At 69.4% G+C, this 45,691-nt stretch carries 44 protein-coding genes and 1 pseudogene; 22 read left to right on the forward strand and 23 right to left on the reverse strand.

Annotated features, from left to right (window positions below; all coding sequences use genetic code 11):
* Positions 1–147 precede the first annotated feature (147 nt).
* From napA to FPZ47_RS09750, 6 genes are read left to right on the forward strand one after another with little or no spacing between them, the layout of a single operon-like run.
* Positions 148–456 carry a nucleoid-associated protein NapA gene (gene napA, locus FPZ47_RS09725; RefSeq protein WP_144950754.1) on the forward strand — a complete coding sequence of 103 codons (309 nt, stop codon included), beginning with the start codon at positions 148–150 and terminating at the stop codon, positions 454–456.
* A gap of 18 nt (positions 457–474) precedes the next feature.
* Positions 475–951: a LytR C-terminal domain-containing protein gene (locus FPZ47_RS09730; protein ID WP_144950756.1), complete on the forward strand. Its 477-nt coding sequence runs from the start codon at positions 475–477 to the stop codon at positions 949–951.
* A 49-nt stretch (positions 952–1,000) separates the two neighbouring features.
* Positions 1,001–1,714, forward strand: a complete 714-nt coding sequence (gene sodC / locus FPZ47_RS09735; RefSeq protein ID WP_144950758.1) for a superoxide dismutase[Cu-Zn] — start codon at positions 1,001–1,003, stop codon at positions 1,712–1,714.
* Positions 1,695–2,846: a glutamate--cysteine ligase gene (locus FPZ47_RS09740; RefSeq protein WP_144950760.1), complete on the forward strand. Its 1,152-nt coding sequence runs from the start codon at positions 1,695–1,697 to the stop codon at positions 2,844–2,846. The genes sodC and FPZ47_RS09740 overlap by 20 nt, the downstream gene beginning before the upstream one ends.
* A 5-nt stretch (positions 2,847–2,851) precedes the next feature.
* Positions 2,852–3,493 (forward strand): LON peptidase substrate-binding domain-containing protein, encoded by a 642-nt coding sequence (locus tag FPZ47_RS09745; RefSeq protein WP_144950762.1) that lies wholly within the window; start codon positions 2,852–2,854, stop codon positions 3,491–3,493.
* 1 nt (position 3,494) lies between these two features.
* Positions 3,495–4,511: a TIGR03617 family F420-dependent LLM class oxidoreductase gene (locus tag FPZ47_RS09750; protein WP_144950763.1), complete on the forward strand. Its 1,017-nt coding sequence runs from the start codon at positions 3,495–3,497 to the stop codon at positions 4,509–4,511.
* 64 nt (positions 4,512–4,575) lie between these two features.
* Here FPZ47_RS09750 and FPZ47_RS09755 read toward each other — a convergent pair whose 3' ends face one another.
* From FPZ47_RS09755 to FPZ47_RS09780, 6 genes are all read right to left on the reverse strand, one after another.
* Positions 4,576–6,762 (reverse strand): AAA family ATPase, encoded by a 2,187-nt coding sequence (locus FPZ47_RS09755; RefSeq protein ID WP_144950765.1) that lies wholly within the window; start codon positions 6,760–6,762, stop codon positions 4,576–4,578.
* Positions 6,759–7,622, reverse strand: a complete 864-nt coding sequence (gene pssA, locus FPZ47_RS09760; RefSeq protein ID WP_144950767.1) for a CDP-diacylglycerol--serine O-phosphatidyltransferase — start codon at positions 7,620–7,622, stop codon at positions 6,759–6,761. The genes FPZ47_RS09755 and pssA overlap by 4 nt, the downstream gene beginning before the upstream one ends.
* On the reverse strand, positions 7,619–8,350 hold the full coding sequence (locus FPZ47_RS09765) for a phosphatidylserine decarboxylase (protein WP_144950769.1): 732 nt from the start codon (positions 8,348–8,350) through the stop codon (positions 7,619–7,621). Before FPZ47_RS09765 ends, pssA begins: the two co-directional genes overlap by 4 nt.
* A gap of 51 nt (positions 8,351–8,401) precedes the next feature.
* Positions 8,402–9,607 (reverse strand): molybdopterin molybdotransferase MoeA, encoded by a 1,206-nt coding sequence (gene moeA, locus FPZ47_RS09770; protein ID WP_144950771.1) that lies wholly within the window; start codon positions 9,605–9,607, stop codon positions 8,402–8,404.
* A gap of 17 nt (positions 9,608–9,624) precedes the next feature.
* A complete protein-coding gene (locus FPZ47_RS09775) occupies positions 9,625–10,548 on the reverse strand; it encodes an SDR family NAD(P)-dependent oxidoreductase (RefSeq protein ID WP_144950773.1) in 924 nt (307 codons plus the stop codon).
* Between the two features lie 86 nt (positions 10,549–10,634).
* Positions 10,635–11,129: a cupin domain-containing protein gene (locus FPZ47_RS09780; protein ID WP_144950776.1), complete on the reverse strand. Its 495-nt coding sequence runs from the start codon at positions 11,127–11,129 to the stop codon at positions 10,635–10,637.
* A 295-nt stretch (positions 11,130–11,424) separates the two neighbouring features.
* On the opposite strand from FPZ47_RS09780, the gene groL reads away from it, so the two are divergent.
* Positions 11,425–13,050 (forward strand): chaperonin GroEL, encoded by a 1,626-nt coding sequence (gene groL / locus FPZ47_RS09785; RefSeq protein WP_144950778.1) that lies wholly within the window; start codon positions 11,425–11,427, stop codon positions 13,048–13,050.
* Positions 13,051–13,364: 314 nt separating this feature from the next.
* Positions 13,365–14,204, forward strand: coding sequence for an SDR family NAD(P)-dependent oxidoreductase (locus FPZ47_RS09795; protein WP_144950782.1), 840 nt, complete (start codon positions 13,365–13,367; stop codon positions 14,202–14,204).
* Here FPZ47_RS09795 and FPZ47_RS09800 read toward each other — a convergent pair.
* Genes FPZ47_RS09800 through FPZ47_RS09815 form a run of 4 tightly spaced genes read right to left on the reverse strand, consistent with a single transcriptional unit; the run spans position 14,193 to position 18,448 of the window.
* Positions 14,193–14,753 (reverse strand): carboxymuconolactone decarboxylase family protein, encoded by a 561-nt coding sequence (locus tag FPZ47_RS09800; RefSeq protein ID WP_144950784.1) that lies wholly within the window; start codon positions 14,751–14,753, stop codon positions 14,193–14,195. The genes FPZ47_RS09795 and FPZ47_RS09800 overlap by 12 nt on opposite strands.
* Positions 14,754–14,779: 26 nt before the next feature.
* Complete coding sequence (locus FPZ47_RS09805; RefSeq protein ID WP_144950786.1) at positions 14,780–15,175, reverse strand: pyridoxamine 5'-phosphate oxidase family protein; 396 nt, start codon at positions 15,173–15,175, stop codon at positions 14,780–14,782.
* A 40-nt stretch (positions 15,176–15,215) separates the two neighbouring features.
* Entirely contained in the window at positions 15,216–16,655 is a 1,440-nt protein-coding gene (locus tag FPZ47_RS09810) for a PPE family protein (protein ID WP_144950788.1), read from the reverse strand.
* A 38-nt stretch (positions 16,656–16,693) separates the two neighbouring features.
* Positions 16,694–18,448 (reverse strand): N-acyl-D-amino-acid deacylase family protein, encoded by a 1,755-nt coding sequence (locus FPZ47_RS09815; RefSeq protein WP_144950790.1) that lies wholly within the window; start codon positions 18,446–18,448, stop codon positions 16,694–16,696.
* Positions 18,449–18,512: 64 nt separating this feature from the next.
* Between FPZ47_RS09815 and FPZ47_RS09820 the strand changes: the two genes are divergently transcribed.
* Positions 18,513–19,025 carry a mycothiol transferase gene (locus FPZ47_RS09820; protein WP_144950792.1) on the forward strand — a complete coding sequence of 171 codons (513 nt, stop codon included), beginning with the start codon at positions 18,513–18,515 and terminating at the stop codon, positions 19,023–19,025.
* A gap of 86 nt (positions 19,026–19,111) precedes the next feature.
* On the opposite strand, the gene FPZ47_RS09825 is transcribed toward FPZ47_RS09820, so the two are convergent.
* From FPZ47_RS09825 to FPZ47_RS09835, 3 genes are read right to left on the reverse strand one after another with little or no spacing between them, the layout of a single operon-like run.
* Entirely contained in the window at positions 19,112–20,800 is a 1,689-nt protein-coding gene (locus tag FPZ47_RS09825; RefSeq protein ID WP_144950794.1) for a cytochrome c biogenesis protein DipZ, read from the reverse strand.
* An 11-nt stretch (positions 20,801–20,811) separates the two neighbouring features.
* A complete protein-coding gene (locus FPZ47_RS09830) occupies positions 20,812–23,700 on the reverse strand; it encodes an MMPL/RND family transporter (protein WP_144950796.1) in 2,889 nt (962 codons plus the stop codon).
* A complete protein-coding gene (locus FPZ47_RS09835; RefSeq protein ID WP_144950840.1) occupies positions 23,697–24,188 on the reverse strand; it encodes an MmpS family transport accessory protein in 492 nt (163 codons plus the stop codon). The genes FPZ47_RS09830 and FPZ47_RS09835 overlap by 4 nt, the downstream gene beginning before the upstream one ends.
* Positions 24,189–24,453: 265 nt before the next feature.
* Between FPZ47_RS09835 and FPZ47_RS09840 the strand changes: the two genes are divergently transcribed.
* Both FPZ47_RS09840 and FPZ47_RS09845 read left to right on the forward strand, forming a co-directional pair.
* Positions 24,454–25,140 carry a TetR/AcrR family transcriptional regulator gene (locus tag FPZ47_RS09840; RefSeq protein WP_144950798.1) on the forward strand — a complete coding sequence of 229 codons (687 nt, stop codon included), beginning with the start codon at positions 24,454–24,456 and terminating at the stop codon, positions 25,138–25,140.
* 187 nt (positions 25,141–25,327) lie between these two features.
* A complete protein-coding gene (locus FPZ47_RS09845) occupies positions 25,328–25,552 on the forward strand; it encodes a hypothetical protein (RefSeq protein WP_144950800.1) in 225 nt (74 codons plus the stop codon).
* On the opposite strand, the pseudogene FPZ47_RS09850 reads toward FPZ47_RS09845, so the two are convergent.
* From FPZ47_RS09850 to FPZ47_RS09875, 6 genes and pseudogenes are all read right to left on the reverse strand, one after another.
* Positions 25,519–25,737 (reverse strand): annotated as a pseudogene (locus tag FPZ47_RS09850) (PE family protein); the annotation flags it as partial. The gene FPZ47_RS09845 and the pseudogene FPZ47_RS09850 sit on opposite strands and share 34 nt — an antisense overlap.
* A gap of 114 nt (positions 25,738–25,851) precedes the next feature.
* The gene (locus FPZ47_RS09855) at positions 25,852–27,135 is read right to left on the reverse strand and encodes a phosphatidylserine decarboxylase family protein (RefSeq protein WP_144950802.1); all 1,284 of its coding nucleotides are present in this window, start codon (positions 27,133–27,135) and stop codon (positions 25,852–25,854) included.
* 91 nt (positions 27,136–27,226) lie between these two features.
* Positions 27,227–27,688, reverse strand: a complete 462-nt coding sequence (locus tag FPZ47_RS09860) for a DUF5078 domain-containing protein (protein WP_144950804.1) — start codon at positions 27,686–27,688, stop codon at positions 27,227–27,229.
* A gap of 76 nt (positions 27,689–27,764) precedes the next feature.
* Entirely contained in the window at positions 27,765–28,685 is a 921-nt protein-coding gene (locus tag FPZ47_RS09865) for a crotonase/enoyl-CoA hydratase family protein (protein ID WP_144950806.1), read from the reverse strand.
* A gap of 11 nt (positions 28,686–28,696) precedes the next feature.
* The gene (locus tag FPZ47_RS09870) at positions 28,697–29,008 is read right to left on the reverse strand and encodes a hypothetical protein (RefSeq protein ID WP_144950808.1); all 312 of its coding nucleotides are present in this window, start codon (positions 29,006–29,008) and stop codon (positions 28,697–28,699) included.
* Between the two features lie 82 nt (positions 29,009–29,090).
* On the reverse strand, positions 29,091–31,178 hold the full coding sequence (locus FPZ47_RS09875) for a prolyl oligopeptidase family serine peptidase (RefSeq protein WP_144950810.1): 2,088 nt from the start codon (positions 31,176–31,178) through the stop codon (positions 29,091–29,093).
* Positions 31,179–31,245: 67 nt separating this feature from the next.
* On the opposite strand from FPZ47_RS09875, the gene exaC reads away from it, so the two are divergent.
* The 6 genes from exaC to FPZ47_RS09905 are packed head-to-tail and all read left to right on the forward strand — an operon-like array spanning position 31,246 to position 35,833.
* Positions 31,246–32,769, forward strand: a complete 1,524-nt coding sequence (gene exaC / locus FPZ47_RS09880) for an acetaldehyde dehydrogenase ExaC (protein WP_144950812.1) — start codon at positions 31,246–31,248, stop codon at positions 32,767–32,769.
* Positions 32,769–33,269 (forward strand): DUF779 domain-containing protein, encoded by a 501-nt coding sequence (locus tag FPZ47_RS09885; RefSeq protein WP_144950814.1) that lies wholly within the window; start codon positions 32,769–32,771, stop codon positions 33,267–33,269. The genes exaC and FPZ47_RS09885 overlap by 1 nt, the downstream gene beginning before the upstream one ends.
* Positions 33,270–33,279: 10 nt before the next feature.
* On the forward strand, positions 33,280–33,558 hold the full coding sequence (locus FPZ47_RS09890) for a putative holin (protein ID WP_144950816.1): 279 nt from the start codon (positions 33,280–33,282) through the stop codon (positions 33,556–33,558).
* The gene (locus FPZ47_RS09895; RefSeq protein WP_144950818.1) at positions 33,551–34,105 is read left to right on the forward strand and encodes a hypothetical protein; all 555 of its coding nucleotides are present in this window, start codon (positions 33,551–33,553) and stop codon (positions 34,103–34,105) included. The genes FPZ47_RS09890 and FPZ47_RS09895 overlap by 8 nt, the downstream gene beginning before the upstream one ends.
* Positions 34,106–34,137: 32 nt before the next feature.
* Positions 34,138–35,544 carry a dihydrolipoyl dehydrogenase gene (gene lpdA / locus FPZ47_RS09900; protein ID WP_144950820.1) on the forward strand — a complete coding sequence of 469 codons (1,407 nt, stop codon included), beginning with the start codon at positions 34,138–34,140 and terminating at the stop codon, positions 35,542–35,544.
* Between the two features lie 13 nt (positions 35,545–35,557).
* Positions 35,558–35,833: a hypothetical protein gene (locus FPZ47_RS09905; protein WP_144950822.1), complete on the forward strand. Its 276-nt coding sequence runs from the start codon at positions 35,558–35,560 to the stop codon at positions 35,831–35,833.
* Here FPZ47_RS09905 and FPZ47_RS09910 read toward each other — a convergent pair.
* Both FPZ47_RS09910 and ramB read right to left on the reverse strand, forming a co-directional pair.
* Complete coding sequence (locus tag FPZ47_RS09910; protein WP_144950824.1) at positions 35,824–36,387, reverse strand: carboxymuconolactone decarboxylase family protein; 564 nt, start codon at positions 36,385–36,387, stop codon at positions 35,824–35,826. The two genes, FPZ47_RS09905 and FPZ47_RS09910, sit on opposite strands and share 10 nt — an antisense overlap.
* Entirely contained in the window at positions 36,384–37,799 is a 1,416-nt protein-coding gene (gene ramB, locus FPZ47_RS09915) for an acetate metabolism transcriptional regulator RamB (RefSeq protein WP_144950826.1), read from the reverse strand. The genes FPZ47_RS09910 and ramB overlap by 4 nt, the downstream gene beginning before the upstream one ends.
* A 155-nt stretch (positions 37,800–37,954) precedes the next feature.
* On the opposite strand from ramB, the gene FPZ47_RS09920 reads away from it, so the two are divergent.
* From FPZ47_RS09920 to FPZ47_RS09935, 4 genes are all read left to right on the forward strand, one after another.
* Entirely contained in the window at positions 37,955–38,752 is a 798-nt protein-coding gene (locus FPZ47_RS09920; RefSeq protein ID WP_144950828.1) for an acyl-[acyl-carrier-protein] thioesterase, read from the forward strand.
* A 280-nt stretch (positions 38,753–39,032) separates the two neighbouring features.
* Positions 39,033–40,319 (forward strand): isocitrate lyase, encoded by a 1,287-nt coding sequence (gene aceA, locus FPZ47_RS09925; protein ID WP_144950830.1) that lies wholly within the window; start codon positions 39,033–39,035, stop codon positions 40,317–40,319.
* 144 nt (positions 40,320–40,463) lie between these two features.
* Entirely contained in the window at positions 40,464–41,327 is an 864-nt protein-coding gene (locus FPZ47_RS09930; RefSeq protein WP_144950832.1) for a 3-hydroxybutyryl-CoA dehydrogenase, read from the forward strand.
* A 73-nt stretch (positions 41,328–41,400) separates the two neighbouring features.
* Positions 41,401–42,261 (forward strand): cyclopropane mycolic acid synthase family methyltransferase, encoded by an 861-nt coding sequence (locus FPZ47_RS09935; protein ID WP_144950834.1) that lies wholly within the window; start codon positions 41,401–41,403, stop codon positions 42,259–42,261.
* Positions 42,262–42,306: 45 nt separating this feature from the next.
* Here the strand turns inward: FPZ47_RS09935 and pcaA are convergent, their stop codons facing one another.
* A complete protein-coding gene (gene pcaA, locus FPZ47_RS09940) occupies positions 42,307–43,170 on the reverse strand; it encodes a cyclopropane mycolic acid synthase PcaA (RefSeq protein WP_144950836.1) in 864 nt (287 codons plus the stop codon).
* A gap of 192 nt (positions 43,171–43,362) precedes the next feature.
* Complete coding sequence (locus tag FPZ47_RS09945) at positions 43,363–44,064, reverse strand: TetR/AcrR family transcriptional regulator (RefSeq protein ID WP_144950842.1); 702 nt, start codon at positions 44,062–44,064, stop codon at positions 43,363–43,365.
* A 165-nt stretch (positions 44,065–44,229) separates the two neighbouring features.
* On the opposite strand from FPZ47_RS09945, the gene FPZ47_RS09950 reads away from it, so the two are divergent.
* Positions 44,230–45,597 carry a DUF445 domain-containing protein gene (locus FPZ47_RS09950; RefSeq protein ID WP_425461767.1) on the forward strand — a complete coding sequence of 456 codons (1,368 nt, stop codon included), beginning with the start codon at positions 44,230–44,232 and terminating at the stop codon, positions 45,595–45,597.
* The last annotated feature ends 94 nt before the right edge of the window (positions 45,598–45,691 follow it).

Genomic DNA, 45,691 nt, shown 5'->3' on the forward strand with positions numbered 1-45,691 from the left:
GGCGGGAACCGGGCCAATACGGCGACTCGCGGGTCCGGGTTCCGGCGCCAGACTTCGCGGCGTGGTTCAATATTCGCGCAAAACATGCCCGTAATCACGTCATCAGAGCAATTCGAGAATCCGCCGGAAGGGTCCAGGGGAAGCAATATGGACAGCGCCATGGCGCGGGCAAATCAATCGGGGGACGACGCTGACATCGCCGATGGGCTCACCCGCCGAGAGCACGACATCCTGGCGTTCGAACGGCAGTGGTGGAAATTCGCCGGGGTCAAGGAAGACGCCATCAAAGAACTGTTCTCGATGTCGGCGACGCGCTACTACCAGGTGCTCAACGCGCTGGTCGACCGGCCCGAGGCGCTGGCCGCCGACCCGATGCTGGTGAAACGGCTGCGGCGGCTGCGCGCGAGCCGTCAGAAGGCGCGCGCGGCGCGGCGTCTCGGCTTCGAGGTGACCTGACTCGCTACAGTGGGCTCGATGAAAGAGCGCGTCCCCGATTCCGCGGGGCTTCCGCTGCGGGCCATGGTGATGGTGCTGCTGTTCCTCGGCGTCATCTTCCTGCTGCTCGGCTGGCAGGCCCTGAGCTCGTCGGGGAACTCCGATGACGACTCGGCGTCGGCGGTGTCCGGCATGACCAGCACCACCAGTTCCTCGGCCGCGTCGACCACGACGCCCGCGGCCAACCAGGCCGACGTCCGCGTCTACAACATCTCTGCCAGGGAAGGCGTCGCCGGGCGCACCAAGGACGAGCTGACCTCGGCCGGCTTCCGGGTCACCGAGATCGGCAACCTCACCGTGCCCGACGTCGCGACGACCACGGTGTACTTCACCGACGCCGACGGCGAGCATGCCACCGCGGACGCCGTGGGCAAGAAACTGGGCGCGCCCGTGGAACCGCGGATCCCCGCGCTCAGCGATCAGCCGCCGGGCGTCCTCGTGCTGGTGGCGGGCTGAGGCGTCCGGCCGCTCGATCGGTTCCGGGTCGCCGGGTTAGGCTCTGGACATGCCTATGCTCGCCGGTCACCGTAATGCCGCTGCCGCCACCATGTCCGCACTGTCCACGTGTTTACTGGCCACCTGCGCCGCGCTGCTGAGTGGCTGCTCGCCCGACCAGCCCCCCGCGACGTCCCCGGGCACCACGCCGCCGGTCTGGACCGGCTCGCCGGCCCCCGCGGCCTCCGGGAACGCGGCGCCGGCCGCCCAGAGCATCATCACCGTACTCAAGAACGCCGACGGCGCCGAGATCGCGACCGCCAAGTTCGATTTCGGCAACGGCTTCGCCACCGTCACGATCGCGACGACCGGGCCCGGTCACCTCGCGCCCGGCTTCCACGGGGTGCACATCCACAAGGTGGGCAAGTGCGAACCCAACTCGGTCGCCCCCGGCGGCGGCGAGCCCGGCGACTTCCTCTCCGCCGGCGGGCATTTCCAGACGCCGGGGCATTCGGCCGAGCCCGACAGCGGTTACCTGCCGCCGCTTCAGGTCCGCCAGGACGGGACGGGGATGCTGGAGACCACCACGGACGCGTTCGGCATGGACGACCTGTTGACCGGTCAGAAGACCGCGATCATCATTCACGCCGGTGCCGACAACTTCGGCAACATCCCGGCGGACCGCTACCAGCAGGCCAACGGCACGCCGGGCGCAGACCAGACGACGATGAGCACCGGTGACGCCGGCAAGCGGGTGGCATGCGGTGTCATCGGTTCCGGGTAAGAGGGCTTCTGGCAGGGGCGATGCCCGCATCGACTTCGTCCGCTCGCCGCGGCCGACCGTCGGCGTGGAGTGGGAGTTCGCCCTGGTCGACGCCGAGACCCGGGACCTGAGCAACGAAGCCACCTCGGTGATCGCCGAGATCGGCGAAAACCCGCGTGTGCACAAGGAATTGTTGCGCAACACCGTCGAGGTGGTCAGCGGCGTCTGCGAGTGCGCGGGGGAGGCCATCGAGGACCTGCGCGCCACCCTGGGCCCGGCGCGGCGGATCGTGCGGGACCGCGGCATGGAGTTGTTCTCCGCCGGCACCCACCCGTTCGCGCGGTGGTCCTCCCAGCAGCTCACCGACGCGCCGCGGTACGCGGAGTTGATCAAGCGCACCCAGTGGTGGGGCCGCCAGATGCTGATCTGGGGGGTGCACGTGCACGTCGGCATCCGCTCCGCGCACAAGGTGATGCCGATCATGAGCTCGCTGCTCAACTACTACCCCCACCTGCTGGCGTTGTCGGCGTCCTCGCCGTGGTGGGGCGGCGAGGACACCGGATACGCCAGCAACCGGGCGATGATGTTCCAGCAACTGCCCACCGCGGGGTTGCCGTTCCAGTTCCGGACCTGGGGTGAGTTCGAGGGCTTCGTCTACGACCAGAAGAAGACCGGCATCATCGACCACGTGGACGAGATCCGTTGGGACGTCAGGCCGTCACCACATCTGGGCACCCTCGAGGTGCGGGTCTGCGACGGCGTGTCCAACCTGCGCGAGCTGGGCGCGCTGGTCGCCCTGACGCACTGCCTGATCGTCGACCTGGACCGCAGGCTGGAGGCCGGCGAGACGCTGCCGACCATGCCGCCCTGGCACGTCCAGGAAAACAAGTGGCGTGCCGCCCGGTACGGCCTGGACGCCGTGATCATCCTGGACGCCGACAGCAACGAGCGGTTGGTCACCGACGATCTCGCCGACGTGCTGACCCGGCTGGAACCGGTCGCCAAATCGCTGAACTGCCTCGACGAGCTGGCGACGGTGGCCGACATCTGGCGCGACGGCGCGTCCTACCAGCGACAGCGGCGCGTGGCCGAGGAACACGAGGGCGACCTGCGCGCGGTTGTCGACGCGCTGGTGGCCGAGTTGGAGGTCTAGCGCCCATGACCGATCCGGAAACCCTTGAGCTGGCGATGTTTCCGCTGGAGTCGGCGCTGCTGCCCGGCCAGGACCTTCCGCTGCGCATCTTCGAACCCCGCTACGGTGCGTTGGTGCGCCACTGCATCGAGAGCGGCGACCCGTTCGGCGTGGTGTTGATCTCGGCGGGCCGCGAAGTGGGCGGGGACGATGCGCGTAGCGATGTCGGCACCCTGGCCACGATCGGCGAATGCCTCGACCACGGCGCGGGCCGCTACTCGCTGCTGTGCCGGACGGGCGAGCGGATCCGGGTGTGCGGGTGGCTGCCCGACGATCCCTACCCGCGGGCGGCCGTGCGGCTCTGGCCCGACGAGCCGGGTGACCCGGTGACCCCGGCCCAGGTCCGCGAGCTCGAGGACCGCGTCATGGCCGTGTTCGGGCGCATCGCGGAGGCGCGCGGTGCCGAGCTGCCGGCCCGTGAGGTGTTGCTGGGTCCGGCCGGGGGCGCCGATCCCGGGCAGCGGCTCTTCGCGCTGGCGGCGCGGGTTCCGATCGGGGCCGCCGACCGCTACGCCGTGCTGGCGGCGCCGTCGGCCGCCGACCGGCTGGCCGCTTTCGGCGAGGCCGTCGACGCGCTCGCCGACGTGGTCGAATTCGAGTTGTCCTGACGTGAGAGTGCACCTGCAGGTCGACGGATCACCGGCGGGCGCGCGGGCGAGCGCCGGCGAGATCGCCGCGGCCGGCGCCGACGGCCTGTTCACCTTCGAGGGTCAGCACGACGTGTTCTTTCCGTTGTTGCTCGCCGCCGGCGAAACCCGCCTGGACCTGATGACCAACGTGGCGATCGCCCCGCCGCGCAGTCCGCTGCACCTGGCGCACGCGGCCTACGATCTGCAGGAGTACAGCGGCGGCCGGTTCCGGCTCGGCCTGGGATCGCAGGTGCAGGCGCACATCGAAAAGCGTTACGGCAGTAAGTGGGAGCGGCCGGCGGCGCGCATGGCCGAAACCATCGCGGCGATCAAGGCGATATTCGCGGCGTGGGAAGGCGAGAGCCGCCTCGATTTTCGCGGCGAGTTCTTCACGCACACGATCATGGCGCCCAACTTCAATCCCGGGCCCAACCCGTTCGGGCCGCCGCCGGTGCTGCTGGGCGCGCTGGGCCCGGTGATGACCCGCACGGCCGCCGAGTTCGCCGACGGGCTGCTGGTCATGCCGTTCAACAGCGCCCGCCATCTCACCGAGCGCACGATCCCCGCCGTCGCCGAGGGGCTGCGCCGCTCGCACCGAAGCCCCGGCGACTTCCGGATCGTCGCCCAGGCGATGGTCGCCGTGGGCCGCGAGGAGGCCGACCTGGCGGCCGCGGTCGCCGGGGTGGCGTCGCTGATCGGGTTCTACGGCTCGACGCCGGCCTACCTGCCCGTGCTCGAGGCCGAGGGGTGGGCCGACATCCAGCCCGAGCTCAACGCGCTGTCCAAGCGGGGCCGCTTCGCCGAGATGCGGGCAATGATCACCGAGCCGATGGTGGCGCGGATCGGGATCGCCGGTACCCCGGAGGACTGCGCGCGGCAGATCGCCGAGCGGTTCGGCGAGCACGCCGACGAGGTGTGCTGTTACTTCCCCGGCTACACCCCGCGCGGGCAGGACGTCGCCGACCTGATCGCCGCCCTGCACCGGGCGCCGCGATGACCCCGGCGGTGACGGTCGAGCCTCAGCGCGCACCCGAAGCCCTGAGCTCGCCCTCGAGTACGCGCTACCCGGTCTCGGCGAACGCGCGCAGCGCATCGAGCTGCACCGGGTCCAGTGCGGGACGGACGGTTTCGCGGGCCGCGGCGAGGTCGGCTGCCGTCACGTCGGTGGCGTCGATGGACCGTCGCATCGCCGCCAGCGCCGCCTCCCGCAGCAGCGCCACGCAGTCCGCGGCGCTGTAGCCCTCGAGCCCGGCGGCCACGTCGTCAAGGTTCACGTCGGCGCTCAGCGGTATCGACCTGCCCGCGGTGCGCAGGATTTCGCGGCGGGCGGCGGCATCGGGCGGTTCGACGAACACCAGGCGCTCCAGCCGCCCGGGCCGCAGCAGCGCGGGGTCGATCAGGTCGGGACGGTTGGTGGCGCCGAGCACGACGACGTCGCGCAGCGGGTCGATGCCGTCGAGTTCGGTCAGCAGCGCGGCCACCACCCGGTCGGTCACGCCGGAGTCGACGCTCTGCCCGCGCCGGGGCGCCAGTGCGTCGACCTCGTCGAGGAACACCAGCGACGGCGCGGAGTCACGGGCCCGGCGGAACAGCTCCCGGACCGCCCGCTCGCTGCTGCCCACCCACTTGTCCATCAGCTCGGAGCCCTTGACGGCGTGCACGCTGAGCTGCCCGGTGCTGGCCAGCGCGCGCACCACGAAGGTCTTGCCGCAGCCGGGCGGGCCGTAGAGCAGCACACCGCGGGGCGGATCGACGCCCAGCCGGGCGAACGTGTCGGGATGCTGCAGCGGCCACAGCACCGCCTCGGTCAACGCCTGTTTGGCTTCGGCCATGTCGCCGACGTCGTCGAGGGTCACGTTGCCCACGGTCAATTCCTGACCGGCCGAGCGGGACAGCGGCCGGATGACGCCGAGCGCGCCGGCCAGGTGGTCCTGATTCAGCCGCGGTGGTTGCCCGTCGGTGCTGGCCCGCGCCGCGGCCCTCAGCGCCGCCTCGCGCATCAGTGCGGCCAGATCGGCGACGACGAATCCCGGTGTGCGGGATGCGATCTCGTCGAGGCGGAGGTCGCCGGTGGGTACCGGCTTCAGCAGGGCCTCGAGCAGCGCCGTGCGGGTAGCGGCGTCCGGCAGCGGCAGGCACAGCTCCCGGTCGCACAAATCGGGGGCGCGCAGCCGGGGGTCGAGCTGGTCGGGTCGCGCGGTCGTGGCGATCAGCGCGACGCCCCCGGTGGCCACCGCGGTGCGCAGCTCGCCCAGGATCAGCGCGGCCACCGGCTCGGCGGTGGCCGGCAGCAGGGCGTCGACATCGGCGATCAGCAGCACGCCGCCGCCTTGCCAACCGTCACCGCGAACCGTGCGCACCGCCGCGGCCACGGCCTTGAGCCGCTCGTTCGCGCCCAGCGCGCCGACCTCGGGGCCGTCGAGTTCCACCAGCCTGCGGCCGTCGCACACCGCGCGCGCCAGCGTCACCTTGCCCACACCGGCCGGGCCCGACACCAACACCCCCAGGTTGGCGCCGGCGCCCAGCGTCCGGAGCAGGTGCGGCTCGTCGAGCGCGAGCTTGAGCCATTCGGCGAGCTTGGCGGCCTGGGGCTGCGAGCCCCTGAGCTCCTCCACGAGGACCGCCGGGGTGCCGGTGCTCAGCGGCTCCCGGGTGACCGGCCCGGCGGCCGGAACGCCGGCCCCCCAGGTGACCAGCGTGTTCGGCTGCACGCTGACCGGCCCATCCGGGTCGACGCCGGTCACGGTCAGCAGTTCCGAGGTCCAGCTGATGCCGACCGCGGCCGCCAGCGCGCGGGTCGCTCCCCGATTCGACGGGGACGTCGACGTGCCGGGGCCGAGGTCGCGGGGCAGCAGCGACACGGCATCGCCGACGGTCAGCACCTTGCCGAGCAGGGCCTGGCGCAGGGTGACCGGCGACACCGACCGGGTCGCCAGGGACGAGCCGGCCAGGGTCACCGACCGCGCGCCGTACACGGTGACCGCTCCGACGAGCACCGCGGTGTCCTCGCGCAGCCCGGCGTTGGACAGCGTCACGTCGTCGAGCAGCGCGGTGCCCACCGCGGTGTCCGGCCCGGCCAGTCCCGCCACGGCCGCCGTGGTCCGCGACCCGGTCAGCGACACCGCGTCCCACTCCCGGATCCCGAGCGCGGCGACGGCACTCGGGTGCAGGCGGATGACGCCCCGGCGGGAGTCCAGGGCCGAGGTGTTCAGCCGGGCGGTGAGCGTGAGCCGGCCGGAGCCCGTCATGTCAAACGCCCGCCCGGTTTGCGCAGTCCCAGGCGCGCCATCGACCGGCGGTGGGGCCGGGCCTGTCGGATCGCGCGTCGCGCGGCCCGCCGCTGCTTGGGTTCTTCGGCCCACGCCTCGGGGTGCGCGGCCAGCCAGCGCTGGTTGCGCACCCCGAACGGGATGTGCACCAGGTAGGCGAGGATGATCGCCCAGATCAGCAGGTAGGGGGCCAGCACCGCGGCGGCGGCGAAGATCGCCAGCACCGCCAGCAGCGGCGCGGCCCAGTTCGGCGGCACCGCCACGGCGTGCATCTTTTTCATCGGGATCTTGCTGACCATCAGCATCGACGTCCCCACCACCCAGACGCACAGGAATGCCGTCGACGTCCACCAGCCCGCACCGAACTGCAGTTTGAGCGCGATCAGGCCGATGATCGAGACCGCGCCCGCGGGCGCGGGCATCCCCACGAAGAACTCCTGCGCGTAGGCGGGCTGGCTGCCGTCGTCGAGCAGCGCGTTGAACCTCGCCAGCCGCAGCACCACGCACACCGCGTACAGCAGCACCACCACCCAGCCGGCCGGCGACGCCGACAGCATCGTCACGTACAGCACGACCGCGGGGGTGACCCCGAAGTTCACCGCGTCGGCCAGCGAGTCGATCTCCGCGCCCATCCGGGACTGCGCGTCCAGGATCCGCGCCACCCGGCCGTCCAGACCGTCCAGGATGGCGGCCGCGGCGATCAGCGCCATCGCGGCTTTCGGCTGCTGCTCGAGGGCGAACTTGATCGCGGTCAGCCCCGCGCAGACGGACAGCACGGTCATCGAGCTGGGCAGGATCTGCAGGCTCACCGCCCGCCTGGCCCGGGGCCTGAGGGTCATGGCAGTTCGGCCAGGACGGTCTCGCCGGCGACCGCGCGCTGGCCCACCTCGACGAGCGGCACCGCGCCCGGCGGCAGATAGGTGTCCACCCGGGAGCCGAACCTGATCAGCCCATAGGTGTCGCCGACGGACAGCGTGTCGCCCACCCGCGCGTCGCAGACGATGCGGCGCGCCAGCAGCCCCGCGATCTGCACCGCGACGACGTCTGAGACCTCGGCGCCGCCGTCGGTCCGGATCCGCAGGCTGGTGCGTTCGTTCTCGGCGCTGGCCGACGCGAGGTCGGCCGGCCCGAAGCGGCCCGGGCGGTGCTGCACGGCGATCACCTCGCCCGTCACCGGCGCGCGCTGCACGTGGGCGTCCAGCAGCGACAGGAAGATGCTGACCCGCGGCAGCGGCGCGTCACCCATGCCGAGTTCGGCGGGCGGGGCGGCGGCGTCGATCACGCAGATCACGCCGTCGGCGGGCGCCGCCACGGCGCCGGCCCGCGACGGCGGCACCCGCGGCGGGTGCCGGAAGAACCCCGCACAGGCACCCGCCGCCAGCAGACCCGCCCGGCGCAGCCAGCGGTGGTGGCGTCCCGCCAGGGCGACGCCCAGGCCGGCGGCGACGAACGGCCGACCGGCCGGATGCAGGGGTGGGACGGTGGAACGGATCAACTCCAGCACGTGTCGCGGACCGAAAGTCGGGTCCTGCGCGGTCGGGCCGATAAGGGGCGGGCGTCGGGCCACGCGGTCATCTTACGGAGCCGCCGCAACCGGTGCCGCACAGTCGAGCCGGGCCTAGCCCAGATCCCACACCTGCAGCCGGGTCCCGGCGGCCACCTCGGCGACATCTTCGGGAATGTCCAGCAGCGCGTTCGCCGACGCCAGCCACCGCAGGTGGTGCGACGCCGGCGGTCCGTAGCTGACGACCGTGCCGCCGTCGACGTCGAGTATCGCGCGCCGGAACTGGCGTTTGCCGCGCGGCGAGGTCAGGGACTCGGTCAGGACCGCGGGACGGTGCGGGCGCTCCGGGTCCGGCAGGCCCATGGCCCGGCGCAGCGCCGGGCGGATGAACACCTCGAAGGACACCAGCGCGCTGACCGGGTTGCCGGGCAGGGTGACGATGGTGGTGCCGGCGACGCGGCCGACGCCCTGCGGCATCCCCGGCTGCATGGCCACCTTGACGAATTCGACCCCCTGGTCGCCCTCCCGGCCGAAGGCGTCCTTGACGACCTCGTAGGCGCCGGCGCTGACGCCGCCGCTGGTGATGACGAGGTCGGCGGCAGCGGCGTAGCGGTCCAGCAGCGCGGCGAACTGCGCGACGTCGTCGTGGGCGGTCGCGACGGCGATCACCTCCGCGCCGGCCTCGCGGGCGGCGCCGGCCAGCATGACCGAGTTGGACTCGTAGATCTGGCCGGGTCGCAGCGGGACGCCCGGCGGCACCAACTCCGACCCGGTCGATATCACCAGCACCCGCTGGTGCGGGATCACCGGCAGGCCGGCCATCCCCAGCGCCGCGGCCAGGCCGAGCATCGCCGGCGTCACGACCTGGCCCCGGCGCAGCACGGTGGTGCCGGGGGCGACGTCCTCGCCCGCGCGCCGGATGTGCTTGCCGGGCTCGCGGGGGGCTCGGATCGCCACCGTTTCCACGCCGCCGTCGGTGTCTTCCACCGGCACGATCGCCGTCGCCCCCGCCGGCACCGGCGCGCCGGTCATGATGCGGTGCGCGGTGCCCGGCCGCAGGGTCAACTGGTCGGTGCGCCCGGCGGGGATGTCCTCGGCGACAGGCAGCACGACCGGGTGCTCGGCCGTCGCGGGTGCAATGTCCTCGGCGCGCACCGCGTAGCCGTCCATCGCGGAGTTGTCGAACACCGGCAGCGCCAGCCGCGCGACGACGTCGTCGGCTAGGACCAGCCCCTGCGCGTCCGCCAGGGCGACCGTGGCCGCCGGCCGGGCCCGGATCAGCTCCGCGACGACCCGCTGATGTTCTGCTACCGATCGCATCCGGCCATTATCGGCCGTCAGACCGGGAAGTGGACGCCGGTGAGTTCTTCGGAGACCGCCCACAGCCGGCGCTGCAGTTCCTCGTCGTGGGATTGGCGGCTGGACTCGACGAGCCTGGGACGGCCGCGCTGCTCGAGGAAGCCGTCGGGCCCGTAGTACTGCCCGCCCCGCACGTCCGGGTCGGTGGCGGCGCGCAGCGTCGGCAGCGCGCCCATCGCCGCGCTCTGGAACAGCACCGGCCCCAGCACGGCCTTCAGCGGCTGGAAGATCGCCGGCAGGTTGCGGGCCAGCTCGGTGTTGGAGCCGCCGGGATGCGCGGCGACGGCGACGGTCTTCGCCTCGGGGTTCGCGGCCAGCCGGCGCTGCAGCTCGTAGGTGAACAGCAGGTTGGCCAGCTTGGACTGGCCGTAGGCGGCGATCCGGTCGTACCCGTGTTCTGACTGCAGGTCGTCGAAGTGGATCGCGGCCCGCAGCCGGTGCCCGAGGCTGCTGACGGTCACCACCCGCGAGCCGCGCACGTCCAGCAGGTGGTCGAGCAGCAGGCCCGTCAGCGCGAAGTGGCCGAGATGGTTGGTGCCGAACTGCATCTCGAAGCCGTCGGCGGTGACCTGCTTGGGGGTCCACATCACCCCGGCGTTGTTGATCAGCAGGTCGATGCGCGGGTAGGCCGCCCGCAGCGCCTCGGCCGCGGAACGCACCGAGTCCAGCGAGCTCAGGTCCAGGGCCTGCAGGGTGATGTCGGCGCCGGGGTGTGCGGCGACGATGCGCGACAGGGCGACGTTGCCCTTGGCGAGGTCGCGTACGGCCAGCACCACATGGGCGCCGCGGTAGGCCAGCACGACGGCCGCCTGGTAGCCGATTCCGGTATTGGACCCGGTGACGACGGCGACGCGGCCGCTCTGGTCCGGCACGTCGGATTCCGACCATGTGTTGGACGTCATGGCCAAAACATACCCACCCGGACCGGTGGCCGCTGGCCCGGCGGCGGCAGGCGCGGCGCTACCGCCCCCGGTGGTGGTCGGCGGCGCTAGGGCACCCAGTGGTTGTCGTTGCGGACGAACCACTCCCTGCGCTCGTCGTCGGTCATGTCGCTCAGCGCGCCGAAACCCTCGAAGTAGGCCTCCCGCGGCGCGCCCGGGGCGAACAGCATGAGGACCGAGGCGGGTTCGTCCGCCTCGTTGCGGAAGCCGTGAATCCCGCCGGGCGGGACGTAGAGGAAGTCGCCCCGACTCCCGTCCACCCATTCGTTGCCGTCGTAGAGCTTCATCGTCCCGGACAGCACGAAGAACGCCTCCGACATCGCGCGGTGAAAGTGCGGTCCGGGCCCACCGCCGGCGGGCGGCAGGTCGACCCGGTAGAGGCCGTAGTCGCCGTCGGTGGCCCGCTGGTTGGCCAAATAGTGGTACTTGGTGCCGAACGATTCGTGGTCCGGCGGCGAGTCGGCCCGCCTGAACCAGGCGCTGACTTCGGGTTCGTCCTTGGTGTATCGGGGCGGCGGATACGGCGGCACGACGAGGGACATGCGTCCAGTGTGCGGCCATTGATCGCGGCCGCGGCTTCGGCGGGTGCTACGAGCAGCTGCTCGACCTGCCCGCAGCGGTTACGCGCAGCGCGATAACACGGGAGGCGTTCTTGCACTCGGCATGGGCGAGTGCTAAGAATGACGTTGGCACTCGCGACCGGCGAGTGCCAGGTCGGGACGGTGAGGCCAGTCTGGTCGTCCGTCGCGGGCACTGCGCCCGGCCAGCGTAAGTAATGGGGTTGTCGTCACCACGGTGGCCCCAGTTTCATTCCCGACCCGGAGGAATAACTTCGCAATGGCCAAGACAATTGCGTACGACGAAGAGGCCCGTCGCGGCCTCGAGCGCGGGCTCAACGCCCTCGCCGACGCGGTAAAGGTGACGTTGGGCCCCAAGGGCCGCAACGTCGTCCTGGAGAAGAAGTGGGGTGCCCCCACGATCACCAACGATGGCGTGTCCATCGCCAAGGAGATCGAGCTGGAGGACCCGTACGAGAAGATCGGCGCCGAGCTGGTCAAGGAGGTTGCCAAGAAGACCGACGACGTGGCCGGTGACGGCACGACGACGGCGACCGTGCTGGCCCAGGCGCTGGTCAAGGAGGGTCTGCGCAACGTCGCCGCCGGCGCCAACCCGTTGGCGCTCAAGCGCGGCATCGAGAAGGCCGTCGAGAGGGTCACCGAGAACCTGCTGAAGTCGGCCAAGGACGTCGAGACCAAGGAGCAGATCGCCGCCACCGCCGCGATCTCCGCGGGCGACCAGTCGATCGGCGACCTGATCGCCGAGGCGATGGACAAGGTCGGCAACGAGGGCGTCATCACCGTCGAGGAGTCCAACACCTTCGGCCTGCAGCTCGAGCTCACCGAGGGCATGCGGTTCGACAAGGGCTACATCTCGGGGTACTTCGTCACCGACGCCGAGCGTCAGGAAGCGGTCCTGGAGGACCCCTTCATCCTGCTGGTCAGCTCCAAGGTGTCGACCGTCAAGGACCTGCTCCCGCTGCTGGAGAAGGTCATCCAGGCGGGCAAGCCGCTGCTGATCATCGCCGAGGACGTCGAGGGCGAGGCGTTGTCCACGCTGGTCGTCAACAAGATCCGCGGCACCTTCAAGTCGGTGGCGGTCAAGGCCCCCGGCTTCGGTGACCGCCGCAAGGCGATGCTGCAGGACATGGCGATCCTCACCGGTGGTCAGGTGATCAGCGAGGAGGTCGGGCTGTCGCTGGAGAGCGCCGACGTGGCGCTGCTCGGCAAGGCCCGCAAGGTCGTCGTCACCAAGGACGAGACCACCATCGTCGAGGGCGCCGGCGACACCGACGCCATCGCCGGGCGGGTGGCCCAGATCCGCAGCGAGATCGAGAACAGCGACTCCGACTACGACCGCGAGAAGCTGCAGGAGCGCCTGGCCAAACTGGCCGGCGGTGTTGCGGTGATCAAGGCCGGTGCGGCCACCGAGGTGGAGCTCAAGGAGCGCAAGCACCGCATCGAGGACGCGGTGCGCAACGCGAAGGCGGCCGTCGAGGAGGGCATCGTCGCCGGCGGCGGCGTGGCCCTGCTGCAGGCGGCTCCGGCGCTGGACGAGCTCAAGCTCACCGGCGACGAGGCCACCGGCGCCAACATCGTCAAGGTGGCGCTGGAGGCTCCGCTGAAGCAGATCGCCTTCAACTCCGGGCTGGAGCCCGGCGTGGTGGCCGAAAAGGTGCGCAACCTGCCATCGGGTCACGGTCTGAACGCGCAGACCAATGAGTACGAGGACCTGCTGAAGGCCGGCGTGGCCGACCCGGTCAAGGTGACCCGTTCGGCGCTGCAGAACGCGGCGTCCATCGCGGCGTTGTTCCTGACGACCGAGGCAGTCGTCGCCGAGAAGCCGGAGAAGGCGACCGCTCCCGCGGGCGACCCGACCGGTGGCATGGGCGGCATGGACTTCTGAGTCCACCAGCGGAAAAGCCCGGTTCCCTTGGGGGCCGGGCTTTTCCGTGTCGTCGAGGCCGGGGTCAAGGAGTGTGGGGGTCTCAACGAATGTCCGCCCGCGCCGGACGGCGCGGACTGTCGGATGCGGCCCCGGGCGCACCGCGGCGGCACCCGTCCGCCACGACGGGCCGGTACGGGTCACCGGAGGTGCTCGCCGACCGCTGCCGGGCAGCAACCCCGAGACGGGGTGCGCGTCGCGTGACGACCACAGATCACTCACCTGCAACGGCTCACGGACGGCCCCCGCGTCCGGCCACCCGGTAGGTTCGACCCGTGACTCTTCCGACCCCCTCACCCACCAGCACGGCCGTCGTGACCGGGGCGTCGTCGGGCATCGGCGCCGACATCGCCCGCGAACTGGCCGACCGAGGCCACGGCCTCACCCTGGTCGCCCGCCGCGAAGACCGGCTGCGCGAACTGGCCGGCGAACTGGCCCAAGGCGGCTCGCACGTCGAGGTGATCGCCTGCGACGTCGCGGATCCCGCCGCCCGGGCCGACCTCCTCGACGAGGTCGGCCGGCGCGGGCTGACCGTCGACGTCCTGGTCAACAACGCCGGTATCGGCACCATCGGGTCGGTGACGAGATCGCCCGTCGCCGACGAGATCGCGCAGGTGCGGGTCAACGTCGAGGCCGTCATCGACCTGACCACCCGCGCGGTCCAGCAGATGGTGCCCCGCGGACGCGGCGCGATCCTCAATGTCGGATCCACCGCGGGCTTCCATCCGTTCCCCGGGCAGGCCGGCTACGCCGCCACCAAGGCGTTCGTGAAGACCTACACCGAAGGGGTGCGCGCCGAGCTCGCGGGCACCGGTGTCACCGTCGCGCTGCTGTGCCCGGGGCCGGTGCGCACCGAGTTCCTCAAGAACGCCGGCATGGACGAACGCACGTTCGCCGCCGCGTTCCCGAAGTTCATGTGGATGCCGTCGCGCGCGGTGGCGCGCGCCGGGGTCGACGCGCTCGACGGCGACCGGGGCACGGTGATCGCCGGGCTGCCCAGCCAACTGTCCACCCGCCTGTTCCAGTTCATGCCGCGGCGGGTGCTGCTGCCGCTGTTGAAAAACCAGCACCCGGGCCTCAAAAGGGACCTGCGCCGGGACCGGTCAGCGCGCTAGGGGCCAGGGCCGCATCCAGCCCTCCACCGGAAGCGCGAGCGCGTTGCACAGCGTGCAGATCGTGCGGTACCAGCCGACGGCCGTGAGCAATTCGATCCGCTGCTCGTCGTCCAGTGAGTGGCCCAGCACTTCCCACGTCGCCTCCGACCACGAGCCGGTGCGTTCCAGCTCGTCCACCGCCGCGATCAGCGTCCGCTCGGCCGGGCTCCAGCGCGGGTCGTCCGCACCGCCGGTGACCAGCGCGTCGCACTCGTCGTCGCCGACGCCGGCGAGGGGACCCCAGAACGCGGCCTGCCCGCCCCACTCGTATTCGCAGCGCAGGAGCGCACAGATCCGGAGGATCGCGATCGTCCGCGTCCGGGTGGGCAAAAGCGCTGCGACGTAGAGGGATTCACCGAGCTTGCGCAGCCGGGTGGCCAGCGCCGGATGGCGCTGCAGGCAACGCACCAGCAGCAGCGGCTCATATGCGCGGTCGGGGTGGCCCCAGCTGTTGATGCTGACGGCATCTTCCTCGCTCCACGGCGGGGCCAGCGGTGCGACGCGGCTCACGGATGAGACTGTACGGTGCGCACCCGTCAGGCCGGCAGCGAGAACACGACGCAGTCGTGCAGGCAGCCCCGGGCCGCCTCGGGTGAGTCGGGGGCGGCGTCACGGTGCAGCAGCGCGCGGTCGGGCACGACGCCCAGGGGCGCGGAACCGGGCCCCGCGTCCTGCGCGTGCCCGTCGACGATGAGCGAGTATCCGCCCGGCTCGACGGGGGGCCACAGCAGGGTGACGTCGCGGCGCCGGGCGAGGTTGTCGCGGGTACGCCCGCCGATAGGGCCGACGTCGATGGTCCCGTCGCGCAACGTCGGCGCCACCGTCACCGTGTGCACGCGATAGCCGTCGTCGACGGTGATCAGGTACGCGTACGGGTAGTCGGGGAGAGCGGCGGCGAGCCGCTGCAGGTCCACCCTCTTTTTCGTCCGCATGGTCCGAGGATAGGCCTCGGGCCTGGCGCGAAACGGATTTCTAGTCGGGCGGGGTCGGCAGCAGGCTCAGCTCCCTGATGCCCGGGTTGGGGCCGGCCGGGGTGCGGTCGGCCTTGTTGAAGAAGCCCGAGTTGGGGATGCCCGGCTCGCGAACGGGCGGGTTGCCGCGCACCGCGGGGTCGCCGGGCGCGGGGCTGAAGACGCCCGTGGGAGCGGTGGCCGCGGTCCGCACGCCCACGGTGGGAGTGGGACCGCCGGCGGCGGTGACGGCGGCGGCGTTCGCGCCGAGCGATTCGACGCCGCCCGCGAAGGCGGCGGGCGGGCTCGGCGGTGCGGCAAAGGCGGCGCTGGCCGCGGCCGGGTTGAGCAGGGCCGCGTTGCCCAGGCTGGCGCTCAGGCCGCCGGTGTTGGCGGCGGCCGAGCTGAGCAGGCCCGAACCCAGGTTGACCGCGCCCAGACCGCCGGTGACGTGGCGGGCGGAGCCGAGCATGCCGGCGTCGGGGACTGCCTGCGCGCCCAGGGCGTTGTCCTGGAAGAAGCCCGTGTTGGCGGCGCCGTTGTTGAACAAGCCCATGTTCATGCTGCCGGAGTTGGCGAAGCCGGTGTTGAACGAGCCGGCGTTGCCGATGCCGAAGTTCCCGTTGCCCGAGTTGAAGAAGCCGATGTTGTTGTTGCCCGAGTTGAACAGGCCGATGTTCCCGGTCCCCGAGTTGAAGCCGCCGAAGCCGATCTGGTTGTTGCCGGTCAGCCCGATGCCGAAGTCGTTGTTACCGGTGTTGCCCAAGCCGATGTTTCCGTTTCCGAGGTTGCCCACGCCGAGGTTGTTGTTCCCGGAGTTGCCGGAACCCACGTTCAGGCTGCCGCTGTTGCCGAAGCCGAGGTTCGAGCCCTGGCCGCTGCTACCGGGCAGGACGCTGCTGAGCTGGCCGTTGCTGAACCGGAAGCCGATCTTCTGCAGGACCTGCTGCCAGGGCGCCAGCTGACCGGCGGCCGCCGACGCGTCGGCGTGGTAGTTGAGCATCGCCGCGACATCGGCCGCCCACATCTGCTCGTACGCGGCCTCGGTGTCCATGATCGCCGGGGCGTTGAGCCCGAACCAGTTCGTGTTTGCCAGCGCCTGCACCAGCATCCGGTTGGCCGTGACCACCGCCGGCTGGATGGTGGCCGCCAACGCCGCCTCGAATGCGCCCGCGATGGCCGCCGCCTGGCTTGCTGCGACCTCGGCCTGGGCGGCCGCCGCGCTCAGCCACCCGGAGTACTGCGTGGCGACCGACAGCATCGCCGTCGCCGAAGCCCCCTGCCACGACCCGCTGGCCAGGTCCGTCGTCACCGAGAGGAACGACGATGCTGACGACGCCAGGTCCTCGGCCAGCCCTTCCCACGCGGTCGCCGCAGCAAGCAGCGGCGCCGCTCCGGGACCGGCGAAGAGTAATGCCGAGTTGATCTCTGGCGGCAACCACGCAAAATGCGGGCTCGTCACTGACCCAACTTAACCGCGACGGGCTGCCCTTCGTGGCGTTATCGGGCGGGTACTGGGGATGACCGCCGGCCGCGGACCAACTTGCCGGGGCGGGCGTCGGTGGGGACGCCGTTGGCGGCGATCACCTCCCCGGACACGATCGTGGCGACGTAACCGTCGGCGGTCTGGTCCAGGCGGCGGCCGCCGGCGGGCAGGTCGTGGCGGATGACCGGCTTGTGCAGCCGCAGCGCGGCGTGGTCGATGACGTTGAGGTCGGCCTTGTAGCCGACGGCGATGCGGCCGCGGTCGCCCAGCCCGGCCACCCGGGCCGGCACCGAGGTCAGCGCGCGGACGGCCTCGGGCACGCTGAACCGGCCCGACTTGCGGTCGCGCGCCCAGTGGGTCAGGAAGTACGTCGAGTAGCTGGCGTCGCAGATCATCCCGTAGTGGGCGCCGCCGTCGCCGAGACCGAGCACCACGTCGTCCCGGTGCAGCAGCATGCCGACCGTGTCCAGCGAATTGTTTGCCAGGTTGCTGGTGGCGACCAACAGGATGGCGCGCCCGTCGTCGTCGAGCAGCCGGTCGTAGGCCTCCTCCATCGGCTGCACCCCGCGGGCACGGGCGCGGGCACCGATGCTCGTCGACGGGTCGGGCTCGTAGTCGGGGTTGTCGCCCAGCGGGTAGATCCAGTCCCACATCTGCGCGACGTACAGGATCGGGTGACCCTGGCCGGGCTTGTCGGCCAGGATGCGGGCGCGGACCTCCGGCTTGCGCATCTCGGCGACCCGCTCGGCCAGCGGCAGGTGCGCGATCTCGCGGTAGCTGGGGTAGAGCACGAAGGGGTTGGCGGTGAGCTGCAGCCCGAGGATCAGCCCGATCGGGCGCGGCAACAGCTGCGCGGTAAATTGTGCGTCGCCCCCACCGGCATTGGCGTTGGCCTTCTCGATCATCGTGATGGCGTCCCTCCACGTCGGTTCGCCCGCGTTGGCGACCACCAGGGTGAACGTGACCGGCAGGCCGACGTCCTCGGCCACGTCGAACACCGTCTGCAGCACGGGCTGGTACCCGCCGGCGGGGATGTCGGGCACGAATTGCAGCAGCCCGCCGCCGCCGTCGACGACCCCCTTGGCGATCTCCTCGATCTCCTCGCGGGCGGCGTCGTAGCTCGGGATCGGCGAACCGCTCTCGGTCTTGTGGATCGTGAAGCGCGAGGTCGCGAAGCCCAGCGCACCGGCCTCGATCGCCTCGGTGGCCAGCGCCCGCATCTTCGCGAGATCCGCGGCGGTGGCCGGTTCGCGGTCGGCGCCGCGCTGCCCCATCGCGTACACCCGCAGCGGCGAGTGCGGCAGGTAGGCGGCCACATCGATGTCACGCCGTCCCGCCTCGATGGCGTCCAGGTATTCGGGGAAGGTCTCCCAGGTCCACGGCAGGCCGTCGGTCATCACCACGCCGGGAATGTCCTCGACCCCGGCCATCACGTCGACGAGCACGTCGTGGTCGGACTGGCGGCACGGCGCGAAGCCGACCCCGCAGTTGCCCATCACCACCGTGGTCACCCCGTGCGCCGACGACGGGGTCAGCCGCTCCGACCAGATGGACTGGCCGTCGTAGTGGGTGTGCAGGTCGACGAAGCCGGGCGTGACCAGCAGCCCGGTGGCGTCGATCACGCGCGCGGCGGTGTCCCCGTTCTCGTGGCCCATGGGTGGCCCAACGGCCACAATGACGCCGTCTTGCACCGCCACGTCGCCGACGTACGGTTCACCCCCCAGCCCGTCGACGATGGTGCCGTTGCGGATGATGAGGTCGTAGGTCATCTAATTAATCTACGACCGCGCCGGGGGTCGTGCCAGGGCCACGGCCTCCCGTAATGTCGGCGGTATGGCCGATCCCGACGCCGCCGTTCAGGAACTCCTTCGGGACGCGTTCACCCGGCTGATCGAACACGTCGACGACCTCACCGACGGACTGACCGACGAGGTGGCCGACTACCGCCCGACCCCGAGCGCCAACAGCATCGCCTGGTTGCTCTGGCACAGCGCGCGGGTGCAGGACATCCAGCTGGCGCACGTGGCCGGCGTGCAGCAGGTGTGGACCCGCGACGGATGGGTGGACCGATTCGGCCTGGACCTGCCGCGCGAGGACACCGGCTACGGTCACGGGCCCGACGAGGTCGCCAAGGTGCACGCGCCCGCCGGCCTGCTGTCCGGCTACTACCACGCGGTGCACAAGCTCACCCTCGAATACCTCGCCGGGGTCACGGCCGGCGAACTGGCCCGCGTCGTGGACACCCACTGGGAGCCCCCGGTGACGGCCGGCACCCGGCTGGTGAGCATCGTCGACGACTGCGCCCAGCATCTCGGCCAGGCCGCCTACGTGCGGGGGATCCAGTAGGTTCGCGGGCGTGCGGTGCGGCGCGCTCGCGTGCGGCACCGACGACGTCCGCCGGGCCCCGGAGGTGATGGTCGCGCACAGACGCCCTAGCCGAAGGTGAACGAAAAGACTTGCAGGCCTTTGCCGACCCGCATGTCGAGCTGGTCGCGGTGGGCGGTCTGGCCGGACGCGATCCGGTGCAGCGTGGGCGGCCCGCCGATCGGCGTCGTGGTGGTCTCACCGTCGCGGGTGACGGCGATGCTGCCGGTGCCGCCGACGACCACGTACACGTCCTTGCCGGTGTAGTTCAGCCGGACGGCGGCGCCCTCGCTCTCGGCGGTGGCGCCCTGGTCGTCGATGGTCCAGCGGCCACGCAGCGCGAAGCGGTCGTCGGGCAACGTGGCCGGGAAGCTGAATGTCGCGGTGCCGGAATCGTATTGGCCGGTGCCGCCGTAATAGGTGGCCTTGCCCGCGCCCAGGTAGGTCTCGGGCGTCAGCCGGGTTCGCGGCGTGTCGTCCGCCGCGCCGGACGCCGGGGGCAGCCGGACGTCGGGGTCGGCGGCCACCAGCAGCCGGCGGATCAGCCTTTCGGTGCCGTCGTAGTCGCCCTCGCCGAACTTGGTGTGCCGGACGGTGCCGTCGGCGTCGATCAGGTATTCGGCCGGCCAGTACAGGTTCTGGTAGCTGTTCCAGGTGGCGTAGTCGTTGTCCAGCGCGACGGGGTAGGTGATGTGCAGCGCGGCGGCCGCGGCGGCCACGTTGCCGGGGACCCGTTCGAAGGCGTACTCCGGGGTGTGCACGCCGATCACCACGAAGCCGTCGTCGCGGTAGCGGTCGTACCAGTCGACGACGTGCGGGATGGCCCGCTGGCAGTTGATGCAGGAGTACGCCCAGAAGTCGATCAGGACCACCTTGCCGCGCAGCGAGGCGAGGTCGATCGGTTTGCCGTCCGGGGTGTTCAGCCACCCCGTGATCCCGGTCAGCGCCGGCGCCGGCCCACACTCCTGCAGCCTGTCGGCGCCGTCGATGCAGTCGGCCAGCCGGCCCGCCGCCGCGTCGTTCTTCGTGCGGCCCGGGTCGAGCTTGCGCCGAATGTCGTTGGCGCCGATGCTTTTCTGCATCGCCGCGGTGTAGTCGGGCACCGCGCGCTGCAGCATCGCCGGCAGGTTGAAGACCAGTGCCACGGCCAGCACGATCATCGTGATCCCGCCGGCGATCCGCACGGCGCGCTGCCGGCGGCGGAATGCGGCGACACGCTCGGCCGCGCGCCGCCCGGCCAGTGCGAAGACCAGCAGCGGCAACGCCGTCCCGATCGCGAACGCCGCGGTCAGCACCAGCGTCTCCGGCCCGATGGTGGCCGTGCCGCCGGCGACCACGATCGCGGCCAGCACCGGCCCCGCGCACGGCACATACAGCGCGCCCAGCGTCAACCCGAGCCCGAAACCGCTTCGCCGGGAGGCGAATCGGGGTTGCGGAAGTCGGGCGAACGGCCGCTCGATCAGCCGTTGCAGCGGCGGGAAGATCAAGCCCAGGCCGATGAGCGTCAGCGTCACCAGGGCGGCCCACCGGATCGCGTCCTGCGGCAGGTGCAGCGCCGACAGCAGCGCGGAACCCGCGAGGGTCACCACGCCGAAGCTGCACACCAGGCCCGCGATCACCAGATACGGCCGGGCGGAGGACCTTTCGCCGGCCGCATCGACGCCGGAAAAGAACACCACGGGCAGCACCGGCAGGATGCACGGCGAGATGCCGGTGATCAGGCCGCCGAGGAACCCGATGAGCGCGATCGTGTGCACGGGCCGGCCGGCTAGTCGCTGTAGGCGAACGAGTGATCCGGCGGCCTGACGGGAGTCACATGGACCCGCGGCGGCCGTGACCGCACCCGCATGGGCCACCAGAACCAGCGGCCCAGCAGCGCGGCGATGGACGGGGTCATGAACGCGCGCACGATCAGCGTGTCGAACAGCAGACCCAGGCCGATGGTGGTGCCCACCTGGCCGATGACCCGCACGTCGCTGACGACCATGGAGGCCATGGTGAACGCGAAGACCAGCCCGGCGTTGGTGACCACCTTGCCGGTGCCGCCCATGGACCGGATGATGCCCGTGTTCAGGCCGGCGCCGATCTCCTGTTTGAATCGCGACACCAGCAGCAGGTTGTAGTCCGATCCGACGGCCAGCAGCACGATGACCGACATCGCCAGCACCAGCCAGTGCAGCTGGATGCCGAGAATGTGCTGCCAGAACAGCACCGACAAGCCGAACGAGGCGCCCAGGGAGACCGCCACCGTGCCGACGATGACCGCGGCGGCCACGAAGGCGCGGGTGATGATCAGCATGATGATGAAGATCAGGCACAGCGAGGAGACCCCGGCGATCACCAGATCCCACTGGGCGCCCTCGGAGATGTCCTTGAAGACGGCCCCCGTCCCGCCCAGATAGATCTTGGCGTCCTCCAACGGTGTTCCCTTGAGCGACTCCTCGGCCGCGGTCTGGATCTTGTCGATGCTCGCGATCCCCTCGGCCGACGCGGGATCACCCCGGTGCAAGATGATGAACCGCGCCGCGTGCCCGTCCTCGGACAGGAAGTTGTTCATCGCGCGCTTGAAGTCCTTGTTCTTGAACACCTCCGGCGGCAGGTAGAACGAGTCGTCGTTCTTGGCGGCGTCGAACGCATGCCCCATCGCGGTGGCGTTGTCGCTCATCTGGTCCATCTGGTCGAAGATGCCCGACATGGTGCTGTGCATGGTCAGCATCATGGTGCGCATGCTGACCATGGTCTCGATCATGGGCGGGAACTGGGCGACCATCTGCGGCATCAGCCGGTCGAGGTCCTTGATGTCACCGACCAGCGTGTTGAGCTGATCGGAGATCTCGTCCACGCCGTCGATCGCGCCGAACACCGAGCGAAGCGACCAGCAGATGGGGATGTCGAAACAGTGTTTCTCCCAATAGAAATAGGAGCGCACCGGGCGCCAGAAGTCCTCGAAGTCGGCGATCTCGTCGCGCAGTTCGTTGGTGATCTGCTGCATGGCCTCGGTGTCGCCGACCATGCGGTGGGTGGTGGCGACGAGCCTGGTCATCAGGGCGTACATCTGCTGCATCGTCGCGATCGTCTTGGCCATCTCGTCGGCCTGCACCAGCATGTCGTTCATGCGGTCGCGCTGGTATTTCATGGTCTGCAGCTGACCGGCGTTCTGCATGCTCATCTGGAACGGGATCGAGGTGTGGTCCATCGTCGTGCCGTCGGGCCGCGTGATCGCCTGCACGCGGGAGATTCCCGGCACCCGGAAGATGCCCTTGGCCAGCCGGTCCAGGATCAAAAAGTCCGCCGGATTGCGCATGTCGTGGTCGGACTGGACCATCAGGATCTCCGGCTTCATCCGGGCCTGCGAGAAGTGGCGGTCCGCGGCCGCGAAGCCGGCGTTGGCGGGGATGAAGGTGGGCAGGTAGTTGCGGTCGTTGTAGTTGGCCTTATAGCCGGGCAGGGCGAGCAGCCCGACCAGCGCGACCGCACACGTGACGGCCAGGATGGGCAGCGGCCAGCGCACCACCGCGGTCCCCACCCGCCGCCAGCCCCGCACCTTGAGCACCCGCTTCGGGTCGAACAGGCCGAACCGGCTGCCCACCGTCAGCACCGCGGGCCCCAGCGTCAGCGCCACCGCCACCGCCACCAGCATCCCCACCGCGCACGGCACGCCCAGGGTCTGGAAGTAGGGCATCCGGGCGAAGCTGAGGCACAACGTGGCCCCGGCGATGGTCAGGCCCGAACCCAGGATGACGTGGGCGGTCCCCCGATACATCGTGTAGAACGCCGTGTCCCGGTCCTCGCCGGCCTGGCGCGCCTCCTGGTAGCGGCCGATGATGAAGATCCCGTAGTCGGTGCCGGCCGCGATCGCCAGCGACGTCAGCAGGCTGACCGCGAACGTGGACAGCCCGATGAGCCCGGTGTGCCCGACCAACGCGACCGCACCCCGGGCCGCGGTCAACTCGAAACCGACCGTGACCAGCAGCAGGAACACCGTGATCGGCGAACGGTAGACGACCAGCAGCATTATCAGGATCACCGCGACCGTCGTCGCGGTGATCCGCAGCATGGACCGGTCGCCGCTGTGGTGCAGATCCGCGGCCAGGGCCGACACGCCGGTGACGTAGGCCTTGACCCCCGGCGGCGGCGGGACGCCGTCCACGATCTTGCGGACCGCCTCGACGGATTCGTTGGCCAGCGGCTCGCCCTGGTTGCCGGCGAGGTTCACCTGGACGGTCACGGCCTTGCCGTCGTTGCTCTGCGCGCCCGCCGCGGTCAGGGGATCGCCCCAGAAATCCTGCACGCTGAGCACGTGCGCCTTGTCGGCGCGCAGTTTGCGGATCAGGACGTCGTAGAACCGGTGGGCGTCGTCGCCGAGGGCCCGGTTGCTCTCCAGCACGATCATCGCCGAACTGTCGGTCTCGCCTTCCTTGAAGACGTGCCCGATGCGTTTCATGGCCACGAACGACGGCGCGTCCGAGGGGCTCAGTGACACCGACCGCTCCTGGCCGACCTCTTCCAGCGACGGGACGAAGATGCTGAGCAGGACGGTGACGGCTACCCAGAACAGGATGATCGGCACCGCCAGGGTGTGGATCAGCCGGGCGAGGAAGGGCCGTTCGGTGTGGGGGGCGCCGGTGGCGGGTGACCCCGGGGGCGGCGCGCTCACGCGGACTTCACCAGGCAGAAGGTGTAGGCGTGGACCTCGTGGGAGATCCGCTCGGCCTTGACTTCGCCGTCGACGGTGATCCGGCAGCCGAGGGTGTCACTATCCCCTTGCGCGACAAGGTTTCCCATCACCGCCGCCTTCGTGGTCGTGATGCGCAGCGACCAGGGCAACCGGGCGCCGTCGACGCGCTGCGGGTCGCCGTTGACGTCGAAGTAACTGATGTCCGCGACCGCCCCCGCCGGGCCGAAGACTTCGTAGCTGATCCGTTTGGGGTTGAAGGGCTTCGGGTTTTCGAGGTTGCTGTCCGCGTAGGATTCCCGCTTGGCGGAGCCGAAGTAGCCGTGCACCCGGTACACGACGAATCCCCCGACGACCACCACCGCCAGGACCACCAGCGGTATCCAGGTTCGCGACAGCAACTTGATGATCGGACTCCCCTTCGCCGGTCGGCAGTTCGGCCGGGCCGGTTCCGCCGTCCGCCCGAGCATGGTCAACTACGGAGCACCGCGTCGCGCCGGCCGCCCCCGATCCCAGTGGTGGCGCTCCGTCCCGGACACCCGAGCCGGCGGTGGTGCGGCAGTAACACAACCAAGGCTTACCTAAGTAAATCACGGTGTCGTCAGCCTGGGCCGGACGGTCGGCTCCTTCCCGTACGTCCCTGAAGTGTAAGGCATATCACGTGCGTAACGGCAAGCCCGGATGGCGCTCGACGGGCAACAAATCACGCGTTGTGCGTTATGCAAATCACAGTACGTGCGTTACGCTCTGCCGGTGGCGCAACTCGCTTTCCAGCGCGCCCGCACGGAGGAGAAGAAGCGCCAGCGTGCGGCGGCGCTCGTCGAGGCCGCGCGTTCGCTGGCCCTCGAAACCGGCGTCGCGTCGGTGACGTTGACCGCCGTCGCCGGCCGCGCCGGAATCCACTACTCGGCGGTGCGCCGCTACTTCTCGTCCCACAAAGAGGTCCTGTTGCACCTCGCCGCCGAAGGCTGGGCCCGCTGGTCGGGCGCGGTCTGCGCGGAGCTGGGTGAACCGGGCCCGATGTCGCCGGCGCGGGTCGCCGAGACACTGGCCAACGGGCTGGCCGCCGACCCGCTGTTCTGTGACCTGCTCGCCAACCTGCACCTGCACCTCGAGCACGAGGTGGACATCGACAGGGTCGTCGAGATCCGGCGAACCATCACCGCCGCCGCGGTCGCGCTCGCCGACGCGATCGAGCGCGCGCTGCCGGCGCTGGGCCGCTCCGGCGCCTTCGACATCCTGATCGCCGCGTACTCGTTGGCCGCCGCCTTCTGGCAGATCGCCAACCCGCCGCGGCGGCTCATCGACGCCTATGCCGACGAGCCGGAGGTCCGCCCGCCGGAGTGGAACATCGATTTCCCATCCGCGCTGACCCGATTGCTCACCGCGACCTGCATCGGCCTGATCTCGGGATCGCCCTGATCTCGGGATGGCCCTGATCTCGGGATGGCCCTGATCTCGGGATGGCCCTGATCTCGGGATCGCCCTGATCTCGGGATCGCCCTGAGCAGAAGAGAAGACCGAAGTTCCGTGGCCTGGCCGGTCTGGTATCGACGAGAACGCGGCCGAGCTCCTCGAGCCGCCGAGGGCCCCGAGGGCCCCGAGGGCAATGTGCCGCTCGTCGTGGCGGTCGTCGCGGTGGCGGGTTTCTGCGTCTACCGGCTCCGCAAACGTCTCCCTGCTGCACACCGCCGGAAACGACCTGCCCGCAGCGGTCAACGCGCCCACCGATGCACTCATCGCCGCCTCGGCGCCGGCGTATTCGTTCGCCCCCGCGGTCAGCGCGCGGACGAACTGGTCGTGGAAGGTCGCCGCCTGTGCGCTGACGGCCTGATAGGCCCGCCCGTAGCGGGTGAACACCGCCACCACGGCCGCCGACACCTCGTCGCGGCCCGCGGGCAGCATCGCGGTGGTCGGCGGCGCCGCGGCGGCATGGGCGGCATCCAGCGCCCAACCGACACCCGCGAGGTCCTGCGCCGCGGTTGCCAGCAGCTGCGGGCTTGCGATCACGAACGCCATGGCTTTTCCTCCCGCCGCCGCGAACGCCTCTCGCGGCGACGGGTCAAGCGTCGCGTGTGGCGGGCGTCCCGGGATCAGTCAAATGACGCAATCTCGGGCCGCGGTCGGCCGGCGCTACCGGGGCTGGTCGGGGGCGACGGCGAGTTTCGAGTTCACCGGGATCGTCGGCGCGTCGCCGTACTCGGACTGGGGAATGGCCGAGAAGTTGAAGTCGTCGATCGCGCCGGCGCGGAAGACCAGGCAGTGCGTCGAACCGCCGAACTGGAAGTAGCCGAGTTCCTCGCCCTTGTCGACGTGGTAGCCGGACTTGATGTTCTCGCCGATCAGCGTGGAGGACACCTCGCCGATGCCGACCGCCACCAGCGCCATCAGCCCGATGACGGGGTTGTCGGCCTCGATCAGCAGAATCGCGCGCGCCGAGACGTGCGCCATGTAGGACTGCGAGTCCGGCGGCTTGAGGGCGTCCCACCGCTGGGACACGGTCTCCGAGAAGTACGTGCCCGGCTGGACGAACGCCCGCACGATCGTCCCGGCCACGGGGCTGTGCCAGTGGTGGTACTTCATCGCCGACAGGTACGCCTGGTAGACGGTTCCGCCGACGAACTGGTCGACCGACTCGTCGTTGGCCAGCATGTCGCACAGCGAGTACGGCTGACGCTTGATCCAGAATTGGTCCCTGCGCTGGATGTTCGTCGCGATGCGGTACGGGGTCGATTCGCAGGCACTGACGATCACCTTGTCGTCGTCGGGCGCGGCGACGGGCCGCTGGCCGTCTTTGAGGCGACGGGTGAAGAAGTCGTTCCAGGATTTGAAGCCCCAGTGCTCGTCGTCGGGGTCGTGGACGAACTGCTCGATGCCCAGCGTGCGGCACGCCTTCGGGGACTTCCAGCCCGTCGGGGAATCGTTGAGCACATACAGCGAGTCGGGGCTGTCGAGGAACTCGCACCACGCGGCCAGGATCTTCTTGATCATCCCGTTGATCCGCGGGTCGCGGAACGCGGCGACACCCGCCGGGGTGGTCGTCGTCCAGTCGAGGACGGCGCTGAGCGGGATGATCACCGCCTCGTCGCCGAACTCCGGGGCGATCGTGAGGACCTCGTTGATCAGGCCCAGCAGCTGGTCCACGTCGTGCAGGTGGCGGCTGCGGTACTGCTTGGTGCGCGGCACCTGGTCGATCATCTCGTTGAGGTACATGTTCACGACGGGGTCGTCGTCGATGAGTTGCCTGAATTCCTTGAGCACCGGGTGCAGCTCGTTCTGCCCGCCCTTGACCTCGACGCGCTTGCGGTGCCCGCAAAGCCACGACTCCAGGGCGTCGTAGTCCTGCGGCAACCAGCCGGCCCGTCGGCGTACGTCCAGGTCAACACTTACATCGACATCATCGGCATTGATCGTCATGACGATCAGCCTTCCCCTGCACCCGGCGGGTCAAACCGAACCCCGCGCGAACGGCGGCAGGGTGGCTGCTACGCGGGTCCGGTGGAAACCCTCAGCCCCAGTTCCACACCGACATGTCGCCGCGGGGATAGGTGTTGCACACGTCGGTGGCTTTGGCGACGACGCCCTTGTTGTTGAAGAAGATCTTCATGTGGTTGCGCCAGCCCCACCACAGCGGGTCGATCGCGTCGTAGAAGTGCTCGGAGTACTCCCTGCGCCCGGCCGGGTTCATGCCGAAGAACCAGTGCACCTTTTCCTGGGTCGCCTCCGCGTACTGCTGGTGGTTGTTGTAGTCGATCATGTAGCGCTCGTAGTACACCGGGCTGGTGTCCCTGACGGCCGCCATGTACTGCTCGGCATCGCAGGTGGTGGCGATCATCCGGCGGGGGATCGGGAAGTCCTCCGTGGAGTCGGCGGTGGCGGTGTTCGGGAACACCGCGGCAACCAAAACCGATGCGAGGCCCAGAACGAAGAAAACGACGCCCGCACGCAGGCCAGAGCTCAGCCGAGACATAGTTGTTACCGTAACACTTTCGGGGGTCCGGGCGCAGGGCCCTGCGCCATATTCGCCGTTTTTGTAGTCCGTCTCACTATCCATCGTTATCAGGGACGATGACGTGCGTCGGATCGGGCCGGAGCTCCGGGGGGGCCTGGCTGTAGTCCCCGAACGGGCCGTCGCGGCGCTCGACGGCCGCGCGCACGCCCTCCGTCGCGGCGGTGCGGACGAAATCGAGCGCCTCGGGGGTGTTGCGCATCAGCCCGTCGAGGATGCCGCCCAGCATCTGGGTGGACGCCAGGCCCATGTTCTCGTAGGCCTGGTTGACGATCAGCTTCTGCGCCCGCAGCTGCGACAGCGGGATGCAGGCCAACTCGGCGGCGATCTCGGCGACGCGGGCCTCGAGCCGCTCGAACGGCACCGCTTCGTTGATCAGCTCGACCTCGGCGGCCTGGACGCCGGTCAGCGGGCGGCCCGTCAGCGAGTGCCACTTGACCCTGGCCAGGCTCAGCCGGTACAGCCACATCCCGGTCAGGTAGGCGCCCCACATCCGGCTGTAGGGGGTGCCGATCACCGCGTCGTCGCTGGCGACGACGATGTCGGCGCACAGCGCGTAGTCGCTGGCCCCGCCGACGCACCACCCGTGCACCTGCGCGATCACCGGCTTGGAGGCCCGCCAGATGGCCATGAACTTACTTGTCGGCCCCGTCTCGCGCGCGGTGACCATCGCGAAGTCCTTGCCGGGATCCCACGCGCCGTCCGTCATCATCGCCTCGCCCCAGTGACGGAAGCCCTCGCCGAAGTCGTAACCGCCGGAAAAGGCCCGGCCCGCGCCGCGCAGGACCATGACCTTGACGGTGGGGTCGCGCTCGGCCAGGCCCACCGCCGCCTCGATCTCGTCGGGCATCGGCGGGACGATGGTGTTCAGCTGCTCGGGGCGGTTGAGCGTGATGGTGGCGACGGGGCCGGCCGTGGCGTAGAGCAGGGTCTCGAAGCTGGTCTCCCCAGGTTTCATAGCCCGGCAGCCTACGGATCGGGCTGGCGATTCTCCGGCATCGACGCGTAGATCCGGCCGCCGATCTTGAGGTAGGGCGTCGACAGGTAGGCCGACCCGACGACGATGGCGGTGAAGACCGCCGCGGACAGGACGCCGTTCGGCCAGATCTTGCCGACCCCGATCGCGAAGCAGACGATGCCGACGATCGAGGTCGTCCAGTAGTACCGCCGGGCGGCGCGGCGGTGGGTGATGTAGCGGAACCGCGCCTGCGTCGCTCCCGCCGCGATGAGGATCAATCCGGTCGCCAACAGCGTGAGTTCGATGCGTTCGATCGCTGACACGTCGACGATCCTATGGCCGGGTCCCGGCGGCTGCGCGCCCACCGGACCAGCACGGCGGCGACGACGCCGCCGACCGCGGGCGCTAACCGGAGGGCCGGGACCCCAGCATCCGGTGCAGGAACGAGTAGCTCAGCGCCGCCTTGAACGCCAGCTGCTCGTTGTCGGCCGCCCCGGCGTGCCCGCCCTCGATGTTCTCGTAGTACCAGACCTGGTGCCCGGCCGCCTCCAGCGCCGCCGTCATCTTGCGGGCGTGGCCGGGGTGGACGCGGTCATCGCGGGTCGACGTGGTGATCAGCACCGGCGGGTACTGCCGCGATGCCGAAATGTTGTGGTACGGCGAGTATTCGGAGATGAACTTCCAGTCCTCGGGGTTGTCCGGGTCGCCGTACTCGGCCACCCAGGAGGCGCCGGCCAGCAACAGGTGGTAGCGCTTCATGTCCAGCAACGGCACGTCGCAGACCAGGGCGCCGAACCGGTCCGGGTACCGGGTGAGCATGATGCCCATCAGTAACCCGCCGTTGCTGCCCCCGCGGGCGCCGAGGTGTTCCACGGTCGTGATGCCGCGGTCCACCAGATCGGTTGCCACCGCGGCGAAGTCCTCGGCCACCTTGTGCCGGCCCTCGCGCATCGCCTGGGTGTGCCAGCCGGGTCCGTACTCGCCGCCGCCGCGAATGTTCGCCAGCACGTAGGCGCCGCCGCGGGTCAGCCACAGCCGGCCCAGCACGCCGTTGTAGGCGGGCGTGTTGGCGGTCTCGAATCCGCCGTAGCCGTAGAGCAGCGTCGGGCCCGGGCCGCGCGCGCCCGCCGGCCGCACGACGAAGTACGGGATGGCGGTGCCGTCGGCCGAGGTAGCGAAATGCTGTGCGACCGAGAAGTTTTCGGCGTCGAAAAACGCGGGCGCGGACTTGATCGACTCGAGTGGCCCCGGGCCGGTGCCGCGCACCAGCCGCGACGGGGTGACGAACCCGCTGGAGTCGAGGAAGAACTCGTCACCGTGTTCGTCGGCGGCGGCGACCACGGTGTTGGTGGCGGCCGGGATGCCCGCCACGGGCTCGCGCCGCCAGGTGCCCAGTGACGATCGCAAGCGCGGCGAAGCCGGGCGCAGCGGGTCGTCACGCGAGGGCGGTGTGGCGATCTCGACGCGGCTGGCCACGTCGGCCAGCGTCACGATCAGCAGGCGGTCTCTGGTCCAGGCGTAGTGATGCAGGGCGGTGTGCGCGTCGGGCTCGAACACCACCCGCAATTCCGCGGTGCCGGAGAGGAATTGATCGTATTCGGCCGCCAGCAGCGACCCCGCGCGGTACGTCGCCGTGCCGTGGTGCCAGTCGCTGCGCAGCTCGATCAACAGCCACTCCCGGTGGATCGAGACGCTGGCGTCGGTCGGTGCGTCGATGCGGATCAGTTCCGGGCCGCGCAGTTCGTAGATCTGCTCGTTCCAGAAGTCGACCGCCCGTCCAACCAGGGTGCGCTCGAAGCCCGGCGTCCGGTCCACCGAGGCAAAGACACGCACGTCGGTGCCGGCGCCCTCGAAGACGGTCTCCGCCTCGTTCAGCGGTGCGCCCCGGCGCCATCGCTTGACCACCCGAGGGTAGCCGGACTCGGTGAGCGAGCCTGCGCCGAAGTCGGTGCCCACCAGCACGGTATCGCGGTCGGCCCACGCGACCTGCGACTTGGCCTCCGGCAGCTCGAATCCTCCGGCGACGAATTGCCTTGTGGTCATGTCGAATTCACGGACAATGGACGCGTCGGACCCGCCGCGGGACAGGCCGATCAGCGCGCGTGTGTACTCGGGCTCGATGACGCCGGCGCCCGCCCACACCCATTTCTCGCCGTCGGCGCGCCCCAGCTCGTCGACGTCGATCAGCACGTCCCAGTCGGGGGAGTCGGTGCGGTAGCCGGCCAGCGTGGTGCGCCGCCACAGCCCGCGCGGGTTGGCGGCGTCGCGCCAGAAGTTGTACAGGAACTCGCCGCGGCGCACCACATAGGGGATGCGGGCGTCGGTGTCGAGCACCTCGAGCGCCTCGGTCCGCATCCGCTCGAAGCCGGCGTCACGGAACTCCGCGAGGGTGGGTGCGTTACGCGCGCGCACCCAGTCCAGCGCCGCGTCGCCGGTGATGTCCTCGAGCCACAGATACGGGTCGGCGCCGTCCTGGGAAGCCTCAGATGTCATGGCAGCCATTGTGGCCCGGGCGGTACTGTGAGGTGTGTTACAGCGGTGAGCACAAGGAGCCGAGCAGATGACTGTTTTCGCACGTCCGGGCGCGGCCGGGGCTTTGATGTCGTATCAGTCCCGGTACGGGAACTTCATCGGGGGGCAGTGGGTGGCGCCGGCGGGTGGCCGCTACTTCGAGAACCCGACGCCGGTGACCGGCCAGACGTTCTGCGAGGTGGCCCGCTCGGATGCGGCCGACATCGACAGGGCGCTCGACGCCGCGCACGCGGCGGCACCGGCCTGGGGCAAGACCGCGCCGGCCGCGCGGGCGGCGATCCTGAACAAGGTCGCCGACCGGATGGAGGAGAACAAGACCGCGCTGGCGGTGGCCGAGGTCTGGGACAACGGCAAGCCCATCCGCGAGGCCATGAGCGCCGACATCCCGCTGGCGGCGGATCATTTCCGGTACTTCGCCGCGGCGCTGCGATCCCAGGAGGGTTCGCTGAGCCAGATCGACGAGGACACCGTCGCCTACCACTTCCACGAACCGCTCGGCGTGGTGGGGCAGATCATTCCGTGGAACTTCCCGATCCTGATGTCCGCCTGGAAGATGGCGCCGGCGCTGGCGGCCGGTAACGCGGTGGTGCTCAAGCCCGCCGAGCAGACCCCGGCGTCGGTGCTGTACCTGATGTCGCTGATCGGCGACCTGTTGCCGGCCGGGGTGGTCAACGTGGTCAACGGATTCGGCGCCGAGGCCGGCAAGCCGCTGGCCTCGAGCAACCGCATCGCCAAGATCGCGTTCACCGGCGAAACCACCACCGGCCGACTGATCATGCAGTACGCCTCGCAGAACCTGATCCCGGTCACCCTCGAGCTGGGCGGCAAGAGTCCCAACATCTTCTTCTCCGACGTCATGGCCAAGAGTGACGACTTCTGCGACAAGGCGCTGGAAGGGTTCACCATGTTCGCCCTCAACCAGGGCGAGGTGTGCACCTGCCCGTCGCGCAGCCTGATCCAGTCCGACATCCACGACGAGTTCCTCGAGCTGGCCGCCATCCGGGCCAAGGCCGTGCGGCAGGGCGATCCGCTCGACACCGAGACGATGCTGGGCTCCCAGGCCTCCAACGACCAGCTGGAAAAGATCCTGTCCTACGTCGAGATCGGCCGGGACGAGGGCGCCAGGGTCATCACCGGCGGCGAGCGCGCCGAGCTCGGCGGCGACCTCTCCGGCGGCTACTACATGCAGCCGACGATCTTCGCGGGCAACAACGCCATGCGCATCTTCCAGGAGGAGATCTTCGGCCCGGTGGTGGCGGTGACGTCGTTCGCCGACTACGACGACGCGATCGCGATCGCCAACGACACGCTCTACGGTCTGGGCGCCGGCGTGTGGAGCCGCGACGGCAACACCGCCTACCGGGCCGGCCGCGACATCCAGGCCGGGCGGGTGTGGGTGAACTGCTACCACGTGTACCCGCCGCACGCCGCGTTCGGCGGCTACAAGCAGTCCGGCTTCGGGCGCGAGTGCCACAAGATGGCGCTCGAGCACTACCAGCAGACCAAGAACATGCTGGTGTCCTACTCCGACAAGGCGCTCGGTTTCTTCTGATGGTCCCGGGTCCCCCGGCGGGGGCCGTCATCACCGCCGCCGCCGCCGAGCTGCTCGCGCGACTGGCCGAGCGCCACGGCCCGCTGATGTTCCACCAGTCCGGCGGCTGCTGCGACGGGTCGTCGCCGATGTGCTTCCCGCGCGGGGACTTCCTCGTCGGCGACCGTGACGTGTTGCTCGGGGTGCTCGATGTCGGGGACGGGGTGCCCGTGTGGATCTCGGGCCCGCAGTACGAGGTGTGGAAACACACCCAGCTGGTCATCGACGTGGTACCGGGCCGCGGCGGCGGGTTCAGCCTCGAGGCGCCGGAAGGGGTGCGGTTCCTGTCCCGCGGCCGCGTCTTCACCGACGAGGAGCAGGCCCGGCTGCGCGCCGCGCCCGTCGTCACCGGCGCCGCCTACGAGCGCGGCGAACGCCCGTCGGCACGGGGTGAGGTGGTGGTTGTCGGCACCGGTGCCGCGCCGGGAACGTGCCCTCCCCCCGCGCGGCGATCGCAGTAATCTCGTCAGCGTGATCCCACTTCCGCGTCCCTGGCTGCTGGCGAGCGCCATGCTCCTCGGGTGCGCGGCCGGGCTGCTGGCCGGGGTCGCGTTCACCTCGGTGGCCCGCGCCGGCACCCGCCCGGACGTCGCGATCGCGCTGGTCGTCGGCATTCCGGCCCTGACCGGGCTGCTGACGATCCTGTTCTCCGGGCGCCGCTGGGTCACGACGCTGGGCGCCTTCGTCCTGGGTCTCGGGCCGGGATGGTTCGGTGTGCTCGTCGCGCTGCGGGTGGCCTGCGGTGCCTGACGACCACGACCCCGAGTCGGGCCCGGGGACCGCGGCGTTCGTCCCGGACTTCTCCGACGACGACGAGCACACCGGCACCCAGTCCTGGGCCCCGGATTTCTCCGACGACACCGGCTCGCAGCCGCTACCCGTGGTCACCGGCCCCGAGGAGCCCGGCGCGCCCGAGGCGCCGGTGGAGCGCGAGCCGGGCGGCGCGCCGGTGCCGGTCACCGTTCCCGGACGCTACCTCTACCTGAAGTGGTGGAAGCTGGCGCTGGTGATCGCCGCCGTGTGGTGCGCGGCGGCGCCGGTCGGGCTGGGGCTGTTCTCGTGGTGGTACCACACGATCGACAAGTCGCTGCCGGTGTTCGTGGTCCTGGCCTACGTCGTGGCCTGCGCCGTGGGCGCCGTGATGCTGGCCATGACCGAAGGGCGGCCGCTGGTCTCGGCGCTGTCGGTGGCGGTGCTGTCGGCGCCGTTGGCCTCCGTTGCCGCGGCGGCGCCGCTGTACGGCTTCTACTACTGCCAGCAGACGGGTCACTGCCTGGTCGGCATCATTCCGTATTAACGGCCGGCCGGGCCGCCCACTAGGGTGGGCTCGTGACTTCTCACTATGACGTCGTCGTCCTCGGAGCGGGCCCCGGCGGATATGTCGCCGCCATTCGCGCCGCCCAGCTCGGCCTGAACACGGCCATCGTCGAACCGAAGTACTGGGGCGGGGTCTGCCTCAACGTCGGCTGCATCCCGTCCAAGGCGCTGCTGCGCAACGCCGAGCTGGCGCACATCTTCACCAAGGAGGCCAAGACCTTCGGCATCGGCGGCGAGGCGACCTTCGACTACGGGATCGCCTATGACCGCAGCCGCAAGGTGGCCGAGGGCCGCGTGGCCGGCGTGCACTTCCTGATGAAGAAGAACAAGATCACCGAGATTCACGGCTACGGCAGATTCACCGACGCCAACACCGTGTCGGTCGAGTTGAACGAGGGCGGTAGCGAGGACGTCACGTTCGACAACGCCATCATCGCCACCGGCAGCAGCACCCGGCTGGTGCCGGGCACGTCGCTGTCGGACAACGTGGTCACCTACGAGGAACAGATCCTGTCCCGCGAGCTGCCGGAGTCGATCATCATCGCCGGTGCCGGCGCGATCGGCATGGAGTTCGGCTACGTGCTGCGCAATTACGGCGTCGACGTGACGATCGTCGAGTTTTTGCCCCGCGCGCTGCCCAACGAGGACGCCGAGGTGTCCAAGGAGATCGAGAAGCAGTTCAAGAAGCTGGGCGTCAAGATCCTCACCGGCACCAAGGTCGAGTCGATCTCCGACCCTGGGTCCAGTGGCCCGCAGGTCACCGTGATGGTCACCAAGGACGGCAAGTCCGAGGAGCTCAAGGCCGCAAAGGTGTTGCAGGCCATCGGTTTTGCGCCCAACGTCGAAGGCTACGGGCTGGAGCGGACCGGCGTCGCGCTGAACGAATACCGGGGCATCGGCATCAACGAGTACATGCGCACCAGCGTTCCCCACATCTACGCCATCGGTGACGTGACCGCCTTCCTGATGCTGGCGCACGTCGCGGAGGCCATGGGGGTGGTGGCGGCCGAGACCATCGCCGGGGCCGAGACGTTGCCGCTCGGGGACTGCCGCATGCTGCCCCGCGCGACGTTCTGCCAGCCGCAGGTGGCCAGCTTCGGGCTCACCGAGGAGCAGGCCCGGGACGCGGGATACGACGTTCGGGTCGCCAAGTTCCCGTTCACCGCCAACGCCAAGGCCCACGGTTTGGGCGACCCCAGCGGTTTCGTCAAGCTGGTCGCCGATGCCACGCACGGCGAGCTGCTGGGCGGGCACCTGATCGGCCACGACGTGTCCGAGCTGCTGCCCGAGCTGACACTGGCGCAGAAGTGGGACCTGACCGCGGCCGAACTGGCCCGCAACGTGCACACCCACCCGACCATGTCCGAGGCGCTGCAGGAGTGCTTCCATGGCCTGACCGGCCACATGATCAACTTCTGATGGCAGCGGTGCGATGATCCGCGGTGACACCATCCTCGGTGCCGTCGGCGGCGTGGCCACCGGTTACGTCCTGTGGCTGGTGGCCTTTTCGATCGGCAACGACACCACCACCGTGAGCCGGTGGGCTCCGCCGGTGTTGTTGCTGGCGGTCGTGCTCGGTGCCGGCGCCGCGGCCTGGGCATGGTGGCTGCGGCGCCGCCGCAGCCACGCCTGGGCGGCGTTCGCGGCCGGGCTGCCGCTCCTGCCCGTGGTCCTGACGGTGGCCGTGGTGGCCGACACCTACCTGTAGCGCGGGTTGTCCAGCGGAATGTCGAGCGCGGTTATCGTCGCGGCCAGCCCATCGTATTGGCTTGCCAACAAACAGAATTCGATCAACTGCCGCTGATCGAGGTGGCATGCCAGCTGTTGCCAGGTCGCGCCGGTCAGCGTGCGGTCGTTGAGGAACTCGTCGGTGGCCCGCAGCAGCGCGGCCTGTCGGGCGTTCAGCGTGGCGGCGCCGTCGGCGGACTGCGGCCAGGCGAAGATCGCGGCCTGGGTGGCCGCGTCCAGGCCCGCCTGGCGCCCCAGCCGCCGGTGGTGCTGCAACTCGTACTCGCACCCACGCACGTGCCCGACCCGCAGGATCACCAACTCGGCATCGGCCCGCGGCAGCCGACCCCGCAGCAATGCGCCGGAGTAGGGCATCCACAACCACAGCAGCCGCCGGTGCCGGCCCAGCGTGGTGAACAGGTGCATCTCCGGCGCCCGCACGGTGCGTGCCATCAGCCGCGCCGCCACCCAGTTGATCAGCCCCAGGTCGCGAAGTTTCGTCGTCGAGGGAATGCGGCCCGGGCCCGCGGTCATGGCTGCCTCACCAGGTAGGGGGACACGGTGCTGCGGTGCTCGTCGAGGTCGAGCGCGCGCCCCAACGCCGGGAACGCCCGCTGCGGGCAGTTGTCGCGTTCGCAGACACGGCAGCCCGCGCCGATCGGTGTGGCGATCTCACCCGACAAGTCGAGTCCTTCCGAGTAGACGAGCCGGTGGGCGTGCCGGAGTTCGCAGCCCAGCCCGATCGCGAAGGTCTTACCGGGCTGACCATACCGCGCGGCGCGGCGCTCCACGGTGCGTGCCACCCACATGTAGTTGCGCCCGTCGGGCATCTGGGCGATCTGCACCAGGATCTTGCCGGGGTTGGCGAACGTCTCGTAGACGTTCCACAACGGGCAGGTGCCGCCGCTGGAGGAGAAGTGAAAACCGGTGGCGGACTGGCGTTTCGACATGTTGCCCGCCCGGTCCACCCGGATGAACGAGAACGGGACGCCGCGCATCGACGGCCGTTGCAGCGTGGAGAGCCGGTGCGCGACGGTCTCGTAGCTCACCGCGTAGAACGACGACAGGCGCTCGACGTCGTAGCGGAAATTCTCCGCGACGTCGTGGAACTGGCGGTATGGCAGCACCGCGGCCGCGGCGAAGTAGTTGGCCAGTCCCAGCCGGGCCAGGGTGTGCGACTCGTCGCTGGTGAACTTTCCCTGCTCGACCAGGCTGTCGATCAGGTCGCCGAACTCGAGGTAGGCCAGTTCGGCCGCCATCTTGAAAACCTGCTGGCCCAGCGAGAGGTGAGTGCTGATCTCGAGAGTCTTGGTCGCCGGGTCGTAGCGGTGCAGCACGGTGTCGCCGAGGTCGATGCGCCGGTTGATGTGCACCCCGTGCACCTCGGTGAGGCGGCGGTTCAGCTCGCGGGCCAGATCGCCGTGGTGCAGCCGCATCTGGATCGTGAGGTCTTCGGCGGCGGTGTCCAGCTCGTGCAGGTAGTTCTGGCGTTGGTAGAAGTAGTCGCGCACCTCTTCGTGGGGCATGGTGATCGACCCGGTGCCGCTGCCGTCGAAGTTGCGCTCCTCGGTGGCGGCGGCCAGCTGTGCGGTGGTGATGCGGTAGCGCCGGTGCAGGTTGACCACGGCCCGGGCCAGGGCGGGATGGTCGCCGACCATCTCGGCGACCTCGGTGGGGTCGACGTCGATGTCCAGGTCGCGGTCCATCGTCACCTCGCGCAGCTCGGCCACCAGCCGGGTGTCGTCCTGCGAGGCGAAAAAGGTCGCGTCCACCCCGAACACCTCGGTGATCCGCAGCAACACGGCCACCGTCAGGGGGCGCACGTCGTGCTCGATCTGGTTGAGGTAGCTCGGCGAGATCTCCAGCATCTGGGCCAGCGCGGCCTGGGAGAACCCGCGCTCGTTGCGCAGCTGGCGAACGCGGGAGCCGACGAACGTCTTCGACACGCCAGTGAGCGTACCCGTCATGCGAAGGCCGGGTTCGCAGAGTTGGCAGGCGGATACGGCTTCGTCACAATTGATATTCGAGTGACGTCATTGGCATGATTCGCCTCGGGCCCGGCGTCAAGCCTGGGTGCCGAGAAGAGTACGGGAGCGACGCCGTGAGCCTGGATAAGAGAATGATGCCGGTCCCGGACGGCCACCCCGCCGTGTTCGACCGCGAATGGCCGCTGCGGGTGGGCGACATCGACCGCACCGGCCGGCTGCGGCTGGACGCGGCCGCCCGCCACGCCCAGGACATCGGGCAGGACCAGCTGCGCGAGATGGGTTTCGAGGAGACCCATCCGCTGTGGATCGTCCGCCGCACCATGGTGGACCTGATCCGGCCGATCGAGTTCCAGGACATGCTGCGCCTGCGCAGGTGGTGCTCGGGCACCTCCAACCGGTGGTGCGAGATGCGGGTGCGCATCGACGGGAAGCGCGGTGGCGGCCTGATCGAGTCCGAGGCGTTCTGGATCAACATCAACCGGGACACCCAGATGCCCTCGCGCATCGCCGACGACTTCATGGACCAGCTGCGCAAGACGACCGACGTCGACCGGCTGCGCTGGAAGGGCTACCTCAAGCCCGGCGGTCGCGACGACGCGTTCGAGATCCACGAGTTCCCGGTCCGCATCACCGATATCGACCTGTTCGACCACATGAACAACGCGGTCTATTGGAGCGTGGTCGAGGACTACCTCGCGTCACACCTCGAACTGCTGGCCGGCCCGCTGCGGGTGACCATCGAACACGAGGCACCGGTGGCGCTGGGCGACAAGCTCGAGATCATCTCGCACGTGCACCCGGCCGGCTCGACCGAGCGGTTCGGCGCCGACCTGGCCGACCGGGCTGTTACGACGCTCACATATGCGGTGGCTGACGAGACTAAAGCCGTCGCCGCGCTCTTCGCGCTCTGACCTCCGGCCGCCCGGCGCGGGCGCCCGGACAAATGCACGCTTGACCTGCAACTTTGCGATTACCGGCGGGTAGCTTCTGAAACGGTTAAGTTTTCGAGCGGCTTCGCAAGATTTGCAAACTCGGCGGAAGTCGTAGCCGAAATTGGCAATTGAAATGGGTGGACTCCGGTCCGCACGCTGTGCCATCGTCGAGTTAGCACACCAGCGAAGTCCGGCCCGTAGCTACGCCGCAAGACGGCACCGGCCGCGACGATCAAAGTCTGTTAAGGAGTCAAGCCCAATGTCTGTCGTTGGCACCCCGAAGAGCGCCGAGAAGATCCAGCAGGACTGGGACACCAACCCGCGCTGGAAGGACGTGACCCGCACCTACACCGCCGAAGACGTCGTCGCGCTGCAGGGCACGGTCGTCGAGGAGAACACGCTGGCGCGCCGCGGCGCGGAGGTGTTGTGGGACGAACTGCACGACCTGGAGTGGGTCAACGCGCTCGGCGCCCTGACCGGCAACATGGCCGTCCAGCAGGTGCGCGCCGGTCTCAAGGCGATCTACCTGTCGGGCTGGCAGGTCGCCGGTGACGCCAACCTGTCCGGCCAGACCTACCCCGACCAGAGCCTGTACCCGGCCAACTCGGTGCCGCAGGTGGTTCGCCGGATCAACAACGCGCTGCAGCGCGCCGACCAGATCGCCAAGATCGAGGGCGACACCTCGGTGGAGAACTGGCTGGCGCCGATCGTCGCCGACGGCGAGGCCGGCTTCGGCGGCGCCCTCAACGTCTTCGAGCTGCAGAAGGCCATGATCGCGGCCGGGGTCGCGGGCACCCACTGGGAGGACCAGCTGGCGTCGGAGAAGAAGTGTGGCCACCTGGGCGGCAAGGTGCTGATCCCCACCCAGCAGCACATCCGCACGCTGACGTCGGCCCGGCTGGCCGCCGACGTGTGCGACGTCCCGACCATCGTGATCGCCCGTACCGACGCCGAGGCGGCCACGCTGATCACCTCGGACGTCGACGAGCGCGACCGGCCGTTCATCACCGGCGAGCGCACCCGGGAGGGCTTCTACCGCACCCGCAACGGGATCGAGCCCTGCATCGCCCGGGCCAAGTCCTACGCCCCGTACGCCGACCTGATCTGGATGGAGACCGGGACCCCCGACCTCGAGCTTGCGCGCAAGTTCTCCGAGGCGGTCAAGGCCGAATTCCCCGACCAGATGCTGGCCTACAACTGCTCGCCGTCGTTCAACTGGCGCAAGCACCTCGACGACAGCACCATCGCGAAGTTCCAAAAGGAGCTCGCCGCAATGGGATTCAAGTTCCAGTTCATCACGCTGGCCGGCTTCCACGCGCTGAACTACTCGATGTTCGACCTGGCCTACGGCTACGCCCGCAACCAGATGAGCGCCTATGTCGAGTTGCAGGAGCGCGAGTTCGCCGCCGAGGAGCGGGGCTACACCGCAACCAAGCACCAGCGTGAGGTCGGCGCCGGGTACTTCGACCGCATCGCCACCACGGTCGACCCGAACTCCTCGACGACCGCGCTGACCGGTTCCACCGAAGAGGGCCAGTTCCACTGACGAGGAGCGGGTGTGGCCCGCGACGAGGCAGTGGAACCGACCGGCCTGAGCCACTGAGTTAGTCTGCCGAGCAGACGCAGAATCGCACTCCTGCACCCCAGTTGACGCGATTCTGCGTCTGCTCGGGCATTAAAGGAGGAACGTGTGAGCGACGCAGCGATCCAGCGGGTAGGTGTGGTCGGGGCCGGCCAGATGGGATCCGGCATCGCCGAGGTCTCGGTCCGCGCCGGTGTCGACGTGACGGTGTTCGAGACCACCGAGGCGTTGATCACGGCCGGCCGCAACCGCATCGTGAAGTCGCTCGAGCGCGGCGTCAGCGCGGGCAAGGTGACCGAACGGGAGCGCGACCGCGCGCTCGGCAAGCTCACCTTCACCACCGACCTCAAAGACCTGGCGGACCGGCAGCTGGTCATCGAGGCCATCGTCGAGGACGAAGCCGTCAAGGCGAACGTCTTCGCCGAACTGGACCGGGTCATCACCGACCCGGACGCGGTGCTGGCGTCCAACACCTCCAGCATCCCGATCATGAAGGTCGCGGCGGCGACCAAGAACCCGCAGCGCGTGCTGGGGCTGCACTTCTTCAACCCTGTCCCGGTGCTGCCGCTGGTCGAGCTCGTCTGCACGCTGGTCACCGACGAAGCCGCCGCCGCCCGCACCGAGGAGTTCGCCGGGGCGGTGCTGGGCAAGCAGGTGGTGCGGTGTTCGGACCGTTCCGGATTCGTCGTGAACGCGTTGCTGGTGCCGTATTTGCTGTCGGCGATCCGGATGGTGGAGGCCGGCTTTGCCACCGTGGAGGACGTCGACAAGGCCGTGGTTGCCGGGCTATCGCACCCGATGGGCCCGCTGCGGCTGTCCGACCTCGTCGGCCTGGACACCCTGAAACTGATCGCGGACAAGATGTTCGACGAATTCAAGGAGCCGCAATACGGCCCGCCGCCGCTGCTGCTGCGTATGGTGGAGGCGGGTCGCCTCGGCAAGAAATCGGGCCGGGGCTTCTACGCGTACTGACGGCGTATGACAGGACCCCCGCCGATCGGTGTTACTATTCTGCCGTTCAATAGTCGGGAGGTTGACCAAGAGCATGACCGCGCTGAGGCCGTACTACGAAGAGTCGCAATCCATCTACGACGTCTCCGATGAGTTTTTCGCGTTGTTCCTGGACCCGACCATGGGTTACACCTGCGCCTACTTCGAGCGCGACGACATGAACCTCGAAGAAGCGCAGAACGCGAAGTTCGACCTGGCGCTGGGCAAGCTCGATCTCGAACCCGGGATGACGTTGCTCGACATCGGGTGCGGCTGGGGTGGCGCGCTGCAGCGCGCGGTCGAGAAGTTCGACGTCAACGTCATCGGTATCACGTTGAGCCGCAACCAATTCGAGTACAGCAAGCAGCGGCTTGCCGGCATCCCCACGGCACGCAACGTCGAGGTGCGGTTGCAGGGCTGGGAGGAGTTCGACGACAAGGTCGACCGGATCGTCAGCATCGGCGCGTTCGAGGCGTTCAAGGCGGATCGCTGGCCCGCGTTCTTCGAACGCGCCTACGGCATCCTGCCCGACGACGGCCGGATGTTGTTGCACACAATTCTGACGTATCAGTGGCAAACGATGCCCGCGCGCGGCATCACCCTGACGATGAGCGATATCCGGTTTGCGCGATTCATCGGCACCGACATTTTCCCGGGCGGGCAATTGCCGACGCAGGAAGACATCTTCAAGTTCGCCGAGCCCGCGGGGTTCTCCGTCGAAAGAGTGCAACTATTGCGCGAGCATTACGAGCGGACTCTCAATATGTGGGCGGCCAATCTGGCGGCAAACAAGGACAAGGCCGTCGCCGTCCAATCGGAAGAAGTGTACGACCGGTACATGCACTATCTGATCGGGTGTGAGAACTTCTTCCGCAAGGGCATCAGCAACGTCGGGCAATTCACTCTGGTGAAGTGAGCGACGCCCCGAATCGTTGCTGGACGAACCAGGGGCGTCGCGCGGTTACTTTTCCAGCGTGAATTGGTTGACGTCGGTGTAGCCCTCACGGAACAAGTCGGCGCAGCCGGTGAGGTACTTCATGTACCGGTCGTAGACCTCCTCGGGCTGGATCTCCAGCGCCTGCTCCCGGTTGGCCTCGAGGGCGGCGGCCCAGGTGTCCAGCGTCCTCGCGTAGTGCGGCTGCAACGACTGGATCCGGGTCAGCGTGAAGCCCGCCGCGGACGCGTGTTCTTCGACCGACGGGATGGTCGGCAGCCAGCCGCCCGGGAAGATCTCGGCCAGGATGAACTGGGTGAAGTGAACGACCTCATGGGTCAGCGGCCTGCCCTTCGCCCGGGCCTCTTTGAAGGTGGGACGCGTGATGGTGTGCAACATCATGAGGCCGTCCGCCGGCAGCACCCGGTGGGCCATGTGGAAGAAGTGGCCCCAGCGCCGGCGGCCGAAGTGCTCGAACGCGCCGATGGAGACGATCCGGTCGACCGGTTCGTGGAACTTCTCCCAGCCCTCCAGCAGCACCCGGCGGGAGCGGGCGGTGTCCATCTGGTCGAACGACTTCTGCACATGCTCGGCCTGGTTCTCCGACAGCGTCAGGCCCACCACGTTGACGTCGTACTTCTCGATGGCCCGCCGCATGGTGGCGCCCCAACCGCAGCCGATGTCGAGTAGCGTCATTCCCGGCTCGAGGTGGAGCTTGCCCAGCGAAAGGTCGATCTTGGCGAGCTGGGCTTCCTCCAGCGTCATGCCGTCGCGCTCGAAGTAGGCGCAGCTGTAGGTCTGGGTGGGGTCCAGGAACAGCCGAAAGAAGTCGTCGGACAGGTCGTAATGGGCTTGCACGTTCCCGAAATGCGGCGTGAGCTGCACGGACATAACGTAATGGGCCTTTCTGTTTTTCCGAGGCACGGGCGCTGTCGAACGGCGCAACCCGACTACCCCCAACGCATCCCCTGCATGCTAGCCGCTCCCACGGTCAAAGTCCCCTTCCGCCGGGTAGGTCACACGAGATCGTTGCGCCCCCGAAAGGGAAAAGTTTTCGCCCGTGTGCGCCCGGGCGCGAGCCGGTCATTCCCCCGGGGGAGGGACGATCGGCGTGGGGTGCGGCTCCTCCCGGAACTTCTCCAGCGACCCGCCGACCTCGACGATCCCGCGCAGCGCGCTCCAGCTCAGCATCGTCAGGTAGTCGATGAGCTCGTCACTGGTCATCCGCGGGTCCGACATCCAGGAGTGGGTGGCCAGCTGGACCCCGCCGACGATCAGGTAGGCCCACGGCTCGACGCCGCCGGTGTCCATTCCGGCCTCGTGCATGCGGCGGCGCATCAGCACGGCGAGCATGCGCGCGATGATCCGTTCGGAGTCGGCGACCACCTTGTTCTTGCCGGCTGAGTTGTTTGCCATGACGAACCGGTACGGCTCGGGTTCGGACGCCACCGTGTCGACATACACCCGGATGACCTCCCGGGTCAGGTCGATGCCGTCCAGGTTCGACGACAGCGCGGCCGCCATGTTGGGGATCAGGGTGGTCTGCGTGAAGCGCATCATCACCGCCGTCGTCAGGTCGTTCTTGTCGACGAAGTAGCGGTACAGCACGGTCTTGGACACCCCGATCTCCGCCGCGATCTCGTCCATGCTCACGAAACGGCCCTGCCGGCGAATCGCGTCGATCGTGCCATCGACCAACTCGTTGCGACGGTCCACCTTGTGCTGGTGCCAACGCCGCTTGCGGCCGTCGGTCTTCACGGTCCCGGCCGGGAGGTGCTCAGCCACTGTCACGAATTCCCATTCACTAGACGCCCTCGATACTACGGGCCGCCGGGCCCCGCCGGGCGCACCGTCGGCATGTCCGCCGGATTGCCCGGCGGTGTCGCCGGAGCGGGCGAGCGCGGCCCGGACCGACGCTGATGCGGACGGCGGCCCGACGGTGCATGGATGATGGTGTGGTGGCACGAGGATGCTGGCGCGGTGACGCATAGGGCCCCCGATCGGGTCGAGACGCCGGCGGGCGAGCGGCCCCGCGCGTCGTTGGCGGAGTCGTTCGCCGGGGCGGATTCCGATGGCGACGCCGGGCGGCGGGTGGGCTTGCGCCGCATGAAGCTTGTGGCACTGGGCTTCCTGGTCGGTGCCACCGGTGTGTTCCTCGCCTGCCGGTGGTTGCAGGCGCAGGGCGGCGCGGCCGTCTGGGTCGGCTACGTGGGCGCGGCCGCGGAGGCCGGCATGGTGGGCGCCCTGGCCGACTGGTTCGCCGTCACCGCGCTGTTCAAGCACCCGCTGGGCATTCCGATCCCGCACACCGCGATCATCAAGCGCAAGAAGGACCAGCTCGGCGAGGGCCTGGGCACCTTCGTGCGGGAGAACTTCCTGTCCCCTTCGGTCGTCGAGACCAAGCTGCGCGACGCGCAGGTGCCCGGACGGCTGGGCAAGTGGCTCTCGGAGGCGCCACACGCCGAGCGGGTGGCCGGCGAGACCGCGACGGTGCTGCGGGTGCTGGTGGAGTTGCTGCGCGACGACGACGTCCAGCAGGTGATCGATCGGATGATCGTGCGCCGCATCGGCGAACCGCAGTGGGGCCCCCCCGTGGGGCGGGTGCTGGGGACTTTGCTGGCCGAGAACCGGCAAGAGGCACTGATCCAGTTGCTGGCCGACCGGGCTTTTCAGTGGTCGCTGAACGCCGGCGAGGTGATTGCGCGGGTGGTCGAGCGTGATTCGCCGAGCTGGTCCCCGCGATTCGTCGACCAGCTCGTCGGCGACCGCATCCACCGCGAACTGATGGATTTCACCGACAAGGTGCGCCGCAACCCCGACCACGAATTGCGCCGCTCGGCGACCCAATTCCTGTTCGAGTTCGCCGAGGACCTGCAGCACGACCCGGACACCATCGCGCGTGCCGATGCCGTCAAGGAGCAGCTGATGGCGCGCGAGGAGATCGGCAAGGCCGCCGCGACCGCGTGGCGGACGCTCAAGCGGCTGGTGCTCGAAGGCGTCGACGACCCGTCCAGCACGCTGCGCTCACGCATCGCCGACACGGTCGTGCGGGTCGGCGAATCGCTGCGCGACGACGCCGACCTGCGCGACAGGGTCGACGACTGGATCGTCAGGGCGGCACAACACCTGGTCACGCAGTACGGGGTGGAGATCACCGCCATCATCACCGAGACGATCGAGCGCTGGAATGCCGACGAGGCCAGCCGGCGCATCGAGTTACACGTGGGGCGTGACCTGCAATTCATCCGGATCAATGGCACCGTGGTGGGCGCATTGGCGGGACTCGTCATTTACGCCGTCGCGCAGCTGATGTTCTGAGAAGTGCTAACTAGTGCCGTAATGCATCACGTCAAGATGCCCGCGAAAGTTGATCCATGCATCACGTAAGGAATGCCCGCGAAACCGGGGTCAG

The organism is Mycobacterium helveticum, assembly GCF_007714205.1.
Classification (GTDB): Bacteria; Actinomycetota; Actinomycetes; order Mycobacteriales; family Mycobacteriaceae; genus Mycobacterium; species Mycobacterium helveticum.

Bases quoted from the DNA above. Each gene is read 5' to 3' on its own strand.
- FPZ47_RS09905 (WP_144950822.1), top strand. From the start codon at position 35,558: ATGATCCGCGGTGACACCATCCTCGGTGCCGTCGGCGGCGTGGCCACC.
- aceA (WP_144950830.1), top strand. From the start codon at position 39,033: ATGTCTGTCGTTGGCACCCCGAAGAGCGCCGAGAAGATCCAGCAGGAC.
- FPZ47_RS09755 (WP_144950765.1), bottom strand. From the start codon at position 6,762: ATGACGGGCTCCGGCCGGCTCACGCTCACCGCCCGGCTGAACACCTCG.
- FPZ47_RS09780 (WP_144950776.1), bottom strand. From the start codon at position 11,129: ATGTCCCTCGTCGTGCCGCCGTATCCGCCGCCCCGATACACCAAGGAC.
- FPZ47_RS09745 (WP_144950762.1), top strand. From the start codon at position 2,852: ATGACCGATCCGGAAACCCTTGAGCTGGCGATGTTTCCGCTGGAGTCG.
- FPZ47_RS09820 (WP_144950792.1), top strand. From the start codon at position 18,513: ATGGCCGATCCCGACGCCGCCGTTCAGGAACTCCTTCGGGACGCGTTC.
- FPZ47_RS09935 (WP_144950834.1), top strand. From the start codon at position 41,401: ATGACCGCGCTGAGGCCGTACTACGAAGAGTCGCAATCCATCTACGAC.
- groL (WP_144950778.1), top strand. From the start codon at position 11,425: ATGGCCAAGACAATTGCGTACGACGAAGAGGCCCGTCGCGGCCTCGAG.
- FPZ47_RS09875 (WP_144950810.1), bottom strand. From the start codon at position 31,178: ATGACATCTGAGGCTTCCCAGGACGGCGCCGACCCGTATCTGTGGCTC.
- FPZ47_RS09910 (WP_144950824.1), bottom strand. From the start codon at position 36,387: ATGACCGCGGGCCCGGGCCGCATTCCCTCGACGACGAAACTTCGCGAC.
- FPZ47_RS09835 (WP_144950840.1), bottom strand. From the start codon at position 24,188: ATGCTCGGGCGGACGGCGGAACCGGCCCGGCCGAACTGCCGACCGGCG.
- FPZ47_RS09865 (WP_144950806.1), bottom strand. From the start codon at position 28,685: ATGAAACCTGGGGAGACCAGCTTCGAGACCCTGCTCTACGCCACGGCC.
- FPZ47_RS09950 (WP_425461767.1), top strand. From the start codon at position 44,230: ATGGTGTGGTGGCACGAGGATGCTGGCGCGGTGACGCATAGGGCCCCC.
- exaC (WP_144950812.1), top strand. From the start codon at position 31,246: ATGACTGTTTTCGCACGTCCGGGCGCGGCCGGGGCTTTGATGTCGTAT.
- FPZ47_RS09855 (WP_144950802.1), bottom strand. From the start codon at position 27,135: ATGACGATCAATGCCGATGATGTCGATGTAAGTGTTGACCTGGACGTA.
- FPZ47_RS09860 (WP_144950804.1), bottom strand. From the start codon at position 27,688: ATGTCTCGGCTGAGCTCTGGCCTGCGTGCGGGCGTCGTTTTCTTCGTT.
- FPZ47_RS09730 (WP_144950756.1), top strand. From the start codon at position 475: ATGAAAGAGCGCGTCCCCGATTCCGCGGGGCTTCCGCTGCGGGCCATG.
- moeA (WP_144950771.1), bottom strand. From the start codon at position 9,607: ATGCGATCGGTAGCAGAACATCAGCGGGTCGTCGCGGAGCTGATCCGG.
- FPZ47_RS09885 (WP_144950814.1), top strand. From the start codon at position 32,769: ATGGTCCCGGGTCCCCCGGCGGGGGCCGTCATCACCGCCGCCGCCGCC.
- FPZ47_RS09815 (WP_144950790.1), bottom strand. From the start codon at position 18,448: ATGACCTACGACCTCATCATCCGCAACGGCACCATCGTCGACGGGCTG.
- FPZ47_RS09775 (WP_144950773.1), bottom strand. From the start codon at position 10,548: ATGACGTCCAACACATGGTCGGAATCCGACGTGCCGGACCAGAGCGGC.
- FPZ47_RS09805 (WP_144950786.1), bottom strand. From the start codon at position 15,175: ATGCGGACGAAAAAGAGGGTGGACCTGCAGCGGCTCGCCGCCGCTCTC.
- sodC (WP_144950758.1), top strand. From the start codon at position 1,001: ATGCCTATGCTCGCCGGTCACCGTAATGCCGCTGCCGCCACCATGTCC.
- FPZ47_RS09845 (WP_144950800.1), top strand. From the start codon at position 25,328: ATGTGCCGCTCGTCGTGGCGGTCGTCGCGGTGGCGGGTTTCTGCGTCT.
- pssA (WP_144950767.1), bottom strand. From the start codon at position 7,622: ATGACCCTCAGGCCCCGGGCCAGGCGGGCGGTGAGCCTGCAGATCCTG.
- napA (WP_144950754.1), top strand. From the start codon at position 148: ATGGACAGCGCCATGGCGCGGGCAAATCAATCGGGGGACGACGCTGAC.
- pcaA (WP_144950836.1), bottom strand. From the start codon at position 43,170: ATGTCCGTGCAGCTCACGCCGCATTTCGGGAACGTGCAAGCCCATTAC.